We start from the raw sequence: 55,204 nt of genomic DNA on the forward strand, positions 1-55,204 counted from the left end.
TCCGAGCTCGCCATCGACCGCACCCTTAACGCCGCCGCCGGCGGCCAAGGCGCACGCGCCATCGCCGAGTTCTCGCGTGCCGTGGCCGCTGGCGAAAGCCCGCAAATGGTCATCGGCGCGCTGCAGCGGCACCTGCAGCGGCTGCACCGCATCCGCACCGATCTCGATGCCGGCGCTTCGTTCGAGGATATCATCCGCCAACAACGTCCGCCCGTTCATTTCAAGCAGAAGGACGCCATCGCGCTGCAGTGCCGGTTGTGGACGTCGCCGCGCCTTGCCCAGGCGCTAGCGCGTGCCGCCGAGGCGGCCAAGGCCGCACGCCTGACCCCCGCCCTGGAGGAGGCGATAACCGAGGAGCTCTTGATGGCGCTGGCACGGGCGGCGCGCCCCGCCCCCGCCCGAGGCGTCAGTTAGCCGCGCGGGCGGCCGGTTCTTGGGCATCTCAGTCTTGGCCGACTTGTCCGTCGCGGCGTGGTGCCTATAGTGCGCCAATCCTGACATTGGGGGGTTCATGCAAGAGACGCGCTACGACGTTGTCGGCATCGGCAATGCCATCGTCGACATCATCGGACGCTGTGACGACGGATTTCTGTCGAAGCACGACCTCGCCAAGGGCTTCATGCGCCTGATAGATGCGCAGGAGGCGGACAGGCTTTACGGACTGATGGGGCCGTCCATCGAGCGCTCGGGCGGCTCCGCCGCCAATACCGTCGCCGGCTTGGCTTCGTTCGGCGGCCGCGGCGCTTTCATCGGGCGCGTTGCCGACGATCAGTTCGGCAAGGTGTTCTGGCACGATATTCGCGCGGCCGGCGTCGCATACGACACCAACCCGGCGACCAGCGGCCTGCCGACCGCCGTCTGCCTCATCCTCGTGACCCCTGACGGCGAGCGCACGATGAACACCTTCCTCGGCGCCAGCACCGAGCTTGGCGTCCGCGAGGTCGACGCGGCGATGATCGCTGCCTCCAAGGTCACGTATCTCGAGGGCTACCTGTTCGACAAACCGGAGGCCAAGGAGGCGTTCTACGCCGCCGCCGGCATCGCCGCCAAAGCCGGGCGCAAGACCGCACTTTCGTTGTCGGACGCGTTCTGTGTCGACCGCCATCGGGCCGATTTCCGCAACCTGGTCAAGAACGGCACCGACATCCTGTTCGCCAACGAGAAAGAGATCACCGCGCTCTACGAGGTGAACAGCTTCGAAGAGGCCGTTGCAGCGGTGCGTGGCGAATGCGAGATCGCAGTACTCACGCGCTCGGAGGCCGGGTCGCTCATCGTCACCGCCAGAGAGACGGTGCAGGTGCGCCCGGTTCGGGTCGACGAGGTTGTCGATGCTACCGGCGCCGGCGATCTCTACGCGTCGGGCTTCCTCTACGGGTACACCCGCAACCTGAAGCCCGCCGACTGCGGGCGGCTCGGCAGCCTCGCCGCCGCCGAGGTGATCAGCCACATTGGTGCACGACCCGAGCAGCCGCTCTCAGCGATCGCCAGACAGGAAGGCCTCATCACACGCTGACGCTCCTCGCACGGATATTCGTCAGCCTGCGGTGCGCGATACAATTTGCGGATGCATTTGCGCCACAATAACCGCCGATTGCACAAACTAGTTGCTACAAGACATTTATTCTCCCTGGCAACGCCCTGACGTACAAACATAATCCACATAGCGATTCGAGCCGATTTAGAAGTCGACGAATTGAATGGTCATGGGGACCGATTGCATGCCGACCATGCACGCGCGTTACGGGCGTCCGAAGGGTAGCGGCCTCGACGACAGCCAACAGCTCAAGAGCCTCGCGGCGCTTCTCGCCGCCAACCCTACGCTCAAGCCGACCACCGCCATCCGCTCGCTTGGCGTCGAGGACCCCTCCGCCATTCGCCGCCTGCGCGACAAGTTCCGCATGGATCAGGCGCGCTTGATGGCCGATGCCCGCCACAGCTTCCGCAGCAACGGCCACGCCCTCGCACGTCACAGCCCGGCGCAGCCGAACTCGCGGCGGCAGCTCGCCAGCCTGCGCACCCATATCCCGGCAGCACCGATTGCTGTGCCGGAAGAGACTATCGCCGCCGACGCCGCCCACGCGTTGCCGCAGCCGCCGCTGCTCGCAATCTGGTGTGACCTTGGGCTTTGGGCGACGACGAAGGCGATAGAACAGCAGACAGTGCTGGCCCGGCACTGGCTGCAATTACCGGCGATCGAAATCGCCATGCGAGGTCAACTCGCCGTCGGCGCTTTCGTCGTCGCGGCCATGACGCCGCGAAAACCGCTGAAGCCGCGCCTCCACTGAGCGGCACTCCCTGCACTTACGACCAGAGCTAGAGCGCGTCACTTGACGGGCCGCCTCCCCAGGCGGTCCTTTTTTTATCTCTGCTAGAGCTTGCGCAGCGCCACCGACTCGACGTGGTGGTCGGCCTCCTTGCGCAGGATGAGACTTGCCCTCTGACGCGTCGGCAGGATGTTTTCCTCGAGGTTCTTCAGGTTGATTGAGCGCCAGATCTCGGTCGCACGCACCCGTGCGGCCTCCGGCGACAGGCTGGCGTACTGGTGGAAGTAGGCGGCCGGGTCGCGGAACGCGGTTGTGCGCAGGCGCATGAAGCGGGTCACGTACCATTCCTCGATCACCCCCGGATCAGCGTCGAGATAGATCGAGAAATCGAAGAAGTCCGACACGAACGGGATGGCTTCTCCGCCGCGTGGCATGCGCGCCGGCTGCAGCACGTTGAGGCCTTCGACGATGAGGATGTCGGGGCTTTCGATGACGACCTTCTGATCGGGGAGGATGTCATAGTGGAAGTGCGAATAGATGGGCGCCTCGACGCGCTTCACCCCCGACTTCACGCTGGCGAGGAAGTTCAGCAGGCGCGCCGTATCGAAGCTCTCGGGAAACCCCTTGCGATCCATGATTTGCCGGCGCTCCAGCTCGGCATTGGGCAACAGGAAGCCGTCGGTGGTGATTTGATCGACGCGCGGGTGGTCCGGCCAGCGCGCCAACAGCGCCTTGAGAACGCGCGCGGTGGTGCTCTTGCCGACCGCCACCGAGCCGCCGACACCGATGATGAAGGGCACCTTGCCGTCGGTGCGGCTAAGAAACTTCGACGACACCGAATGCAGCTGCTGCGACGCCGCCACGTAGAGATTCAACAGGCGCGACATGGGCAGGTAGATCTGCTCCACCTCGTCGACCGACAGCTCCTCGATGAGGCCGGAGAGCTGCTCAAGCTCGCTCTCCTTGAGGGTCATCGGCGTATCGAGGCGCAGTCGCGCCCACTCGTCGCGTTGGAATACGCGATAGGGCGAGAACTGCAGGTTCGCGGGATAGGACATCGCGGTCATCGCCGAGCGCCCAAATTATTCTAATTATATCAGCGCTGGCCGCGCTCAGCCTTCTCTTTCAGGCCGGACGTACCCTGGCGCTTGTCGAGCACGGCCAGCACGTCGGCGATGGAAACGCCGCGGCTCTCCAGAAGCACCAGCAAATGATAGAGGAGATCCGCGGCTTCTGCCTTTAGCTGTTCGTCGCTCTCGCCCGTGCCGGCAATGACCGTTTCGATCGCCTCTTCGCCGAGCTTCTTGGCACAGCGCGCGGGGCCGGCATCGAGTAGCTGGCGCGTATACGAGCTGTCCGGCGCCGCCGCACGGCGGGCGCTGATGGTTGCCGCAAGTTGCAGCAGCACGTTGTCGCTCATGTGGGGCTCATGGGGGCGATCCTCAACGGACGCAAGGGGTTATCGCGTCCGGCAGATGCAGCAAGGCGCCCTTGGCGTCAAGTCGCGGGACCCCGATCAGCTGCCGCCCAGCCGCTGGCGGATGTAGTCCAGCTGGTCGAAGTTGCCGAACTTGATGATCAGATTGCCGCTCTCGCCGGAGCCGCGCTTGATCTCGACCTTGAGCCCGAGGACGTTGGAGAGGTCCTTCTCGAAGGCCTTGGTGTCGGGGTCCTTCTCGCGCGCGGTGCGCGGCGTGAAGGTGCTAGAAGCCGCCTCGCCGCTCTGCACCAGCGCCTCGACCTCGCGCACGTTGAGGCTCTCATTGAGGATGCGCTGCGCGAGGTTCTCGGCGTCGTCGCGGCCGATGAGGGCGCGGGCGTGACCCGCCGTCAGGCGCCCGTCTTGCACCATGGTCTGCACACCGTCAGGCAGCTTCAGGAGGCGCAACGTGTTGGCGACGTGGCTGCGCGACTTGCCGATGATCTCCGACAGCTGCTCCTGGCTGTAGTCGAAGCGCTCGATCAGCTCGCGATAGCCGGTCGCCTCCTCGATGGCGTTGAGGTCGGCGCGCTGCACGTTCTCGATAATGGCGAGCTCGAGCACCTCTTTGTCGGTGAGGTCGCGCGCGATCACCGGCATCGTATGCAGACCGGCCTTTTGCGCCGCGCGCCAGCGGCGCTCGCCGGCGACGATCTCATACCCACCCTCGGCAGGGCGCACGATGATCGGCTGCACGAGCCCCTTGGAGCGGATCGATTCGGTGAGCTCGGCTAGTTCCTCGTCGCGGAAGTCCTTGCGCGGGTTGAGCCGGCTCGGACGCACATCCGCCGTCGGCACCATGCGCTGCTGGCCTTCCGGCGGCAGCGGTGCGGCGCCCGGCACCGGCTCTTTCATCAACGCGGCGAGCCCGCGACCTAGACGGCTTGGCAGGGGGGCGTTCATGGGTCCTCGTCGGGAGTTGTTGTCAGGCGGCCTGGTTGCGGCGCTCGCGCTCGATGATCTCGGTGGCGAGCTTGATGTACGCCTGGCTGCCGGCGCAGTCGAAATCGTAGAGCAGGATCGGCTTGCCGTGCGACGGAGCCTCGGCCACACGCGTGTTGCGCGGGATGATGGTCTCGTAGACCTTCGGCCCGAAGAAGGCGCGCACGTTCTCGGCCACCTCCTTCGACAGCGAGGTGCGCGCGTCGTGCATGGTCAGAACGACGCCCTGGATTTCCAGCGCCGGGTTGAGCGTGGCGCGGATCTGGTCGATCGATTCCTTGAGCTGCGAGATGCCTTCCAGGGCGAAGAACTCGCACTGCACCGGCACCAGCACGGCGTTCGCCGCCGACAGCGCGTTGAGCGTCAAAAGGTTGAGTGACGGCGGGCAGTCGATCAGCACGTAGTTGAAGGTCTGGTCGGCCGGGAGCGTGCGCTGCTTCGCGATGAGCGCCGACACCGCGTCGCGCAGGCGATACGGGCGGTTGGCATCGGTCAGCTCGACCTCGATGCCGACGAGGTCGGAGTTGGCCGGCACCACGTAAAGCCCCGGCACGGCCGTCGGCAGCGCGCACTCCATGAGGCCAGCGCCGCTCGTCAGCACATCGAACGAGGTCTTGGGGCGGCTGTCGATGTCGATCCCGAGCCCCGTCGAGGCATTACCCTGCGGGTCGAGGTCGATGACCAGCACGCGCTCGCCGATCGAAGCGAGTGCCGTGCCGAGGTTGATTGCCGTCGTCGTCTTGCCGACGCCGCCCTTTTGATTGGCGATCGCCAGTGTCCGGGCGTCCCCGGCTCTCGTCGCGCTCATCCCGGTTGACCCTCCATTTTTGCCTCTAACGCGCGGATTACGACGATTCGACCACCGGCGTCTGTCAGGCTGGGCCGCAGCGTGCCCTCGAACGCCCACCGCTCCCTGGCCGCGTCGACCTCGCTCTCTGCTTCGCGGCCCTTGAGGAACAGCCCGACCGTGTGGGCGGAGAAGGCCGGGGCCGCCAGCTCGAGGAGACGCGGCAAGGGCGCCAACGCGCGTGCGGTGATCACGTCGACAGGACCAAGCTTAGATTGAGTCGCGATCTTTTCGATTCGCTCGGGGCGGATGTCCACAGGTGCTCCGGTGCGTCTTGCCACCTCGGCGAGGAAGGCAGCCTTGCGCGTGTCGCTCTCGATGAGGGTGACTTTAGCGCCCGCGCGGCCGGCGAGCATAACGGCCAGCACGAGGCCAGGGAATCCGGCGCCGGAGCCGAGGTCGAGCCAGCGCTTGGCGTCCGGCGGAGCCATGGCGAGAAGCTGGGCCGAATCGGCGAAATGCCGCGACCAGACGGCATCGAGGGTGCTCGGCGCGACGAGGTTGATGGTCTTCTGCCACTGGCGCAGCAGCGTCTCGTAAGCCAGAAGTTTATCAATCGTTTCACGTGAAACGTTGAAGGCGCGTGCAAAGTCGTCGGCGTTCCTGATCTCGGCCGTCGCGGCGCGCCCCATCACGCCGACTTCCTGGCTGGAGCCGCCTTGAGCTGGGCGAGCAGCAGCAGCAGCGCCGCCGGCGTCACGCCGTCGATGCGCGCCGCCTGGGCGAGGCTCGCCGGGCGATGCCGGTCGAGCTTTTGGCGCACCTCGGTCGACAGGCCGGGCAGTCCCGCGAAGTCGAAATCGGCCGGGATGTTCAACGCCTCATCCTTGCGCAGGGCGGCGACGTCGAGCTCCTGGCGCTCGACGTAGGAGGCATAGCGGGCGTCGACCGCGACCTGCGTTGCGATGGCCGGCGCGATGGCGCCGATCTGCGGCCAGATGCCGGCCAGGCGCTCGATGTCGACGCCAGGGAGAGCGAGCAGATCAAAGGCCGAGCGCCGCCGACCATCGCGGTTGACATCGAGGCCATGCCGACCCGCCTCGGTCGGGGTCAGGGAAAGCCCCCTCAGCATCGAGCCCGCGTCTTGCAGGGCCGCGGCCTTGGCCTCGTAGGCAACTCGCCTTGCAACGCCAACACAACCGACGTCGGAGCCGAGTGGTGTCAGCCGCTGGTCGGCATTGTCGGCGCGCAGCCGCAGCCGGTACTCGGCGCGCGAGGTGAACATGCGGTAGGGCTCGGAAACGCCGCGGGTGATGAGGTCGTCGATCATCACGCCGAGATAGCCGTCGGCGCGCGAGATGACGAAGTTGGGTGCGCCGCCCCCCGCCAGCAGCGCCGCGTTGATGCCGGCAGCCAAGCCCTGGGCCGCCGCCTCCTCGTACCCCGTCGTGCCGTTGATCTGCCCGGCCAGGAACAACCCCGGCAACCGTTTCACGTGAAGCGCCGGGGAGAGCTCGCGCGGGTCGACGTAGTCGTACTCGATGGCGTAGCCGGGCCGCTTGATGACGGCCCCTTCAAGGCCAGGCATCGTGCGGATGAAGGCCTCTTGCACCTCCGCGGGCAGCGAGGTGGAGATGCCGTTGGGATAGACGGTGTCGTCGTCGAGGCCCTCCGGCTCGAGGAACACCTGGTGCGTCTCGCGGCCGGCAAAGCGCACCACCTTGTCCTCGATCGACGGGCAGTAGCGCGGCCCAGTCGATGAAATCTGGCCGGAATACATGGCCGACCGGCCGAGGTTTGCGCGGATGATGGCGTGTGCCGCCTCGGTGGTGCGGGTGATGGCGCAGCTGACCTGCGGCACCGTTATGCGCTCGGTCACGAAGGAGAACGGCACCGGCGGATCGTCCGCCGCCTGCTGCTCGAGGCTATCCCAATCGATCGACGCCCGGGACAGGCGGGCCGGGGTGCCAGTCTTCAAGCGACCCAGTTGTAGCCCCAAGCCATAGAGCCGCTCTGACAGCTTACGCGCAGGGGCTTCGCCGACGCGGCCGGCGGGAATCTGCTGCTCGCCGAGGTGGATGAGGCCATTGAGGAAGGTGCCGGTGGTCAGCACCACGGCGCCCGCGCCAAGCCTGCGGCCGTCGCCGGTGACGACGCCGCACACGCGGCCATGCTGGACGATCAGGTCCTCGACGCCGCCCTCGACGACCTCGAGGTTGGGCGTGGCGCGGATGGCCGCCTGCATGGCCTGCCGGTACAACTTGCGGTCGGCCTGGGCGCGCGGCCCCTGCACGGCGGGCCCCTTGGAGCGGTTCAGCAGCCGGAACTGTATGCCGGCGGCGTCGGCGACGCGGCCCATCAGGCCGTCGAGGGCGTCGACCTCGCGCACCAGATGGCCCTTGCCGAGGCCGCCGATGGCCGGATTGCAGGACATCTCGCCGACGGTGGCGAAGGTATGGGTCACCAATGCTGTCCTAGCGCCCATGCGCGCGGCTGCGGCCGCGGCCTCGCAGCCGGCGTGGCCGCCGCCCACCACGATCACTTCGAATTTCGCGTCGGACATTGAAATGCAAATCCGGGGTTTCGGTGCGGGAAACTAGCGCCAGAGGGGCCGCAAATCAAAGGCCGTCAGCATGGTTAACAACCCGTTTCACGTGAAACACCGGCGGCTATTTGCCGATGCAGAAACGGCCGAAGATTTCCCCCAGCACGTCCTCGACGTCGACGCGGCCGGTGATGCGCCCCAGCGCGTGGACGGCGATGCGCAGGTCCTCGGCACGCAGCTCCTGCTCGCTGGCCGGCAGGGTGATGAAATCCTGCAATGCACGAAGACAAACTTGCAGCGAGTTGCGCTGCCTTGCATGCGTGATTGCCGGCGCGTGCAGATCGCCGATGCGCTCGCGCGCTAGCCCCGCCACCCGCTGGATGAGCTCGGGTAGCCCCGCACCGGTCTTGGATGAGATGGCGAGCATTCCCGCGGCCGAAGCACCGGGGATATCTATCTTGCTGGCCAGGGTGAGAAAGCACTTGCCTCCGCGGGCCGAAACGTCGGGCGGCGGCGCGACCGGCGGCTCCGAGGCATCGCTGAGCCAAAGGACGAGATCCGCTTCCCGGGCGTGCGCCAGCGTGCGCCGGATGCCTTCCTTCTCGATCGCCCCCAGCGGCTCGCGGATGCCGGCCGTGTCAGAGACGATCACTGGCAGGCCGTCGAGGTCGAGGCGCACCTCGATGACATCGCGCGTCGTGCCGGCCTCCTCCGACACGATGGCGGCTTCGCGCCGCGCGAGCGCGTTCAGGAGGCTCGACTTGCCCGAGTTCGGCGGCCCCGCCAGCACGACGCGGAAGCCCTCGCGCAGGATCTCGCCGCGGTTGCCATCGGCGAGGTGCGCGGCGATCGCAGCGTGCAAGGTCGCGACGATGCCGCGTGCGCGCTCGAAGGCATCCCCCGCAACGTCGCCCTCGTCGCTGAAGTCGATAGCCGCCTCGACTAGGGCGCTCGCTTCGAGCAGGTCGCGGCGCCAGCCCTCGTAGAGATCCGACAGAGCGCCGCGCATCTGCGCCAGGGCCTGGTGCCGCTGCGCCTCCGTCTCCGCATCGATGAGATCGGCGAGGCCTTCGACCTGCGCCAGGTCGAGCTTGCCGTTGTTGAAGGCACGGCGCGCGAACTCGCCCGGCTCGGCCAGACGGCAGCCGGGTTGGCGGCCAAGGGTGGCGAGAACGGCTTTGACGACGGCGGGGCTGCCGTGCAGGTGCAGCTCCACCATGTCCTCGCCGGTCTCGGTGCGCGGGGCGGCGAACCACAGTACGAGGGCCTCGTCGATGATCTCGCTGCTCTGCGGATCGCGGATGCGGCGCAGGGCAGCGATGCGGTTCACTGGCCGCGGCGGCGCTAAGATATCGACGACGGCGCCCGCAGCGGGGCCGCTGACACGCACCACGGCGATGCCCGCCCGCCCGGGGGCGCTCGATAGCGCAAAGATGGTCTGTGCCTCAGCCATGCACCGGACTAGATCGCACCGCCAGTTTTCGCAATCATCACCGTTCCTTCACTGTCATCCTCGGCTTTATGCCGAGGACCCACGGCCTAACCAACCCCGACGGCAGAAGGAGAAATCGCTTCCTTGCTTCAAGCCGGTGACGTCGGAGCCTGTGGATCCTTGGGTCCTCGGGACAAGCCCGAGGATGACACCTGGGAGCCCCGCTGGCGGTTACGGCGTTAAGGGCCCATGTTAGCCGCGGGCCGCAACATCCGGCCCCCACCAGCCAAGGGATCGTCATGAGCCAGAACCGCCTCGGCCAGGAGACGAGCCCCTATCTCCTGCAGCACGCACACAACCCGGTCCACTGGTGGGCATGGGGACCGGAAGCCCTGGCCGAGGCCAAGCGCTCCGGCAAGCCGATACTCCTATCGGTGGGCTATGCCGCCTGCCACTGGTGCCATGTCATGGCGCACGAGAGCTTCGAGGACGAGGCGACGGCGGCGGTGATGAACGACCTCTACGTGAACATAAAGGTCGATCGCGAGGAGCGGCCCGACATCGACGCCATCTACATGGGCGCGCTGCATGCTCTCGGCGAGCAGGGCGGCTGGCCACTGACCATGTTCCTCGACAGCGAGGCACGCCCGGTGTGGGGCGGCACGTACTTCCCCAAGCAGCATCGCTTCGGCCGGCCGGCGTTCGTCGATGTCCTCAAGCGCGTCGCGGCGGTGTTCCGCGAGGAGCCGAAGAAGGTAGCGGAGAATGCGCGCGCGCTGACCGCGGCCGTGGAGCGACCGCACGAGCCTGCGCGCGGCCCGGTGATCGATGATCGCCTGCTCAAGGACCTGACGACGCGCATGGTGCCGGCCATCGATCCGGTGCATGGCGGTTTGCAGGGCGCGCCAAAGTTTCCGCAGTGGAGCTTCTTGTGGCTCCTGTGGCGCGGCGGCATCCGCTACGACCACGCGCCGGCGCGCGCCGCCGTCGCCCTGACCCTCGATAACATCTGCCAGGGCGGCATCTACGATCACGTCGGCGGCGGCTTTGCGCGCTACTCGGTCGATGAGCGCTGGCTCGTCCCGCACTTCGAGAAGATGCTCTACGACAACGCGCTGCTCATCGAGTTGATGACCGAGGTCTACCGGGAGACGGGCTCGGAGCTTTACAGGGTGCGCGTCGCCGAGACGGTGGAATGGCTGGAGCGCGAGATGATCGCCGCGGGCGGCGGCTTTGCTGCCTCGCTCGATGCCGACTCGGAAGGTGAAGAAGGCAAGTTCTACCTGTGGACGCTCGAGGACGTGCTGCGCGTGCTCGGCGAGGACGACGGCCGCTTCTTCGCGCACCTCTACGACGTCACCACCGAAGGCAACTGGGAAGGCCACAACATCCTCAACCGGCTCGGCAGTCTGCAGCCGCGATCGGCCGATGATGAGGCCCGGCTGAAGGCGCTGCGCGCCAAACTGCTCGCCGAGCGTGACAAGCGCGTGCGCCCCGGCTGGGACGACAAGGTGCTGGCCGATTGGAACGGGCTGATGATCGCGGCCTTAGCGCGTGCCTCGGTCGTCTTCGAGCGACCCGCGTGGCTCGAGGTCGCCAAGCGCGCCTTCGATTTCGTCGCCAGGCACATGAGCGAAGGTGGCCGGCTCAAGCATGCGTACCGTGACGGGAAGGCGAAGGCGCCGGCGACGGCGTCCGACTACGCCAACATGATCTGGGCGGCGCTGCGCCTTTCCGAGGCGACCAACGAGCAGCGCTATTTCGAGCAGGCGGTGGCGTGGGTCGAGGTCCTCGACAAGCATTACTGGGTCGAGGGCAGTGGCGGATATGCAACCTCGGCCGACGATACACGCGACGTCATCGCACGCCTGAGGCCCGGCAGCGACGACGCGACACCCAACACCAACGCGATCATGCTCGCCAATCTCGTCGCACTCGGCACGTTGAGTGGCGATTTGCGCTACATGGACCGTTCCGCGGCCCTACTCGCCGCCTTCGCGGGTGATGTAGGGCGTAACATTGTCGCACACACTGGGCTCTTGGCGAGTACATTCGACTTGCTCGCTCCGCAGCAAGTCGTCGTTGCCGGCCAGCATCTCGACGGCGGAGGTGCGCTGATGAAGGTCATCAGAAGTATTTCTTTGCCTGGCGTGCTGCAGTACGCTTTGAACGACACCGCGAATGGTGCCACGTTACCGGGCCTTCGCGATAAAAACGCTGTTAACCAACGTGCGACAGCTTACGTGTGCATCGGACCACAGTGCTCGCCTTCCCTGACCGAGCCATCCGAGCTCGCTAGGACGCTGAAAGAACAACGCAGTTTGTAAACAAGCTCAATACGCGTGAGGTGCCATTCTCGAACCGGTTTCGCTCAAGCGCGTTGTCGGCGACGACGCCGACCGCCAAGTGGAGCTGTTCGCGAATGTATGAGTTGCCCCCCGCTGCCGTGACGCCTCGATTCGGAGATCATTGATGCCAGCACTACGCGCGATCGTGCGGTACGGCTACGCACCTTTCATGATGTTCGGCCTGACCGCCGCCGCGTACTTGATAGTCACGGAGCTGGTCGTCGCGCACGACAATCCGTGGGCATACTTGTGGCTCGCACCGCTGCTCGCGCTCGCCTATGCGACCGCCTTCGGCGCCGAGAAGATCGCGCCGTTCTTCGAGGATTGGAACGATCACAACGCGCACGGCGACATGCAGGCGACGACGCTGCACATCCTCGTCTACGAGTACCAGTCGATCGTCGGCGTGGTGCTGATCCCGGTGATCTGCTGGCTGTTCCCGTTCCAGGGCTTGTGGCCGACGCAGTGGCCGATGTGGGCGCAGCTGCTGATGGCGTTCGTCATCTCCGACTTCATGTTCATGGTCATGCACTACATCAGCCACCGCTATCCGCCGCTGTGGCGGCTGCACGCGGTGCATCACGGCGTGGGGCGCCTCTACGGCATGAACGGCGTGCTGCGCCATCCGCTGCACCAGGTCATCGACATGATCGTCGCCAATGCGCCGCTGGTCATCATCGGCATGCCGGTGCCGGTGGCGGTGATGCTCGGGTTCCTCATCTCGATCACGCTCATCGTGCAGCACTCGAACGTCGACGCGCGCCTCGGACCGCTACAGAAGCACCTGTCGATCGGGCGCATCCATCATCTGCACCACGTCAATTGGGGCACCGAGGGCGACTGCAATTTCGGCCTCCTGCTCACGATCTGGGACCGCATCCTCGGCACCTTCCACGAGAAGCCGCCGCGCCCCATCGCCGCCGGCGACCTCGGCGTCGACGAGGTGCCGAACTTCCCCAAGGGCTACATCGAGCAGTTCCTGTTCCCGCTCTACTACAAGCCAGGCGCGGGCGAGCCGGAGCGCTACAAGAAGCCGGCCGAGCCGGCGCCGATGACGGCGGCGCAGGAGGCGCGCCGCATCGTCGACGCCGCGGAGTAGGTCCCTCGCATTCTCCGCCGTCTAACCTCTCCCGGAGGGAGAGGTCGAAATGCGCAGCATTGAGCGACGGGTGAGGGCCTACAAGCTATCGAACTCGTGCCCAACAAAAAGGGCCGCTCGTCGAGCGGCCCTTTCGCGTTTCGGTGATGGCTCGGCGCGTCAGGTGTTCATCGAGTTGAAGAACTCGCCGTTGGTCTTGGTCGAGCGCAGCTTGTCGATGAGGAACTCGATGCCGTCCATGGTACCCATCGGGTTCAAGATGCGGCGCAGCACGTAGACCTTCTTGAGCTGGTCCTTGGGCACCAGGAGGTCCTCCTTGCGGGTGCCCGAGCGGGCAACGTCGATGGCCGGGAACACGCGCTTGTCGGAGACCTTGCGGTCGAGGATAATTTCCGAGTTACCGGTGCCCTTGAACTCTTCGAAGATCACCTCGTCCATGCGCGAGCCGGTGTCGATCAGCGCCGTGGCGATGATGGTCAGCGAGCCGCCTTCCTCGATGTTGCGCGCGGCGCCGAAGAAGCGCTTCGGGCGCTGCAGCGCGTTGGAATCGACGCCGCCGGTCAAGACCTTGCCGGAGGACGGCACCACCGTGTTGTAGGCGCGGCCGAGACGGGTGATGGAGTCGAGCAGGATGACCACGTCGCGCTTGTGCTCGACAAGGCGCTTGGCCTTCTCGATCACCATCTCCGACACCTGCACGTGGCGCGATGGGGGCTCGTCGAACGTCGAGGAGATGACTTCGCCCTTCACCGAGCGCTGCATGTCGGTGACCTCCTCCGGGCGCTCGTCGATGAGCAACACGATCAGGTAGCACTCGGGGTGGTTGGCGGTGATGGAGTGGGCGATGTTCTGCAGCAGCACCGTCTTGCCGGTCCGCGGCGGGGCGACAATGAGAGCGCGCTGGCCCTTGCCGAGCGGCGACACGATGTCGATGACGCGCGGGGAGAGATCCTTGATGGTCGGATCCTCGGTCTCGAGCTTCAGCCACTTCGTGGGGTAGAGGGGCGTCAGGTTGTCGAAGTGGATCTTGTGCTTCGTCGCGTCGGGGTCTTCGAAGTTGATCTTATTGACCTTCAGCAGCGCGAAGTAGCGCTCGCCTTCTTTCGGCGAGCGAATCTGGCCCTCGACCGTGTCGCCGGAGCGCAGGGCAAAGCGGCGGATCTGCGAGGGCGAGACATAGATGTCGTCGGGGCCGGGCAGGTAGTTGGCATCGGGCGAGCGCAGGAAGCCGAAGCCGTCCTGCAGCACCTCGACGACGCCGGTGCCGGTAATTTCGATTTCTTTGGCGGCGAGCTGCTTCAGCGTCGCGAACATCAGCTCCTGTTTGCGCATGGTGCTGGCATTCTCGACGCCGTTCTCCTCCGCAAAGCTCAAAAGCTCCGTCGGAGACTTGAGCTTCAGGTCTTCGAGCTTCATTTCCATAGATAACGCTCCGGGGGGCCACGGCGGTTGAGGCGGGAAGGCGATGCCGGGCCGGAAGGTGGGGGATTTCGTAGATCGTGGCCAACGCCACGGGCGGTCGGCCCTGCCCTTTGCGATAGGGCATTGGCGACCAACTCATGGGCCTGAGCGGCCCCCGAGTCGATGCGGAATTCAACTCACGTATAGCAGATGGAAAAGCAAGAGAAAAGCGGGCGCGACAAGATTTTGCTCAGAACGGCTTGAGCACAACGAGAAGAACGATTCCGACCAGCAGCACGGTGGGGACCTCGTTCCACATCCGCCAAGCGCGCTGGCTCGTCGTGTTGGCATCGGCGGCAAACTTACGCACCGCAGCCGAGAAGAACCCGTGCACCCCCGACAGGGCGATCACGAGAGCGAGCTTGGCGTGGAACCACCCCGCCGTGAAGAACCCGCCCTGCCACGCCAGCCAAAGTCCGAGCACCCAGGTCAGCACCATCGCCGGGTTGATGATGACGGTCAGCAGCCGCCGCTCCATGACCTTGAAGGTCTCCGACTGAGCCGAGCCGGGCGGCGCGTCACAGTGGTAGATGAATAGCCGCGGCAGGTAGAGCATGCCCGCCATCCAAGCGATGAGGGCGATGATGTGCGCCGCCTTCACCCACAAATACGCGCCCTCGCCGAACAGAGCCGAGGCCGCCATAAGCATCGCGACCATCACCGCAAGTGCAATAGCCGCCCGTATCGCTGGCGCGCCTGCGCCGTGGGACAGATCCGTCATGGCTCAAGCACCGGTGGTCGTCGAGCGGACGAGCTCGACCAGGCGGGCGACGTGCTCAGGCGGGGTGTGGGGGACGATGCCGTGGCCGAGGTTGAAGATGAACGGCGCGCCTCGCATCGCCGCGAGGGTCCCACGCACGCGGGCATCGAGCTGGGGGCCGCCAGCGGCGAGCAGCAGCGGATCGAGGTTGCCCTGCACGGCAACACCGGTCTGATCGGCCAGCGCCCGCATCTGCCGCAATGGCGTCGCCGTATCGCATCCCAGCCCCTCGACCTCCGTTGCCCTGACGTAGCTTTCGGCATTGGCGCCCGCCCCGCGCGGAAAGCCAATGATCGGCGTCTGCGGGTGGCGACGCTGCAGCTCTGCGACGATTCTACGGGTCGGCGCCACCACCCAATTGGCGAATTCCCCGTCGGGAAGATTGCCGGCCCAACTGTCGAAGATCTGCAGCGCGTCGGCGCCGGCGCGCACCTGGCCGTCGAGGTAGTCGATCGAGGCTGCGGTGACGATGTCGATGAGGCGGGCAAACGTCTGCGGGTCCCGGTAAGCGAGAGAACGCGCCGCCGCCTGGTCCGACGAGCCCTCGCCGCCGACCATGTAGGTGGCGACCGTCCACGGTGCGCCGCAGAAGCCGATGAGCGCGGTCTCGCGCGGCAGGTCCTGGCGCAGGCGCTGAACCGTCTCGTAGACGCGGGAAAACTTCTCGTCGGTGGCGGCGAGATCGAGGCGGGCGAGTTCGCTCTCCGAGCCAATCGGATCGAGGCGCGGGCCCTCGCCCTCGAGGAAGCGCACCCGTTGGCCGAGCGCGTCAGGGATGACGAGGATGTCGGAGAACAGGATCGCTGCGTCGAAGCCGTAGCGGCGGATGGGCTGCAGCGTGACCTCGGCGGCAAGCGCCGGCGTGTAGCACAGCTCGAGGAAGCCGCTCACCGAGGCGCGCACCTCGCGGTATTCGGGCAGATAGCGGCCAGCCTGCCGCATCAGCCACACTGGCGGTGGCCACAGCGCCTCGCCTTGCAGCACGCTGATGAGCCTCTGCTTGGTGCCGGCCAGGGGGGAGGGCTGTGTGGGGGAACGCATCTGCACTTAAACCAATCTAGAATCTTAGACTCTTGTTTTTTCTTTTCTTACCCACGGGGGTTCTGAGGATTAGCGCGTTGTCCTAGCCTAATCCTTAGGGCACGCACAGGGGCAGCGGCGCAGCGTCCTATCTGGTGTTGGAGGCGGGCCAGGGACCACTAGCGGCGGCGAAGCCGTAGACGATCAAGGTTCTAGCGGCAGGTGTGCGGCTGCAACCTGAAGGCTTCGGCTGTTGAGAGGCGCTGGACTAGCGTCCGAGAAAGTACCAATCCTCAAGGAGAGGCGGTTACAGGAGAGGGCGATGCCAGAGGCGCCCGCTGTGGGCAGCTTCGTGGACGAGGTGACGGGGCGCGCGCAATGGCGCGCCATGTTGCATCGGCCTTCTGGATAACCGGGCGCGTTTTCAACAAGCCATACCGCTGGATCAGCTAGGGTCATGTCGACCGGCCTGCCGAGTTTCTTCCACCTGCATCTCGTGTCGGACTCGACCGGCGAGACGCTGACGACGATCGCCAAGGCGGCCTCGGTTCAGTACGCGCTGGTGCGCCCGATAGAGCACGTGCATCCCCTGGTGCGCACCCCGCGGCAGTTGAAGCGTGTGCTGCAGGAGATCGAGCAGACGCCGGGCATCGTGCTGTACACGATCACCAACCGCGAGCTTTCCGAGGAGCTCGAGCGCCGCTGTGCCGAGCTGAAGATTCCCTGCCTTGCAGTGCTGCAGCCGATCATGCAGGTGCTGGAAGGCTATCTGGGCGCGCCGCGCACTCCGACCGTGGCCGGCCAGCACGTGCTCGACGCCGACTACTTCCGCCGCATCGACGCCTTGAACTTCACCATGGCGCACGACGACGGTCACCTGCCAGAGGACCTCAACGACGCCGACATCATCGTGCTCGGTATCTCGCGTACCTCGAAGACGCCGACCAGCATTTATCTCGCGCAGCGCGGGTACAAGACTGCCAACGTGCCGCTAGTGCCGTCGATCCCGCTGCCCGAGAAACTGACCCAGCCGCACAAGGCGTTCGTCGTTTGCCTCATCGCCAGCCCGGATCGGATCGCCGAGGTGCGTCGCCACCGGGCGATGATGCTCGCCGACCGCAACCTCGGCGATTACGTCGACCGCGACCGCATCGCCGCCGAGATCGCCTACTCGCGCAAGATCTGCGCCCAGAACCGCTGGCCGGTGATCGACGTGACGCGGCGCTCGGTGGAGGAATCGGCAGCGCAGATATTGAAGCTGCTGCACGACCGCGAGGTGGGGATGGAAGAGGTACAGGATGCCAACGACGGCTAGCGCGCAGCAGATCGTGCTGGCCTCGGGCAGCCGCGCACGGCGCGAGATGCTCGCTGCTGCCGGCGTGCACTTCACGGTACAGGCGGCGGACGTCGACGAGCTGGCGATCCGCGCGCGCCTGATGAAGGACGACGCGAGCATCGCGCCGAAGCGCATCGCCGAAGTGCTGGCGGCGGCCAAGGCCGAGGACGTGAGCGCCAAGCGGCGCGAGCCTTTGGTCATGGGCGCCGACCAGGTGCTGGCGCTGGGTGATGAGCTTCTCAGCAAGGCACCGAGCGTCGAGGCCGCACGCGCGACGCTGCGCCGCCTGCGCGGGCTCACGCACGAGCTGCATTCGGCCGTTGCTTTCGCCGAAAATGGCAGCGTCACGTGGGTGCACGTCGCCACCGCACGGCTGACGATGCGGGATTTCTCAGATGCATTCCTCGACGATTACCTGACGCGCGCCGGCGATCGCGTCGGCCAGTCGGTCGGCGCCTACGAGCTGGAAGGGCTCGGCGTGCAGCTGTTCGAGCGCATTGAGGGCGATTATTTCACCATTCTGGGTTTGCCGCTGCTTGCCGTGCTCGGCGAGCTGCGCACACGGGGGATCATCGCGACATGAAGCGCGCCTGCGTCATCGGCTGGCCGATCGAGCACTCGCGCTCGCCGATCATCCACGGCTATTGGCTGCGCGAGTACGGCATCGACGGAACCTATACCAAGGAGGCGGTGCGGCCCGAGGAGGTCGCAGCCTTTCTGCGCTCGCTTTCCTCGCGGGGCTTTGTTGGCTGCAACGTGACGGTGCCGCACAAGGAGATGGCGTACGCGATTGCCGAGGAAGCGGAGGAATCCGCGCGCGTCGTGCAAGCGGCCAATACCCTGTGGCTGGAAGGCGACCGGCTGTATGCCGCCAATACCGATACCTACGGGTTCATGACCAATCTCAGCCACACGGTGCCCGATTGGCGGGCTCACGATGGCCCCGCGTGCGTACTCGGTGCCGGTGGCGCGGCGCGTGCTATCGTGTACGGATTTCTCGACGCCGGCATCGACGAAGTTCGCCTTTTCAATCGTACCCGCGCGCGCGCGGCGGCAATTGCCGAGCAGTTCGGCCCGCGCGTGAAGGTGTTCGACTGGACGAACCGCAGCGAGGGCGCGCGGGAAGCCTGCGTGCTGGTCAACACCACGGCGGCGGGGCTCAAGGGCGCCGGCACGCTCTGCATGGATTTCACGGGGTTCAATCAAGACTGCGTCGTCTGCGACATCGTCTATGTGCCTCTGGAGACGGAGCTGCTGGCGCAGGCACGGGCGCATGGGCTGCGCACTGTGGATGGGTTGGGGATGCTGCTCTATCAAGCGGTGCCCGGTTTCGAGAAGTGGTTCGGCGTGCGTCCACAGGTGACCGACAAGTTGCGCGCAACTCTGGTCGCCGACATAGAGGAGCGCTCATGCTGATCGTTGGGCTGACGGGCTCGATCGGAATGGGCAAGTCCACAGCCGCGGCGCACTTGCGTGCGCGCGGCCTGCCGGTGTTCGACGCCGACGCCGAGGTGCATCGCCTTTATGCCGGTGGAAAGGCGGTGGAGCGGATCGAGCGCGCCTTTCCGGGAACGACGACGAGTGAAGGCGTCGACCGCGCCAAGTTGAGCGCAGCGCTGGTCGCTTATCCGCAGCGGCTGCGCGAGCTTGAGGGAATAGTGCATCCCATGGTGCGCGAGGCCGAGCGGTCGTTCCTGCGCGCCGAGGCCAAGCGCGGCACGCCCGTCGCCGTGCTGGAGATTCCGCTGCTTTTCGAGGCGGGCGCCGACAAGCTCGTGGACGCCATCATTGTCCTCACGGCACCGCCCGAGGTTCAACGTGAGCGGCTGTTGAAGCGACCAGCGCTGTCGGAACAGAAACTCTCCCAGCTGTTGGGCCGGCAGATGCCCGACGTGGAGAAGTGCGAGCGCGCCGACTTCGTTGTGGATACGAGCGGCCCTGTCGAGGCGACCCGAGCCCAACTCGACAAGATAATCGCCGATCTGTGCAGCTGGTCCGGGCAGGCCTACGCGCATCACTGGGCTTGACCACAATTGACGAATCGCGGCGTGCAACGGCAATGCGCGAGATCATTCTCGATACCGAGACGACCGGGCTCAACCCGCAAGGCGGCGATCGGCTGATCGAGATCGGCTGTATCGAGCTCGTCAACCGCATTCCATCCGGGCGCGAGTTCCACTGCTTCATCAACCCCGAGCGCGACGTGCCGGCCGAGGCCGTGGCTGTGCACGGGCTGTCGAGCGACTTCCTCAAGGACAAACCGGTGTTCTCGGAGGTGGCGCCGGAATTCCTCGCGTTCATCGCCGAGGACGCTCTGGTCATCCACAACGCGGCGTTCGACATCGGCTTCCTGAATTTCGAGCTGGGAAGGCTGTCGCTCGGATCCATCACCATGGACCGCGTAACGTGCACGCTGCAGCTGGCCCGGCGCCGGCACCCGGCGGGCCCCAACAGTCTCGACGCGCTGTGCAAGCGCTATGGCATCGACAATACCAAGCGCACCAAGCACGGCGCGCTGGTGGATTCGCTGCTGCTCGCCGAGGTCTACATCGAGCTTCTCGGCGCCCGTCAGGCGGCTTTCGTCGAGCTCGCCATGGACGGAGCGGGCCCGCTCGGCGCCGAGCTGGCGCCGCTCAATAGGGGCAACGCCGCGCAGCGCCCCGCGCCGCTGCCGCCCCGGCTGTCGGCAGAAATGGAAGCCGCGCACGCCGCGTTCATCGACAGCCTGGGCGACAAGGCGATCTGGCGCCGCTTCCTCGCCCCCGCCTCCGAGGCGTGAGCGCCTCTGCTCAATCGCAAAGACTGGTCGCACACGGGCCGCTCAAGTGTCATCCTCGGGTTTATGCCGAGGACCCAATGCTCCGCTTGCCCCGACCCTGGTCGGAGAGCGAACACATCGACACCTGAAATTGCTGTGGGCTGGGTCCTCGGGGTCATGCTGAAAGCATGACTCCGGCATGGCCCGAGGATGACAAGCTAGAGGGTATCGCTTGAAAATTGCTTTGGTCCGAGCGCGGCAGCACAGCTCAATTCTTCGGGGTGGCCTCGGCCTTGGCGCGCATCTCTTGCTGGCGGCGCAGGTAGAGCGAGGCAAAATCGAACGGATCGAGCAGCAGCGGCGGGAAGCCGCCTTCGCGCGTCAGGTCGGCGGCGATGCGGCGCACAAACGGGAAAAGGATCGATGGGCAATTGACGAGGAGGAACGGCTCGAGCGCCTTGTCGGGTATGTTCTCGATCTTGAACAGTCCGGCATAAACCAGCTCGAGCTGGTAGATCTCGCCGTGCTTGTTGGTCGCCTGCGCGTTGAAGTCGATCGAGCTCTCGTACAGCGACGGGCCGATGGACTTGGCCCCGACATTGATCGATAGCTGCAGGTTGGGCTGGTCGCCCGGCTCCTTGATGAGCTTCTCGATGTTCGGATTCTCGAACGACAGATCCTTGATGTACTGCGCGACGACCTTCACCTGTACGGGTGGCAGCGAGGTCTGCGCCGTCTCGTCGGGCTTGCCGTTGCCGTTGCCGTGGGTGGTGCCTGCCATTGAAAGTCGTCCATTTCGGAGGTTGTGCGCTCGTGGCGGCTAGCTAACACGCGGCCCGCGCTGGGACAACGTCGCTTATCTCCGTCCCCTCACCGGCTGGTCCTTCGCGCGCTGCGAATATTGCTGTCATCCCGGAAGCCGAGGCGAAGCGGAGGCTATCCGGGACCCAGCATTGAGAGTGTCGGAGACACCGCAAACTTCCAAGGAGCTGCGCGCGTTCTTTCGCTGGATCCCGGGTCTCCGCTCGGCTCGCGCCTCGCGGCTGCCCGGGATGACAGGTGGGGCCCTAGCGCTTCGTATCGTCGTCGAGGCGCTGGTAGGTACCCTCGATGACGATCGGCTGCTTGCGCGGGCGCGCCGGCTGCTCTGGCCTCGCGCGATCAGGGCGAGGCGCGGCAAGGCCTGGGAGCACGGCACCGACGAGCCAGCGGCGCAGCGGCGGTACGAGCAGGGCAAGTCCCAGCGCATCGGTGAGGAAGCCTGGCACGATGAGCAGGCAGCCGGCTACAATCACGGCATAGCTGTCGACCATCGCCGTGATCGCCAGTCCGCCGCGGCTCATGGTGTCGAACATGTGCCGGAGCATGGAAAGTCCCTGCTGGCGAATGACCAGCATTCCGACTGCGGCGGCCAACACGAGCAGCCCCAGCGTCGGCCAGAAGCCGATCCATTGCCCCACCTCGATCAGCACCGCGATCTCGAGCAGCGGGAAGGCGAGGAAGAGGAGCAGCGGGACGAGATGCAGGGGCGACATCATTGGCGACTATTCATCTCGCGCTAGCAGGTTGTTGAGCATGCCCGCACCATCCTGGGCGCAAAACGGGCGCTTGCGCGCAATCGGGTTGGCATCGCCGCTTTTGTGCCTTACCTTGCAGGGAGCGACCATCTTAACCCCTTGATGGCGGATCGGATCAGAGGCCCTTTGCTCTCCCTGGACTTGGGCCCGGCTCAAGACGCGATCATATATATTGCTGTCGTATCCAGTCACGCTGTTGATTGCCAGGAAGGCAGCCGTCCATGGAGAAGATTGATCTCTTCACCCTCATCTCGCTCATTGTCGCGGTCATCGTGGTCTTGAAGCTGAGAAGCGTTCTCGGACGCCGCACGGGTGACGAGGAAGCGCGCGTCGAGCGCTACCGGGCCGAGCGGGCTGCCCGGCAAGGCGGCGCACCGGCCTCGGCGAGCGACAATGTCGTCGCCATGCCGCGGCGCGAGCGCGACGCGGTCGCCGCTACCCCGGCTGCCGAAGTGACGCAGGCAGACGCCGAGGAGCGCATCAAGACCTACCCGAGCGTCGAGGCGGCGGCGCGCACCGGCCTTATCGACATCGCCCGGCTCGATCCGGCGTTCGATCCCGACGTGTTCATCCGCGGCGCCAAGCAGGCCTATGAGATGATTGTCACGGCCTTCGCCGAGGGCAACCGCAAGCTGTTGAAGGATCTCTTGAGCCGCGACGTCTACGACGGCTTCACGCGCGCCATTTCCGATCGTGAGAGCCGCGGCGAGCAGGTCGACCAGAGCTTCGTCGGTATCGACAAGGCCGACATCATGGAGTCGGAGGTGAAGAGCGGCATCGCCTCGATCACCGTCCGCTTCGTCAGCCAGCTCATCTCGGCGACGCGCGACAAGGCGGGCGCCATCATCGGCGGCGATCCGCAGCGCATCAAGGAAGTCACCGACATCTGGACGTTCAGCCGCGACGTCTCGACGGCGAAGGCGCGCGCCAATCCGAACTGGCGCCTCATCGCCACGCAGTCGCCGGCCTGAGTTGCAGCGCGCGCGGAGGCGCGTACCGGGAGACGCATTGGCCGCGCGCACGGCGGCGCTGGGATCAAGGGGGAAGTCGCACGCGACCATGGCAGATGCACGCGCCTTGGCTGCTGTGAGATGGAGGGCGACGGCGTCGGCCGTGGCCGTCTTCGTTGTCGCCGGAGGAAGCTACGCCGAGCCCGCCAGCAAGCTACCCCCGCAGTCCACCATACCTCAGCCAGCGATGAGCAAAGACGCAACGCCGCAGACCCCGGGGACGAAACTGGCGCCCGCCAAGCCGCCCGAGGCCAAGCTGGAGCGCGTGACGTTCGGCGATCTGCCAAGCTGGGAGGCGGACGAGCACCTGGCAGCCTTCAAGACGTTCCTCAAGTCGTGCGAAGCGACCATCAAGGCGGCCGCCAAGCCCGCGAGCGGCGCCCCCGCGCAGTGCAAGGTGCCGAGCGGGGAGCTGGCCGCCGCCTGCCGCGCCGCGCAAAACCTGAAGGCACCGACCAAGGCGTCGGCCAAAGCCTTCTTTGAAAATCAGTTCGTGCCGCATCGGATTGCGCATGCGAAAGGTCAGGGACTGCTGACCGGTTACTACGAGCCGGTGCTCGAAGGCTCGCGCACGGCGCAGGGCAAGTTCCAGACGCCGGTCTACCGGCGCCCGCCCGACCTCGTGAACGTCGTCGCCGAGGCGGACCGCGCCTCGATGCCCACCGGCCTCACCCACGTGCGCCAGACGGCCGCCGGCGTCGCGCCGTTCCCGACGCGGGCGGAGATCGAGCAAGGCGCGCTCACCGGTCAGAGCCTGGAGCTATTGTACCTCGAGGATCCGGTCGAGGTGTTTTTCATGCACATTCAGGGGTCGGGGCGCATCCACCTCACCGACGGGACGACGGTGCGCATCAACTACGATGGCAAGAACGGTCATCCCTATTCCTCGATCGGCCGCTACCTGATCGATCAGGGCTTGGTGGATGCGGGCAAGATGTCGATGCAGGCTCTGGGCAAGTGGCTGCGCGCCGACAAGGAGCGCGGCCAGAAGGTGATGTGGCAGAACCAATCGTTCATCTTCTTTCGCGAGCTCGACGACAGCGATGGCCCGATGGGCGCCATGCAGGTGGCGCTGACGCCGGGGCGCAGCCTCGCCGTCGATACCGGCTATCACACGCTGGGCACGCCGATTTATCTGAGCGTGCCGGAGCTTGCACATGCCGCAAAGCGTGGCGGTTTTAATCGTTTGATGGTGGCGCAGGACGTAGGCTCGGCGATCAAGGGACCGGAGCGCGGCGACATCTACTTCGGCTCGGGCGTCAAAGCCGGTAAGCTGGCGGGCACGACCAGGCACGCGGGCAATTTCTACGTGCTGCTACCCGCCGTCACGCAGACCGCCGGGCAGGGAATTAGGTTCGGCGAGCGCCTGCCATGGGAAACGATCGTGAAGGCCGCTCCCTGAAGCACCCGCCGGGCAAGCGGGGTGCGCGGCTGTCGCCGGAGGAGCGCGAGCTGTGGGAGCACACGGCGCGCAGCATCGAACCGATCAAGGGCAAGAAGCAGCGCGTGCACACGGCGCTCGAGGACGGCGAGCCTGCACCCAGACACGCCAAGCACGAAGCGGCCAAGGCGGTCGCGCTAAAGAAGCCCACGGGCGCGGCCCCGACGCCGCCGGCTAAGGCCCAGCCCGCGCCACCGGCGCCATCGCCCATCGCGCTGGCGCGGCGCAAGGCGCGCAAGCTCAGTTCCGGGCGCATCGACATCGAAGCACGCATTGATCTGCACGGCATGCGCCAGAGCGAGGCGCACGCCGCGCTACGCCGGTTCCTGCAGCGCGCCTATGCCGACGGCAGGCGTTGGGTGCTGGTGATCACCGGCAAGGGCGCGCCGGCTCGCTCAGCATACGACGAGAAGCTGGAGCATGAAGGGTCGGAGCGCGGCATCCTGCGGCGCAACGTGCCGCGCTGGCTCGCCGAGCCCGGCCTCGCGCCCATCGTCATCGGCTTCACCACCGCCGCCATCCGCCACGGCGGGGAGGGCGCTCTCTATGTGCACCTGCGCAAGCGCGGCTCTCCAGAGCGCAGTTGACGCCGGGCGCCTCGGTAACCTCTCCCCATGGGAGAGGTCGTTGACATCCCGCGCAGCTACGGGCAGGCGGCGGCGAGCTTGTCGAGGGCGGCGCTGAGGCCCGAGAGCGAGTAGGTGTCGGTCGTCGCCGTGCCTCGCGCCGAGGTGGCTTTGACGAAGGCGTTCGACCCCTTCTTCATGGCCTCGACGAGCTTCAGCTCCTCTTGCGGATCAGAGACGAATCCGCGCTCGCCTTTGACGAACAGCTTGAAGGTGTCGGTGCCGACGGTGACCGACATGTCGGCATCCGCCTTGATCGGATAGCCGACCTTGACGCTCGGCTCCGTCTTCACGCCATCCTTAGGCCAGGCCGAGATGTAGAAGAAGATCGGCCCACGGTTGGCTCCTAGCGGCTCCACCGCCTGTGGCTGCGCGGCGATGAAGCAGACCGCCTTCGGCGTTGCCGTGTCCGCGTAGAGGCTCCAGGCGCCTTGCTTCTCGACGAGGTCGACGGTTTGAGCCGCGGCCCCGCCAGCGAGTGCGAGGGCCACGGTGGCTGACGCCAAGGTTGTGCGCATGAGGGTCCCCTCCCCAGGATCGAAGCGCGATTTTAGGTCAGCATATGCACCCTTGCGGGCCCCTGTCACCCTTCCCGGCCGGTCTTACCCCCGGTTCTCGGCTGCTGCCGGACGCGGCTTTGGCCGGAAGCTTCCGGGCCGCCTTCGCGCATCGGGCGGTCGGCGAAGCGGGCCAGCGACCGCGTGCGGTCGTACATGACGATGGCGCCGGCCATGGCGACGTTGACACAAAAGCTGGTCGGGATGCGCACCACATAATCACAGCGGGCGAGCAGCCTTTCCGACAGCGAGCCCTGCTCCGGGCCGAGCACGTAGGCGGCCCGCAATGGATGCCGGAAGCTCGGCAGATCGATAGCGTTGTCAAGGAGTTCGATGCCGACGAGCTTGCAGCCGTGGGGCAGCGCCATGTCCTCGATGGTGGCCCAGTTGTAGTGCGGCACGTGGAGCTGGCTCTTAGAGGTGTCGGCGAAGGCCTCGAGCGCCCGGTAGGTGGCGCCGACGGTGAAGGTGAAGCTCGCCCCGAAGCCGTGCGCCGAGCGCATCAGGTTGCCGAGGTTCAAGGATTTCGACATGCGCTCGGCGCCGATGGCGAAATAGCCACGGGGCGTGGGGGGCCAGTTGGCGGCGGGTCGGTCGGTCATGCTTGAGCACTCGAGCGCAGCGGCTTGCGGTGCGCGGCAGGGCGTGGTGGAAGGGCAGCAAATTACTCTGCCGGCGGGAGGTTTTACATGAAAGCGGCGCTTTGCAAGAGCCTCGACGGGCCGGCAGGGCTTATCGTCGAGGACATTGCCGAGCCGCACCCCGGCCCGGGCGAGGTGCTGATCGCCGTGAAGGCGGCGGCGCTCAACTTCTTCGACACGCTGATCACGCGTGGCAAGTATCAGGCGAGACCGGAGCTGCCGTTCTCGCCTGCGGCCGAGGTGGCAGGCGTCGTCGCGGCGCTGGGGCCCGACGTCACCGGCGTCAAGGTGGGTGATCGCGTCGCCGCCTACGTGGGCTGGGGCGGGGCGCGCGAAAAGGTCGTCGCCAAGGCCGACGCGGTGGTGGCGATCCCTGACAGCGTCAGCGATGCTGTCGCCGCCGGTATTTCCGTGACCTACGGCACAGCCATCCACGGGCTCAAGGACCGTGCGCGGCTGAAAGCCGGCGAAACCGTAGCAGTGCTCGGCGCCGCGGGAGGGGCGGGCCTCGCCGCGGTGGAGATCGCCAAGCTGATGGGCGCGCGTGTCATCGCCGTCGCTTCGTCCGCGGATAAGCTTGCTGTCACCCGCGCACATGGTGCGGACGAGGCCGTCAACTACGCCAGCGCCGACTTGAAGGATGGCCTGCGGGCGCTAACCGGGGGACGCGGCGTCGACGTCGTCTACGACTGCGTCGGCGGCGATTCCTCGGAAGCCGCGCTGCGTGCCATGGCCTGGCAGGGGCGCTTCCTGGTCGTCGGCTTTGCTTCCGGCGACATCCCAAAGATTCCGCTGAACCTCTTGCTCTTGAAGGGCTGCGACGCCGTCGGTGTGTTCTGGGACGAGGCGGTGAAGCGCGATCCGGGCGCCAATCGCGCCAACATGCGCCAGGTGCTCGACTGGGTGGCGCAGGGGCGGCTCGCCCCGCGCATCCACGGCACCTATCCTCTGGAGAAGATCCGCGACGCGCTGGCCGTGATCGATAGGCGCGAGGCGGTCGGCAAGGTCGTGCTGACGCTGTAATTCGCGAAATCGGACTGTCGTTCAGAGAAAATTTGCCATGTTGGCGCGATGCTGCGCTCCGGTCCTGTTGCGGAGCGTCCGTGTGGCGATGCGTGCTTCCCGCTTTGCCTTGCTTCTGCTCGGCGCCGTCGCGGCGCTGATGGCGGTCTATCAGCCGGCTGTCGCCGAAGGGTTCTTCTCGCGGCTGTTGGGCTGGGGCAGGTCACAACCCGTAGAGCGGCGCATGGAGCCGCCGACATTTCACTTCGGCTATGGCGGCCAGCGCTTCGAGTACGGGCGCGGCTTTTCCGACTACGGCTGGCCGCAGGACTATGCGCGCTACCGGACGCTGTGCGTGCGCACCTGCGATGGGTTCTATTTCCCCATCAGCGACAACGTCGGGCGCGAGCGCCTCTACCAGGATGCGCGCACGTGCACGGCGCGCTGCGACGGCGAGGCGCAGCTCTACTACTACCCGCTAAACGGTGGTGGCGTGGAGACTATGGTCGATATGGGCGGGCGCCCGTACGCGCAGATGCCGAACGCGTTCCTCTACCGCAAGACGCTGGTTGCGGGCTGCACCTGTAAGCCGGCGCCGTGGTCGGCGGAGGCGGCGGCACGGCATCAGGGCTACAAGGACGAGGCGCGCGCGCTCGCCGAGATGGGCAGTGATCGCGATCAGCGCTACGCCGGGCCGCGGGGCGATGGCGGCGAGATCGAGGCCTACCTGATGCGCGAGGGCGGCGCCCCGCAGCAGACGCCGTGGGACGGCGGCGTGCGGCGATACTAACAGCACCGATCTGCCATCCCGGGCGAAGCGAGCATCATGGCGAAGCCATGCTTCGCAGGGACGCGAGCGAGACCGGGGACCCAGCGCCAAAAGCGTCGAAGACGCCATAGTTACGGAGCCTTCGGCAAATCTCTCCTGGGTCCCGGCTCTGCGGTCGCTTCGCTTCGTTGGTCGGGATGACAGAGCGCGAGGCTACCAGCCGTAGTCGAGGTCGAGGTCGCCCGCGTATTCGCCGCCGCGCAGGTTGAACGCTTCCTCGATGACGTACGGCCCGCCGCCGCTCTTCGGCTTGGACGAGAACAGCACGAAGCGCGACACGATGAACGGCTTGGAGCGAAAGGCGCCGATGCGCTGCAGCACGCGCGCTACCTCGTCGGCGCTCGCGTACTTGAGGCGGGCGAGCGTGACGTGCGGCTTGAACTGCCGACCCTCGGGCGGCAGGCCGGCGGCACGCGCGGCGCGGTCGTTGGCGCGCGCCAACGCTTCGAGCGGCGCGGAAGCTTCGGTGCCGGCCCAGATCGAGCGCGGCTCGTTGCCGCCGAAGACGCCGAGGCCCGCGAGGCGCAATTCGAAAGCGTCGACGTCGATCGTCTCCAGCCGGTCGGCGAATTCGGTCGCCTGCGCGTTGTCGACGTCGCCGACGAAGCGCAGCGTCAGGTGCAGGTCGTCCGGCTCCAGCCAGCGGCCGCCCCCGGGCAGCGGCACCTTCAGCCGCGCGATCTCCTCGCGCTGCTCAGCAGGAATTTCGATGCCCGTGAACAGGCGCGGCATGGCTAGTGTCCCGCTTCCGAAGCTCGCCTGAGCTCGTCGCTGGGTTGGGGGGCGAGCTTCGGAAGCAAGAGGGACACTAGAACCATAGGTTTCCTAGTGTGATGATCGAGAAATTCGCTCGATATCTTGCCACTGATGACGGCGAATTTCTCGATCATCACACTAGTGCCTTTCAGCTCTTTCCGGCGGCGCGCCGCGCCGTGGCCCTGGCGATCAGCTCCTCGACGGAGGGGATGATCTGGCGCACGATCTCGGCGACGCCCTTGGAGTTCGGGTGCATGCCGTCGTTCTGATTGAGCTTGGCGTTGAGAACGACGCCTTCGAGAAAGAAGGGATAGAACACCAGCTCATGCTCCTTGGCGAGAGCCGGGAAGATGGAGTCGAAATCCTCCGCGTAGGTATCGCCCCAGTTGGCCGGCGAGCGCATGCCGGCGAGCAGCACGGGAATGCGCCGCTGGCGCAACTTGAGTACGATCTTCTGCAGGTTTTCGCGCGTCACTTCCGGGCTTATGCCGCGCAGCGCGTCATTGGCGCCGAATTCGAGGATGACGGCATCGACGTCGCCGTCGATCGACCAATCGAGGCGCGCAAGGCCGGCGGCCGTCGTGTCGCCGGCGACGCCGGCGTTGCTGACGACGACATTGTGGCCGCGCTCTTTCAGCGCTTTCTGCAGCTGCGCGGGGAACGCCTGGCTCTGGCGCAGGCCGTAGCCGGACGCAAGGCTGTCGCCGAAAGCGACGATGCGAATCGGTTTGCCCGTCTCGCCGCTCGAAAATGTGGCAGAGGCGAAAAGCAGAATGCCCGCCAGCATGTTGACGAGCACCGTTGTGGACACCACCTGTCCCAGGGCCAATACGTTGCGTCTTATCGGCATCGGCTTCATGTTTCACTCGCCAGAGTAGCAACGGCCCTTATGACGTAAAGGCGCCGTCAAGTTGAGACAAGTGTCCTTCGCCAACAGCCACGAGCAGATGAGATCGTGAAGAAGCCGATTGTCGTTTTGAAGGACGTGCGCCTTACGCTGACCAGCCGCGCGGGGCCTGTGAGCATCCTGCGCGACGTCGACCTCGACGCGCGCGAGGGCCAATCGCTGGCGGTGGTGGGACCGTCCGGCTCTGGCAAGACGTCGCTGCTGATGGTGACGGCGGGGCTCGAGCGGGCGACGAGCGGCAAGGTGCAGGTCGCCGGTCACGACCTTGCGGGGATGAGCGAGGACGAGCTGGCGCTGATGCGCGGCGCCGAGATCGGCATCGTGTTCCAGTCGTTCCATCTCGTGCCGACCATGACGGCGCTGGAGAACGTGGCGCTGCCCTTGGAGTTCGGCGGGGTTCCCGATGCGCAGGCGACGGCGCGCGAATTGCTGCAGGAGGTCGGCCTCGGCCATCGCACGGATCATTTTCCGGCGCAGCTTTCCGGCGGCGAGCAGCAGCGCGTCGCCATCGCGCGGGCGCTGAGCCGGCGGCCGAAGCTCATTCTCGCCGATGAGCCGACGGGAAATCTCGATCGCAAGACCGGCGGGCACGTGATCGATCTGTTGTTCGGCCTGCAGCGGCGGCGCGAGGCGACGCTGATCCTCGTCACGCACGACGAGCGCTTGGCGGCAGCGTGCGACCGCACCATCCGCATGGCCGACGGGCGCATCGAAAGCGAAACGGAGGCCCTCGTCTCGTGACCGCGACGGACGCGCTCAACCCGGCACCGCGCATCGGCGAACGGCGGCGACTGCCCCTCCTCATCGGTATCGCCGCGCGCGAGTTGCGCTCCGGCCTCGCAGGCTTTCGCATCTTCATCGCCTGCGTGGCGCTGGGCGTGATGGTGATCACCGGTGTCGGTGCCGTGTCGGATGCGCTGCGCGCCGGCTTCGAGCGCCAGGGCGAGGAGATTCTCGGCGGCGACGCGACGCTGGCGCGCACGCACGTACGCGCCGAGGGCGAAGAGCGCGCCACGATCGACGCATTCGGGCGGGTGAGCGAGAGCGCGACCATGCGCACCATGGCGCGGCGCCCCGACGGCGCCGACCAGGCGTTAGCCGAATTGAAGGCAGTGGACGCCGCCTATCCTCTGGTCGGCAAGGTGGAGGTGGAAGGCGGCAAGCCGCTGCAGGAGTCGCTCCGCGCCGGCGCCGTCGTCGATCCGGCGCTGCTCGAGCGATTGAAGCTGAAAATCGGCGACGACATCGGGCTCGGCGCGGCGCAGGTGAAGGTCGCCGGCGCGTTGAAGTCGGAGCCCGACGGCATCACCGACCGCCTGACCTACGGCCCGCGCGTGCTTATTTCGCAAGCGACGCTCGACAGATCGGAGCTGATCAAGCCTGGCACGCTGGTGCGCTGGCGCTACGCGGTGAAGACGGGCGAGGCGCCGGCGCGAGAGGACGAGCTCATGTCGCTGCGGCAGAGGATCGAGGCGGAGCTGCCCGAGGCCGGCTTCACCATCGCCGACCGGCGCGATCCCTCGCCGCAGGTGAGCCGCTCGCTGGAACGGCTGCGCCAGTTCTTGACCCTTATCGGCTTGACGGCGCTGCTCGTCGGCGGCGTCGGCATCGCCAACGCTGTGGCGACGTTCATCGACAAGCGGCGCAAGGTCATCGCCACCATGAAGAGCATCGGCGGCACGAGCCGCATGGTGCTCGGCATTTTCCTCGCCGAGGTGCTGGCGGTGGCGGCCATGGGTGTCGTCATTGGCCTCATCCTCGGCACGCTGGCGCCGTTCGTGCTCGATGCGTTGTTCGGCGACATGCTGCCGATCGCGGCCGAGATGACGGTAACGCCGCTGAGCATCGTAACGGCGCTCGTCTACGGCTTCGGCGTGGCGCTGCTGTTCACGCTGTGGCCGCTGGGGCGGGTCGAGCGCGTCAGCGCCTCGATGCTGTTTCGCGACGAGGTGGCACACGAGCGCGCGCTGCCGCGCGCATGGGTGATTCTGACGACGGTCGGCATCGCCGCGGCGCTCATCGCCTTTGCCATGCTGACGTCGGATTCAAGAAGCATCGCCATCTACTTCTCGGCCGGGCTCATCGTCGTCTTCGCGGTGTTCTACGCGCTCGGCTGGGCAGTGACGTGGATGGCGCGACGCACGCCGCGGCCGCGTCTGCCGGAGCTGTCGCTGGCGCTCGGCAACCTCGGTGCGCCCGGCGGCCTGACGCGCTCGGTGGTGCTGTCGCTTGGGGCAGGGCTTTCGCTGCTCGTCGCCGTGGCGCTGGCGGATGCCTCGCTGGTGCGCGAGCTGCAAGAGCGCCTGCCGACGAGCTCGCCCGACTATTTCGTGCTCGACGTGCCGAAGGAGGAATACGCGGCGATGCGCGAGATGATCGCAGTCCGTGTGCCCGGCAGCGTGCTGGACGCCGCACCCATGCTGCGCGGACGGCTAGTGCGCCTCAACGACGTGCCGGTGGAGGAGGTCAAGGCGCCGCCCGAAGCGCAGTGGGTGCTGAGCGGCGACCGCGGCCTGTCGTATTCCGACGAGGTGCCGCGCGGCTCGCGCGTCGTCGCCGGCGCGTGGTGGCCGAAGGAGTACGACGGCGAGCCGCTCGTGTCGTTCGAAGCCGATCTCGCCGGCAAACTGGGTCTGAAACTCGGCGACAAGGTCACCGTCAACGTGCTGGGGCGCAACGTGACGGCAACCATCGCCAACCTGCGCGAGGTGAAGTGGGAGAGCCTCGCCATCAACTTCGTGATGTTGTTCTCGCCCAACACGCTGGCCGGGGCACCCCATAACCTGCTGGTTACGATCTCGCTGCCGCACACCACGCCGCTCGCAGCCGAAGGGGACGCGATGCGCGAGCTGAGCAAAGCGTACCCCTCGATCACCGCCATCCGCGTCAAGGACGTGCTGGCGATGTTCAACTCGGTATTCGCTAAGGTGATGACGGCGGTGCGCGCCGCCGGCAGCGTGACCCTTCTCGCCGGCGCGCTGGTGCTGGCCGGCGCGCTGGCCACGGCGCAGCGGCGGCGCATCCTCGAGGCGGTAATCCTCAAGACACTGGGAGCGACGCGCCGGCGGATCCTCGCCTCCCACTTCCTCGAATACCTGCTGCTGTCGGCGGTGACGGCGCTGTTCGCCGTGGCGCTGGGCACGCTCGCGGCGTCGATAGTCGTCACCCAGCTCATGCACATCGCCTTCGCCTTCTCTGCGGCCGCGGTGGCGCTTGCCCTCGCCTTGTCGATGGGACTGGTGTTCCTGTTCGGCAGCGCCGGCACCTGGGCGGTATTGCGGGCGCCGGCCGTGCCTTACCTGCGCTCCGAGTAAGCCATTGATTAATTGGTAGCCTTTCAGGCGGGATAAATTCTTCGTCAGGACGGCGACTGCCCGCGGGTGCGCCTTGAAAGCGACCCGTGGGCAGAGCATATTCCAAGCGTGATTTGGCGCCTATCGCCGAAACAAAGGGATCTTAGGGAAAAACAATGGCTCAGCTCGACCCCAGGTACGCACAGTCCGGTTACCCGGCCCGCACGACGGCCGCGGTAGACGAGGGCCTGCGCTCCTACATGCTCGGCGTCTACAACTACATGGCCGCCGGCGTGGCCCTGACGGGCATCGCGGCCTATCTGACCTGGTCGTTCGCCGTTGCCGACGGCCAGCTCACGCCGTTCGGCCAGATGCTGTACAATTCGCCGCTGAAGTGGGTCGTCATGCTCGCCCCGCTCGGCTTCGTGCTCTACATGTCCTTCAGCGCCGAGCGGATGAGCGTCGGCGCCGCGCAGCTAGCGTTCTGGCTGTTTGCAGCCGTGATGGGCGTGTCGCTGTCGTCGATCTTCCTCGTCTTCACCGGCCAGTCGATCACGCAGATCTTCTTCATCACCGCGGCGACGTTCGGTGCCCTCAGCCTATGGGGCTACACGACCAAGCGTGACATCTCCGGCTGGGGCTCGTTCCTGTTCATGGGCCTCATCGGCATCATCCTGGCTTCGCTCGTCAACCTGTTCCTGCAGTCGAGCGGCCTGCAGTTCGCCGTGTCGGTAATCGGCGTGCTGGTGTTCGCCGGCCTCACCGCCTACGACACGCAACGCATCAAGGACGGCTACCTGATGGTGGCCGGCAATGCCGAGCTGGCGGCCAAGAGCGCCATCATGGGCGCCCTGAGCCTCTATCTCGACTTCATCAACATGTTCATGATGCTGCTCAACTTGTTCGGCAACCGCGAGTAAGCCGAACCGGCACTGCCAAGGCGAGGGCCCCGGTTTTCCGGGGCCCTTTGCTTTTTGGGCGCACCGAACTGTCATCCCGGCCAAGCGAGCGGATGCGAGCGCCGAGCCGGGACCCAGCATGAAAGCCGCCGAAGGCGACGATGATTTTGCGTCTTCGACGCGCTTGACGCTGGGTCCCGGATAGCCTCCGCGTCCATGCGGACGCTCGGCTTCCGGGATGACAATCACAGCTAGCTACGCGGTGACGAGGCGCGGGCGGCCTTCAAGCACGGTCAGAACGCGCATCAGATCGTGGCCGCGCTTCAAGACGAGCCCGGCCGGCGCCACGACGCTGTAGGCGCCCTGCTTGCGCGCCAGCTTCGGCGCCTTCTCGATGCGGAACAGCGGGATCTCGCTGGAGCGGCGAAAGATCGAGAACACGGCGCGATCGCGCTCGATGTCGATGGCGTAGTCGCGCCATTCACCGGCAGCGACCTTGCGGCCATAGACGGCGAGAATGGCGGTCAGCTCCTGGCGGGTGAAGGTGATGCAGCGCAGAGCGTCTGAGGCCTGGCTCGAGGCGGCGTGAGGACCGCGAAAGCCGCCCGCTCGGGGCGGGCTGAAAATTATCGGTTCGGATTCGCTCAACGGCGCCTCCCTGTCGCGATATCGTCATGATCGCGCCGCTCGCAGCCGATTTCAAGCCTCACGCGTCGAGCACTCATCACGGGCATATGCATCAGGTGTGCGCAATCGGCGCAGGGGAGCACGGAAATTCCCCGACATCGTCAAATTCGCGGCCAGCCCTCGACAATCATCCGCCCCAAACGACTGCGAGAGTGACCACCGTTGCCTCTAGACCCGGTCCGGCGAAGCAGCTCGGACTCTCAGCCCCCCAGCCCCCCGGGCAGCTTCGAGGACCGGGTTTTAAGGCACACTTCCCGTAGTACTTTCTCCCCCCAAGTTGAGACGGGCCGGTCCCCACCGGCCCAATTTTTTTTGCCATGTCGCATTGGACGCAAGCGCGCCGATGTCTACCTTGCAGACCGCACCGACGACGGGCGGCAGGGAGCGAGCGACGTGACGAGGATAGCCGACAAAGCAAAGGCAAAGACTGCGGCGGGCAAGAGGGCTTCAGCCCGGATCGCCAAGGCACGCTCGCAAGCGCCGGCGCGCAAAAAGCCCGCCAACCCGCTGCTGGCGCGCTGGAGCGCTCCCTTTGGCCTGCCGCCGTTCAAGAGGATCGAGCCCAGGCACTTCAAGTCGGCGTTTGCCGTCGCGCTGAAGGAGCACAAGGCGGAGATCGCGCGCATCGCCGGCGAGAAGGCGAGGCCGACGTTCGCCAACACCATCGGCGCGCTGGAGAAGAGCGGCCGGCTGCTCGAAAAGGTTGCTTCCGTCTTCTACAACCTCTCCGGCGCGCACACTAACGAGGCGCTGCAGGCCATCGAGCGCGACATGGCGCCGAAGATGGCCGCGCACGAGACGGCGATCATGCTCAACGGCAAGATCTTCAAGCGCGTCGAGGATCTCTATGCGCGCCGCGATGCGCTCGACTTGACCAACGAGCAGCGGCGCGTGCTGGAGCTGCGCTACAAATGGCTCATTCGCGCCGGCGCCAAGCTCAATGCCAAAGAGAAGGCGCGCGTCGCCGAGATCAACCAGCGGCTGGCGAGCCTCGCCACGCAGTTCTCGCAGAACGTGCTGAAGGACGAGCAGTCCTGGCGCATGGTGCTGGAGGAAAGCGATCTCGACGGCCTGCCGGACGCGCTGCGCGAATCGGCGGCGCGTGCCGCTGCCGACATGGGCCTTGCCGGCAAGTATGTGATCACGCTGTCGCGCTCCTCGATAGAGCCGTTCCTGCAGTTCTCGGCGCGCCGCGATCTGCGCGAAGAGGCGTTCAACGCCTGGATCAAACGCGGCGAGATGGGCGAGGAAACGGACAACCGCGCCATCAGCGCCGAGATCATCGCCCTGCGCGCCGAGTTCGCCGCTCTGCTCGGCTTCAAGAGCTACGCCGCCTACAGTCTCGAAGAGACCATGGCCAAGACGCCGGGAAGCGTGCGCGATCTGCTCTCGGCCGTGTGGGAGCCGGCGGTGAAGCGCGCCGCGGACGAGCGCGAGGCGCTGCAGGCCCGCGCGCGTGCCGAGGGTGGCAACTTCGCCATCGCCCCGTGGGACTGGCGCTACTATGCGGAAAAGGAGCGCAAGGCGCTCTATGATGTCGACGAGGCCTCGACGCGCCCGTACTTGACGCTCGACAACGTCATCGCCGCCGCATTCGAGACGGCGAGCCGGCTGTTCGGGCTCAAGTTCAAGGAGCTCCCCGACGCGCCGCGCTATCACGAGGACGTCCGCGTGTGGAAGGTGACCGACAAGCGCGGCAAGCACGTCGGCCTGTTCCTCGGCGATTACTTCGCGCGTCCCTCGAAGCGCTCGGGCGCGTGGATGTCGGCGTACCGCTCGCAGTCGAAGGTGGCGGGCGAGATTTCCCCGATCATCGTCAACGTGATGAACTTTTCGAAGGGCGAGGAGGGCGCCCCGAGCCTGCTATCGCTCGATGACGCGCGCACACTCTTCCACGAATTCGGGCACGGCCTGCACGGGCTCTTATCGGACGTGACCTATCCGTCGATCTCGGGCACGTCGGTGACGCGCGACTTCGTCGAGCTGCCCTCGCAGCTCTACGAGCACTGGCTGATGGTGCCGGAGACGCTGGAGCGGTTCGCCGTGCATCACGAGACGGGCAAGCCGATGCCGGCCAAGCTCGTCTCCCGCATCAAGAAGGCGCGCAACTTCAACCAGGGCTTTGCGACCATCGAGTACCTGGCGTCTGCGTTCGTCGACATGGAGCTGCACGCGCGCGAGGAGGAAGGCGCCATCGACGTCGGCGCCTTCGAGCGCGACACGCTTTCGCGTCTCGGCATGCCGAGCGAGATCGTCATGCGCCACCGCATCCCGCACTTCCTGCACATCATGGGCGGCTACGCGGCCGGCTACTATAGCTACCTGTGGTCGGAGGTGATGGATGCCGACGCGTTCGCTGCCTTCGAGGAGGCGGGCGATGCGTTCCATGCGGCGACGGCGAAGAAGCTGCACAAGCACATCTACTCGGTCGGCAACGCGCGCGATCCCTTGGAGGCCTACGTCGCCTTCCGCGGCCGCCCGCCGGAGATCAAAGGCCTCCTGAAGAAGCGCGGACTTGCAGGTTGACACTGAACAAGCCGTGAGTTCAGAGGCTACCACAGCCCGGTCCAGGCGGCGCCGATGATGGGGCCGGCCTTGCCCTCCTGCAAAAGGATGATGGCGGCCTCGGTCTCGGGGCGCATGACGGCGGTGCGGGTGAGCTGCAGGCTCAGCGCCTTGCCGTTCCAGGAGCCGACGGGCAGCATCTCGCGTACGATGTTGGTGTAGGCGAGCGTTCTGCCCTTGTTGTCGCCGCGCTCGATGGGCACCTCGGTGCGCTTCTGCACCACTGCGAACCAGATCGTGGCCTCTTTATACGTACGCCCCGGAGGCGCATCGCCGGCTTCGATCTTGATCGAGTTGCGCTCGTGCCAGAAGCGGATCGGCACGCGCGCCCCGGCGAGGGCGATGTTGCTGACCTTGATCGCCTCCTCGATGGCGGCGGGGTCGGAGCCGTTGACACCGATCATGCCGTTGACGACCACCTGCGGCGTGTAGATGGCGCCATCGCCGCGCGCCTTGGCGTAGGCTCGCTGGCGCTCCGAGTTCTTGTCCGAGGCGAGGGTGTCCTTCCAGCCGAGATAGTCCCAGATATCGACGGGGAGGGTGATGGCGATAATGTTCGGCCGGTCGGCGAACTTAGCGAGCACCTGGTCGGCCGGCGGGCAGGTGTCGCAGCCCTGGCTGGTAAACAGCTCGAGCACGTCCTTGGGCGGCCCGAACGACGGGTTGATGCCCGGGGCGTCCTGCGTCAGCGCGCCGGAGGCCGGGAGGAAAAGAGCCAGGGTGAGGGCAACGAAGGGGGCCAGCCGCATGCGCGCAAAATACACCGAAAGAAGCCGCTCCATAAGACTAGGGAGGGGGGTGTAACGCTACAACAGAACTCACGAAAGAGTGTTTTCGCGGGTAGCCCGGGGAAGGCCGACCGCATGCCTCAAGCGGCGGCGAGGTTGCGCAGGACGTAGTGCAGAATGCCGCCGTTCTTGAAGTACTCGAGCTCATCGAGGGTATCGATGCGGCAGAGGATGGGCACCTTCTTCACGGAGCCGTCGGCGGCGGCGATCTCGGCCGTCATCTTCTGGCGCGGCTGGATGGAGGTCAGACCCGGGATGTTAACGATCTCGTCGCCCTTCAAGGCCAGCGACTGCCAGCTCGTGCCCTCCTCGAACACGAACGGCACGATGCCCATGCCGACGAGGTTGGAGCGGTGGATGCGCTCGAACGACTGGGCGATGACGGCACGCACGCCCAAGAGGTTGGTGCCCTTCGCCGCCCAGTCGCGCGAGGAGCCGTTGCCGTACTCGACGCCGGCGAAGACGACGAGCGGGGTGCCTTCGGCCTTGTAGCGCATGGCGGCGTCGTAGATCGGCATCTGCTCGCCGGATGGATAGTGCACGGTCCATCCGCCTTCCTTCACATTGCCGGCGGCGTCGCGCACCATGTGGTTCTTGATGCGGATGTTGGCGAAGGTGCCGCGCATCATCACCTCGTGGTTGCCGCGCCGCGTGCCGTACTGGTTGAAGTCGGCGACGGCCACGTTGTGCTCCAACAGGTATTCTCCGGCAGGCGAGGACGGCTTGATCGAGCCGGCAGGCGAGATGTGGTCGGTGGTGATCTTGTCGCCGAACAGTCCGAGGATGCGCGCGCCCTTGATGTCGGTGATCTTGCTCGGGTGCTTGTCGATGCCCTCGAAGTAGGGGGGATTGCGCACGTACGTCGATTGATCGTCCCAGGTGTACGTCTCACCACCCGCCGTATCGATGGCGCGCCAGCTGGCATCGCCGTTGAACACGTCGGCGTAGCGGTCGAGGAACAGTTCGCGCGTGATGTTCTCTACGATGAACCGGTGAATCTCGTGCGAGGACGGCCAGATGTCCTTGAGGTAGACGGGCTGTCCGTCGCTGTCCGTGCCGAGCGGCTCCTTGGAAAGGTCCTTCTGCACCGTGCCGGCGAGCGCGTAGGCGACGACGAGGGGCGGCGAGGCGAGATAGTTCGCCTGCACATCGGGACTGACGCGGCCCTCGAAGTTGCGGTTGCCGGAAAGGACGGCGGCGGCGACGATGCCGTTCTCGTTGATGGCGGCTGAGATCTCCGGTGCCAATGGCCCCGAGTTTCCGATGCACGTGGTGCAGCCGAAGCCGACCAGGTTGAAGCCGAGCTGGTCGAGGTAGGGCTGCAGGCCGGCCTTGTCGAGATAAGCGGAGACGACCTGCGAGCCGGGTGCCAACGAGGTCTTCACCCACGGCTTCGATTTGAGGCCCTTTTCGACCGCCTTCTTGGCGAGCAGCCCGGCGGCGATGAGCACGCTCGGGTTCGACGTGTTGGTGCAGCTGGTGATAGCGGCGATGACGACGTCGCCGTGCCCGATATCGAAGTCGCGGCCTTTGACGGGGGCCCGCTCGCGGAGCTCACCCGGCTTCTTGTATTCGCTCTCCAGCGCCTTGGCGAAACCCGCCGCGACGTCGGTGAGGGCGATGCGTCCCTCAGGGCGTTTGGGACCGGCCATCGACGGCACGACGGAGCTAAGATCGAGCTCGAGCGTGTCGGTGAACACGGGATCGGGCGAGCCGGAAAGGCGGAACATGCCCTGCGCCTTGGCGTACTCCTCGACGAGCGCGATGCGCGCGGCCTCGCGCCCCGACATGCTGAGGTAATTGAGCGTCTCGGCGTCGATGGGGAAGAAGCCGCAGGTGGCGCCATACTCGGGCGCCATGTTGGCGATGGTGGCACGGTCGGCGAGCGGCATCGAATCGAGGCCGGGACCGTAAAACTCGACGAACTTGCCGACGACGCCCTTCTTGCGCAGCATTTGCGTGACGGTGAGCACGAGGTCGGTCGCTGTGACGCCCTCGGTCAGCTTCCCGGTCAGCTTGAAGCCGATCACCTCGGGCAAGAGCATCGACTGCGCCTGGCCGAGCATGGCAGCCTCCGCCTCGATGCCGCCGACGCCCCAGCCGAGCACGGCGAGGCCGTTGACCATGGTGGTGTGGCTATCGGTGCCGACGAGCGTGTCGGGATAGGCGAGGGCGGTGCCGTCGGGATAGGTGCGCGTCCATACCGTCTGGGCCAGGAACTCGAGATTGACCTGATGGCAGATGCCGGTGCCGGGCGGCACGACGCGGAAATTGTCGAAGGCGCCCTGCCCCCATTTGAGGAAGTTGTAGCGCTCCAAGTTGCGCTGGTACTCGTATTCGACATTGTGTGCGAAGGCCTGCGGCGAGCCGAACTCGTCGACGATCACCGAGTGGTCGATGACGAGATCGACGGGAACCAGCGGGTTGATCTTCTGCGGATCACCGCCGAGGCTCTTCATGCCATCGCGCATGGCGGCGAGGTCGACGACGGCGGGCACGCCGGTGAAATCCTGCATCAACACGCGCGCCGGGCGAAAGCCGATCTCCTTGCCGGCCTTGCCCCGGTCGGTCAGCCAATTGGCCACGGCCTCGATGTCGGTCTTGGTGACGGTGCGGCCGTCTTCGTGGCGCAAAAGGTTCTCCAGCAGGACCTTCATGGAGAAGGGTAGCTTGGAGATGCCGGCAAGGCCTTTCGTCTCGGCCTCGGGAAGGGAGTAGTAGGTATAGGTCTTGCCGCCGGCGGAGAGCGTTCTGCGGCACTTGAAGCTGTCCAGCGACACCGGCTGCGCGTCCTTCAAAATCCTTCTCCTTCGTTTCGCAATCGACGGCCGGCGACGGCCGCTTCTCCCCAGTCGTCAACCCTGCCGCAGCTGCGGACGGGGACGGCGCTCATTTAAGCTGGTAAACTGGCCATCTCGGAAGCATTGCCCTATACGCAGGTGCGTCTGGCCCGCCAGCCTAGTGTGATGATCGAGAAATTCGCCAATCATGAACGGCGAGGTGCCGAGCGAATTTCTCGATCTGAATCACACTAGCAACTCCGTAGTTCTAGTGTCCCTTATGATTCCGAAGTTCGCTCCCAGCCCAGCAGCGAAGTCTGGCGAACTTCGGAATCGGGACACTAGCGCGCTTCCGCCACCCATCTTGCGGGATTTTCCAACCGTTTCGCTAGCGCATTCTGCCACACGGATGATGAAGAGCCGTGCAGCTCGTTGCTGAAAATCTCACCTTGGAGCGCGGCGGTCGCCCCGTGGTCTCCAGGCTTTCCTTTCGCCTCGGGGCTGGCGCAGCGCTCATTCTCACGGGTCCAAATGGTTCTGGCAAATCGACGCTATTGCGCGCCCTCGCCGGGTATCTGCGCCCCGCCGCCGGCAGCGTTCGCGTGACCGGCTTGGGGGAAGACCGGGAGATAAGCGAACTCTGCCACTTTGTCGGGCACCTCGATGGGATCAAGACACATCTAACGGCGGCCGAGAACCTGGCCTTTTGGGCAACGTATCTCGCTTCTGCCGCCGATACGGTGCGCGACGTCGGCGCCCGAGTCGAGACGGCGCTGCAGCGCTTCGCCCTCGACGCCCTGGCCGACATCCCCGCCGGCTACCTGTCGGCGGGTCAGAAGCGGCGGCTGGCGCTGGGAAGGCTGGCGGTCGCCGCGCGTCCCCTGTGGCTGCTCGATGAGCCGACCGTGTCGCTCGATGCGGCGTCGGGCGAGGTACTCATCGGCGCCATAAATGCGCATCTGCAGAGCGGCGGCATGGCCGTGATCGCAACGCACGTGCCGCTGGCGCTGGAGCCGGCGGAGACGATCCGCCTCGGGCGCATAGAGGTGTCAACGTGAGCGCCTTCCTTGCCGTCTTAAAGCGCGATCTCATCCTCAGCGTGCGCCAGGGCGGCGCGCTCGGCACGGCGCTCGGCTTCTATATGCTGGTCGTGACGCTGCTGCCTTTGGGCCTCGGCGCCGACCTCAACCTGTTGTCACGCATCGCGCCCGGCGTGCTGTGGATCGCGCTATTGCTGGCGGCATTGCTGTCGCTGGGGCGCGTGTTCTCCTCCGACTACGAGGACGGCTCGCTCGACGTGCTGGCAACCGGGTCGCTACCGATGGAACTCATCGTCACCGCCAAGGCCTTGGCGCACTGGATTTCGACCGGCATCCCCTTGGCGCTGATGGCGCCGGTGCTGGGGCTATTGCTCAATCTGGAGATCGGTGCCTATCCGCTTCTCGTCGCCACCATGCTGGCGGGAACGCCGGCGGTCAGCTTCATCGGCGCGGTGGGCGCCGCCCTGACACTGCGTGCCTATCGCGGCGGCCTCTTGATCGCGTTGCTGGTCCTGCCGCTCTACGTCCCCACGCTGATTTTCGGCATGGCGGCAATCAACGGTCTGCTCGGGGTAGCCGGGACGGGAAGCGCTTTCCTTATCCTTACCGCGCTTTCCCTTGCCTCGATCGTTCTTGGCCCATTAGCTGCCGCGGCGGCATTGCGCGTGCAAATGCAGTAGGAAAAGGCAGCGGGCAATGGGCAGTAGGCGGTGTTCACATAGCTCTTCCCGGGCTGCCCACTGCCCATGTCTATGCCCCATTGATCGGGCTCAATTGCACGCGGGGCTCGCCTAGCTTAGATCATTTCCAATGCAGACCCTGACCCAGCGCCTCGCCAACCCGACCCGCTTCATGGAGCTTTCGGCTCAGCTGTTGCCGTGGATCGCCGGTGCGGCCGGCCTCGTCATCGCCTTTGGCCTGTACCTGAGCTTTTTCGTCGCCCCGCCCGACTACCTGCAGGGCGAGACAGCGCGCATCATGTTCATCCACGTTCCATGCGCCTGGCTGTCGATGGCGGTCTACGGGCTGGTTGCCATCTCGGCATTCGGGCTCCTCGTGTTCCGCCATCCCCTGGCCGACGTCTCCGCCAAGGCGGCGGTCCCGCTTGGCGCCGCCTTCACGTTCCTCGCCCTGGTGACCGGGTCGCTGTGGGGACGCCCGACCTGGGGCACCTACTGGGTGTGGGACGCGCGGCTCACCTCGGTGCTGATCCTGTTCTTCCTCTATCTCGGCCTGATGGCGCTGCGTTCCTCGATCGAGGAAGAATCGCTGGCAGCCAAGCTGACGGCGATTCTCGCCCTGGTCGGCATCGTCATGCTGCCGATCATCAAGTTCTCGGTGGAGTTCGGCAATACGCTGCACCAGCCGGCGAGCGTCATCAGAGCCGGTGGCCCGACGATCGATCCGGCATTGCTGAGCCCGCTCCTGGTCATGGCGGTCGGCTTCACGCTGATGTTCGTCGCCATGCACTTGAAGGCGATGCGCAACGAGATCCTGCGCCGACGCGTGAAAGCGATGCAGCTCGCCGAGGTGGAGCGGGCGCAGGCGGCGCAACTGGCGGCAGCGGAGTAGGCGCATGGATCTCGGACCACACGCGAGCTTCATCTGGTCGGCCTACGCCATCGTCGTGCTGGTCATCGGCGCGCTCATCGCCTGGCTCGTCGTCGACGGCCGCGAGCAGGAGCGGCGCCTCGTCGATCTCGCCGCCCGCGGCGTCAAGCGGCGCTCTGCGCCCCGCAGCTAAGCTCGAGGGCGACATCGCAATGCAGCCGGCCACCGACGCGCGCCCCCCGCCTGCAGCCAAGCGCAACTTGAGCTGGGTGATCGCGCCGCTCGTCATATTCGGCGCGCTGGTCGCCGTGTTCGCCTTCGCCTTGCAGACCGGCGATCCCTCGAAGCTGCCGTCGGCACTCATCGGCAAGCCTGCGCCGGCAACGCAGTTCGCGGCGCTCGAGGGTCTTCTCGAGGCTGGCAGGCCGGTGCCCGGCTTCTCCAGCACCGAGCTCGCAACCGGCGCGCCGAGCGTCGTCAACTTCTGGGCCTCGTGGTGCGTGCCGTGCGCCGAGGAGCAGCCGCTGCTGGTGGAGCTGCAGAAGCGGACCGGCGTGGCGCTCTACGGCGTCAACTATAAGGACGACCCCGTCGCCGCGCGCCGCTTCCTCGGCCGCTACGGCAATCCGTTCACCGCCGTCGGCACCGATAGCGCAGGGCGCGGCGCCATCGAGTGGGGCGTTTACGGCATGCCCGAGACGTTCGTGTTGAACGGGAAGGGCGAGATCGTGTTCAAGCACGTCGGCCCGATCTCGGCCGATAGCATGCAGTCAAAGCTCATCCCCGCCATCGACCGCGCCAAGTCGCCGGCCACTTCCCAGTCTGCTGCGCCCTAATCTCGCCATGGCCGCGCAGGCGGTGATGACGTGACGGGGGAGCGCGCGACTCTAGAGCGGGAAGAACTCGCCGCGCGAGTGGTTGAGCACCGACAGCGTGCCGGTGGCGATGTCGAAATAGGCCCCGTGCAACCCCAGCCGGCCCTTGATCTCCGCGTCGGCGACAAAGGGGAAGGTGCGCAGGTTGCGGATCGCCGTCTTGATGCCCTCCTTCTCCAGGGCCGCCTGCTTCTCCTGCTGTGGACTGGTCTGGTGCGAGGCCAGCACCAGCAGGCGCGCGTCGTCCAGCATCGACATCCAGCGCGAGATGAACTGCGCCTCGGTCTGAACGGCGGCGCTCTGGTCGAGCGCCGCTTTGACGCCGCCGCAGCCGGAGTGGCCCATGACGATCAGGTGCTTGATGCGCAGGTTCAAGACCGCGAACTCGATGGCCGAGCTGACGCCATGGAATTTGCCCCCTGTCTCGTAGGGCGGCACCAGGTTGGCGACGTTGCGCACCACGAACAATTCGCCCGGCATGGCGCTGAAGATCGTCTCCGGGTCGACACGGCTGTCCGAGCAGGAGATGACCATTGCCTCGGGGTTCTGCCCGTAGGTGGCGAGCTCCTCGTACTCCTCCGCTTTGGGCAGGAAGTGGCGGTGATGGAAGCGGCGGTATCGATCGGCGAGTTTTTCGGGGAAACTGCTCATGCCGTGCTCCATGCCCGAGTGTGCGGACGGGGCAGAGGTGTCAAATCGTCCGAGCCGCGCGCGCCGTCAAGGCCCGCTCTTAACCGTCGGCCGCTGTAGGAAAGCGGCGCGGCTTGCTCGCCTGCAACGCACGGTCTATCGTCCGGGCCTGCTGGGGGATACCTCAAATCGGTTTGCAGTCAACGGCCACCGTCCATCCGCCGGCGAGGTGGAACAGCGAGTGGGCGAGAACCTTATGCGCGCGTCTGATTCTTCGGCAACCTTTGGTCGCGACTTCCTGGCGTCGATCGTCGTCTTCCTCGTTGCGCTGCCGCTGTGCATGGGCGTCGCGCTCGCCTCCGGCCTGCCGCCGACGGCGGGCATCATCACCGGCATCATCGGCGGCCTCGTTGTCGGCTTCCTCGCCGGCTCGCCGTTGCAGGTCAGCGGCCCGGCCGCCGGCCTTACCGTGCTCGTCTGGCAGCTCGTGCAGCAGTTCGGCATCGAGATGCTGGGCGTCATCGTGCTGTTCGCCGGACTCATTCAGCTCGCTGCCGGGCTGCTCAAGCTTGGGCAATGGTTCCGCGCCGTATCGCCGGCCGTTATTCACGGCATGCTGGCCGGCATCGGCGTGTTGATCCTCGCCTCGCAGTTCCACGTCATGCTCGACGCCAAGCCGCTCGGCAGCGGCATCGAAAACCTGCTCGGCATTCCGCGTGCGCTGTTCGACGCCATACAGGCGCGCGACGCGCATTTCAACGCCTTCGCCGTCGGCGCGCTGACCATCGCCACCATTTTCGCCTGGGGCTCGCTGACCCCGAAGAGCTGGCGCATGATGCCGGCGCCGCTGGTCGGCGTGCTGGTGGCCATCTCCGCGGCGCTGCTGTTTGGGCTGCAGGTCGATTACGTCAACGTGCCCGACAACATCTGGTCGGTGACTGTCTTCCCCACCTGGGAACGCCTCACCCGCATCATCGAGTGGCCGATGCTGGTCGGCGCCGTCTCCATCGCCTTCATTGCCAGCGCCGAGACGCTGCTGTGTGCCACCGCCGTCGATCAGATGCACCGCGGGCCACGCACGAAATATGATCGCGAGCTGGCAGCGCAGGGCGTCGGCAATGCCATCTGCGGCGCGCTGGGCGTGCTGCCGATGACCGGCGTCATCGTGCGCTCGAGTGCCAACGTCGAGGCCGGCGCCGAGACGCGCGCCTCGGCCATCATGCACGGCGTGTGGCTGCTGCTGTTCGTCAGCCTGCTGCCGTTCACGCTGGCTTATATTCCCGTGTCGGCACTGGCGGCGATCCTGGTGTTCACCGGCTACAAGCTCGCCTATCCGAAAATCGTGCCGACGCTGCTGCAGTACGGCCGCGGCGAGGTGCTGATCTATCTCGTCACCATCGTCATGATCGTCGCCACCAACCTGCTCGAGGGCGTGCTCATCGGCCTCGGGCTGTCGCTGATCAAGCTGCTCTACGCCTTCTCGCACCTCGACGTGCGCAAGGAGGGGAACGGGTCGGAGAACCGCGTCGACCTCTACCTCAAGGGGTCGGCGACGCTCATCCGCCTACCGAAGTTGGCAGCGGAGCTGGAGGCGCTAAAGCCGGGCGCGCAAGTGCACGTGCACATCAACGAGCTCGACTACATCGACCACGCCTGTCTCGATCTGTTGAGCAACTGGGATCGCCAGCACGTGGCCACCGGCGGCTCGCTGACCATCGAGTGGGACGAGCTGTCGAAGAAGTATCACCAGCGGCGCGTCTCGAGCATCAAAGCGGCGCGCCAGGCGCAGGCCGCCGCCGCCAAGGCGTAAGTCCCCAAGACAGACCCTCGACTTATCCCTCTGGGTGAGGTTGGCCTAGCGCGCGGTTTGCGGTGACGGCGCGCAGGAAGAGGTAGCCGGCCAGCGCGGAGGCGATCGACCCCATGAGCACGCCGATGCGGATTTCGGCGGCGCGCGTCGCGTCGACGAATGCCAGCATGCCGATGAACAAGCTCATGGTGAAGCCGATGCCGCCGAGGATGGCGACGCCGAGCAGCTGCGCCCAGGTCGCACCCTCCGGCTTGCCGGCGAGGCGCAGCCCGATGGCGCCCAGCGAGAAGCCGAAGATGCCGATCGGTTTGCCGATGAGCAGGCCGAGCGCGATGCCCATGGGGATGGCGCTGGTCACATGCGCCAGCGTCATGCCGGTCAGCGACACGCCGGCGTTGGCGAAAGCAAACAGCGGCAGCACGCCGAACTTTACCCATGGGCCGAGCGCCTCCTCGACGCGCTCCAGCGTGCCGTGCTGCTCGCCGGGGGCGCGCGTCACCGGCACGGCAAGCGCGGTGATGACGCCGGCCAGCGTGGCATGCACGCCCGACTTCAGCACGCAAACCCAAATGAACAGACCGACCAATACGTAGGGGGCGATGCGTGTGACGTCTTTGGCGTTGAGAAGAGCGAGGGCGGCGATGCCGAGGCCGGCGAGGGCGAGCGCCTCCAGCGACAGGTGTGCCGTGTAGAAGAAGGCGATGATGATGATGGCGCCGAGGTCGTCGATGATGGCCAGCGCCAGGAGGAACACCTTCAGCGATACGGGAACGCGCGGCCCCAGCAGCGCCAGCACGCCGATGGCAAAGGCGATATCGGTGGCGGCGGGAATAGCCCAGCCATGCAGCGCGATGTCGTCGGTCCAGTTGATGGCGGAATAGATCAGCGCCGGCACCAGCATGCCGCCGAGCGCGGCGATCGCCGGCAGCGCGGCTTTCTTGGTACTCGACAGTTCACCGATGACGAGCTCGCGTTTGATCTCGAGGCCGACGAGGAAGAAGAAGACGGCCATCATGCCGTCGTTGATCCACAGCAGCAGCGGCTTGTCGAGGTTGAGGGCGCCGACGCGCACCGTGACGGGGGTTTCCAGCAGCCCATCGTACAGCCAGCTCAACGGCGAGTTCTGCAGCACCAGCCCGAATAGCGCGGCGGCGAGCAGGACGATGCCTCCGGATGCCTCGTGCTGGAAGAAGGCCTTGGCGCCGTCGACGCGCTGTACGATCGTCCTTCTCTTCCGGGTCTTCGCCACCATTCCTCGGGTGCCCTCGCTTGCGTTCACACGGATGTCGTCGGTAGTGCCGGCGTATTGGCCCATAAAACGCCTGCCGCGGCGAGGGGCAATTCATCGCGTCCGCCGCTGGCGGCGACGCTCGCCTCCACTCCGGCGGCGGCGAGGGCGAGCGCGGTCGGCGGCGCTTCGCCATTGAGGACGTGACCCAGGTAGAGAGCGGAAAGCAGATCGCCGGTCCCGTGCGGTGCCCGGTCGCGACGGTGCACCAAGCAGGCTGTCGCCTCGGGGCCCGACACGAGCACGTTGGCGAGCTGCGCTTCGCCGGCCGGAATCGAGGTGGCGAGAACCGTCGGAACGCCGAGTGACGCGGCGGCCCGGCGCGCCTCGCGCGGGTTGCCCACGGGGAGACCGGCGAGCCAGGACAATTCGAAGCGGTTGGGCGTGGCGATGGTGGCGAGCGGCCAGAGCTCGTCGCGGATGGCGGCGGCCGTCGATTCGGAGAGGTAGAAGCCTTCCGACTCGTCGCCGAACACCGGGTCGCACAGGTAGATGGCGCGTGCGTTGGCGCGGCGTACGCGCTCCACGGTCGATTGCGCCTCTCGAACGTGGGCGGGCGTCGGCAGGTAGCCGGTGATGATGGCGGCGGTATCGGTGAGCCAGCCATTGGCTTCGAGCGCATCGAGCATGGTGGCCATCTGCCCCGGCAGCACAGCATCGCCGGCAAAGCGCGCATAGCCGGGATGGTTCGACAGCACCACGGTCGGCACCGCCATCGCCTCGTGGCCAAGACAGTGCAGCGCCGGGACGATGATCGCCAGACCTACGGAGCCGAAGGCGACGTGCGAGGAGAGAGCGAGGACGCGGGCCATGCGCGACTGTGCCGGACGCGCCGGCGCCCGCCAAGCCACGGGTCACCGAGAAGTTGTGCGCGGCGCCCTTGGTGTTCGTGGCGACGCGCGCTATTGTGCGCCGCACAAGAGGGAGCCGAGGATGACCGTTCGTCCGCGACGCAGTGTGCTCTATATGCCTGGTGCCAATGAGCGGGCGCTGGAAAAAGCCAAGAAACTTCCCGCCGATGCGCTGATTCTCGACCTCGAAGATTCGGTGGCGCCGGAAGGCAAGGTGGCGGCGCGCGAAAATGTTTGCGCGGTGGTGAAGGACGGCGGCTACGGTCGGCGCGAGCTCATCATCCGCGTCAACGCCATCGAGACCGCCTGGGGCATGGACGATTTGCGGGCGGCGGTGGGCGTGGCGCCCGACGCCATCCTGGTGCCCAAGGTCTCCTCGCCGGGTGACATCGTTACCGTCGCCAAGGTGCTGGGGGCCATCAACGCGCCGCCCAAGGTGCGTCTGTGGGCGATGATGGAGACGCCGAGCTCGGTGCTCAACGCGCGCGAGATCGCGGCACTCGGCGCCGATCCGGAGAACCGGCTCGCCTGCCTCGTCATGGGCACCAACGACCTGTTGAAGGAATCGCGCGCCCGTGCGTTGCACAACCGCATCGCCGTGGTGCCGTGGCTGGCCATGACCATCGTGGCGGCGCGCGCCTACGGCCTCGACGTCCTCGACGGTGTCTACAACGACTACCGTGACGACGTGGGCTTTCGCGACGAATGCGAGCACGGGCGCACGCTGGGGATGGACGGCAAGACGCTGATCCACCCCTCGCAGGTGGCCCCCTGCAACGAGGTCTTCTCGCCCACCGAGGAGGAGGTTTCCTGGGCGCGCAAGATCATCGCCGCCTTCGAGGAGCCGGCGAACGTGCACAAGGGGGTCATCACGCTGGAGGGGCGCATGGTGGAGCGGCTGCACCTCGTCATGGCGCGGCGCACGGTGGCCATCGCCGACGCCATCGAGGCGATGCGCAAGACCGAGGAGGCGTGGTTCTGACCGTTCTGACGGCCCCGATCCTTTCCGAGCGGCGAAAAGTCAGTCGACAGAGCCAGCCTTTTCTGACTAATCGGCACGCGCGGCCGTGATGAGGACCTGACCACGACATGACTTCGACCAAGACCAACCCCGGCAATTACTTCGAGGATTTCAAGTTCGGGCAGGTGATCGTCCACCCGACCCCACGCACGGTCACGGTGGGCGACGTGGCGCTCTATACGAGCCTTTACGGCACGCGCTTTGCGGTCCAGTCGTCGGATGCCTTCGCCAAGGCGATCGGCTATCCGGCCTCGCCGCTCGATGATCTCCTCACCTTCCACGTGGTGTTCGGTAAGACGACGCCGGAGATCTCGCTCAACGCCATCGCCAACCTCGGCTACGCCAGCTGCCGCTTCTTGAAGCCGGTCTATCCCGGCGACACTCTGGCCTCGACCTCGGAGGTCATCGGCCTCAAGGAGAACTCCAACCGCGAGACGGGCACCGTCTACGTGCGCTCCACGGGGCGCAACCAGAACGGCGAGGTTGTGCTCGACTACGTGCGCTGGGTGATGGTGAGGAAGCGCGACAAGGATGCGCCCACGCCCGAAGCGATCGTCCCCAACCTGGCGCAGCGCGTCGACCCTGCCGAGATCGGCGCTGCGGTGCCGGCCCTCAATATGGACAAGTACGACTTCGCACTTGCCGGCTCGCCCTACCGCTGGGGCGACTACGAGGTGGGCGAGAAGATCGACCACGTCGACGGCATGACGCTAGAGGAGGCCGAGCACCAGATCGCCACGCGGCTTTATCAGAACACGGCCAAGGTGCACTTCAACCAGCACACCGAATCGAAGGGCCGCTTCGGCAAGCGCATCGTCTACGGCGGCGTCGTCATCTCGCTCGTCCGTGCGCTGTCGTTCAACGGGCTCAACAACGCCTTCCACCTCGCCGCCATCAACGGCGGCCGGCACGTGTCGCCCTGCTTTGCCGGCGACACGGTCTATGCCTGGTCGGAGGTGCTGGAGAAGGCGGAGCTGCCCGGCCGCAAGGACGTCGGCGCGCTGCGCATCCGCCTCGTGGCGGTGAAGAACCAGGACTGCGCGGCGTTCCCGCTCAAGAAGGAGGACGGCCAGTACGCCGACGGCGTGCTGCTCGACCTCGATGCCTGGGTGCTGCTGCCGCGCTGATTGACCCCTACGGGATACCCGTATACGCTTAGGACCCATGAAGTTCGAGTGGGACCCCGCCAAACCGCGACCAATGTCGTTCGGCACGGCGTTACCTTCGAACAGGCTAAAGACGTCTTCGACGATCAAAAGGCAATCGAGGCGCTTGATGAGCCATCGAGCGATGAAGAGCGTTGCCGGCTTCTCGGCCGCAGCGGCGTGGGAATCCTGATGGTGATCTACACCGAACGAAAAGGCCGAATTCGCATTATCTCGGCGCGTTTGGCCGATAGGCGGGAACGGAAGTCTTACCTTGAGCAAGAGTAAATCGATCAAGCGAGTCGTCGCGCAGCGCGCTGCTCGCTCTTCCGAGCGTGAAGATCGCGAAAATCCTCCGCTGAGCGCAGCCGTGCTCAGCTCGATGAAGCGAGTGGCGCCGATCAAGCGTATTCGCTGGCAATTGGGATTGTCGCAGGAGGAGTTCGCCTACCGATTCGAAATCCCGATTGGCACGCTCAGGGATTGGGAGCAGGGGCGCAGCCAGCCAGATCGGCCGGCGCAGGCGTACCTCAAGGTCATCCAGAGCCAGCCGTCGGCGGTCGGAAGGGCGTTGCGACCCAGTCACAAGACCTCAGCATCAATCTCCACCCTTGCCTCCAAGGCATTGCGCGATCCTCGCAGTTTGACGCGAGAAGACATCAAGAACCTAGCGGCATCTGTCCTCACTTCTATTGGCGAGCCCGTGGAGAGGAAGCGCAAGACCAGATAGGCCCATTGCTGTCCGCGCGAATGGCGACTTCTGTACCCGTGTGCTGTGGCGATTGGCGAATTGCCGCCTGCGGATCGACGCGCTAAAACGCCAGCAGATCGAACAACGAGGATCGCATGGCCGGGGTGACACCTGAGCGGGCGCGCCAGCGGCCGCTTTCTCCGCATCTGCAAATCTACCGACCGCAGATCAACATGGTGATGTCGATCCTGCATCGCATCACCGGCGCGGCGCTCTACGTCGGCTCGCTGCTCATCGCCTGGTGGCTCATCGCGGCGGCGACGAGCCCTGAGTACTTCGCCTTCGTCAACGGCCTGTTTGCCACTTGGCCGGGCATGGTGGTGATCGTCGGCTACTCTTGGGCGCTGATCCATCACCTGCTCGGCGGGCTGCGCCACTTCGTCTGGGACACGGGCGCTGGCCTCGACATCGGCAGCGTCGATCTATTGTCGTGGAGCACGATCGTGCTGTCGGTGCTGCTCACCGGCGCGCTGTGGCTCTACATCGCCAGCGAACGCGGATGGGTGCAGGCATGGCAATGACAACCCCGCTCAAGCGCGCGCGCGGGCTCGGCTCAGCCCATGAGGGCCCGGGCCACTTCCTCATGCAGCGCATCACCGCCGCTGCCAACGCGATCCTCATGGCGTTTGCCGTCGGGCTGATCGGCGCGTTGGCCGGGGCCGACCTTGCGACCGTCAAGGCGACGCTCGCCCACCCGGTCGTCGCCATACTTCTCATCGCACTGATCGTGTCGGGTACCGTGCACATGCGCATCGGCATGCAGGTGATCGTCGAGGACTACGTGCACGGCGAAGGCGCCAAGATGCTTCTATTGCTGGCGAACACGTTCTTTGCGGCGGCGGTCGCCGCGGTGTCGATCTTCGCCGTGTTGAAACTGAGCTTCGGGGGTTAGGCTCGATGGCCGAGAAGAAGAACGGCGCGGCGAAAGCCAACGGCTCGAAGAAGCCCGGTGCAGCTCCAAGCGTCAAGGGGCACGCATATCCGATCCACGACCACACCTACGATGTCGTCGTCGTCGGCGCCGGCGGCGCGGGCTTGCGCGCCACGCTCGGCTGCGCCGAGGCGGGTCTCAAGACGGCGTGCGTGACGAAGGTGTTTCCTACCCGCTCGCACACTGTCGCCGCGCAGGGCGGCGTCGCCGCCGCGCTCGGCAACATGGGCCCCGACGACTGGCGCTGGCACATGTACGACACGGTGAAGGGTGCCGACTGGCTCGGCGATCAGGATGCCATCGAGTATCTGTGCCGTCATGCGCCCGCCGCGGTCTACGAGCTCGAGCATTACGGCGTTCCCTTCAGCCGCACCGAGGACGGCAAGATCTACCAGCGCCCGTTCGGTGGCATGACGACGGAATTCGGCGAAGGCCCGCCGGCGCAGCGCACGTGCGCCGCCGCCGACCGCACCGGCCACGCCATGCTGCACACCCTCTACGGTCAGTCGCTTCGCTACTCGGCCGAGTTCTTCATCGAGTACTTCGCGCTCGATCTCTTGATGGATCAGGACGGGGCTTGCCGCGGCATCCTCGCGCTGTGTCTCGACGACGGCTCCATTCACCGCTTCCGTGCCAAGAAGACCATCCTGGCAACGGGCGGCTACGGGCGCGCGTATTTCTCCTGTACCTCGGCGCACACCTGCACCGGCGACGGCAACGCCATGGTGCTGCGCGCCGGCCTGCCGCTGCAGGACATGGAGTTCGTACAGTTCCACCCGACCGGCATCTACGGCGCCGGTGTGCTGATCACCGAGGGCGCGCGCGGCGAGGGCGGCTATCTCACCAACGCGCAGGGCGAGCGCTTCATGGAGCGCTACGCGCCGCACGCCAAAGACCTCGCCTCGCGCGACGTCGTCTCGCGCTCCATGACCATCGAGATCCGCGAAGGCCGCGGGCATGGGCCCGAGGGCGACCATATCCACCTGCACCTCGACCACCTCGATCCGAAGATCCTGGCCGAGCGCCTGCCGGGCATCACCGAAAGCGCCAAGGTGTTCGCCGGCGTCGATCTGCGCCGCGAGCCAATCCCGGTGCTGCCGACAGTGCACTACAACATGGGTGGCATCCCCACGAACTTCCACGGCGAGGTGCTCACCCAGAAGGACGGCAACCCGGACACGGTCGTGCCGGGGCTAATGGCCATCGGCGAGGCGGCGTGCGTGTCTGTGCACGGCGCCAACCGTCTCGGCTCGAACTCGCTCATCGATCTCGTGGTGTTCGGCCGCGCCGCCGGGCTGCGCTGCGCCGAGACGATCGAGCGCGGCGCTTCCCATCCCGATCTGCCGGCGGATGTCACCGAGCGCGCCTTGGCGCGGCTCGACCGTTTCCGCTACGCCTCGGGCGCCACGCCCACTGCCGACCTGCGCCTCAAGATGCAGAAATCCATGCAGGCGCACTGCGCGGTATTCCGCGACGGCCCGGTGATGGCCGAGGGCATGAAGCAGATTGGCGAGATCTGGAAGGCCTCCGACGACATCCGCGTCACCGACCGCTCGCTGATCTGGAACTCCGACCTCGTCGAGACATTGGAGTACGACAACCTCATCGCCCAAGCGGCGGTGACGGTGACCGGCGCGCACAATCGCCAGGAGAGCCGCGGCGCGCACGCGCGCGAAGACTTCCCCAAGCGCGACGACGTCAACTGGATGAAGCACACGCTCGCCTGGGCCGACTACGGCTCCAAGACGGTGCGCCTCGATTATCGCCCGGTGCACACGCACACGATGACCAACGAGGTCAAATACATCGAGCCGAAGGCGCGCGTGTACTGAGCCGACCTTGTGCGCAAAAGCAGACAATTGCATAGGGCCGCTGCTTACAGCGGCCCTTTTTTGTGACGCGCGGGGTTCGCCATCGCCGGAGCAGCATATATACAGTCGCCTATATCGGAGGAGACAGCGGCCCGCCGGGGTGCCGGCTAAATGCGGGGCGGCTCTGAGTGGGGTGTCTATGCGAACGGTTCTGATTACGGGAACGTCGGCCGGTTTCGGCCTTGTGGCCGCCGTCGAGTTGGCCAAGCGCGGCTGGCGCGTCATTGCCACCATGCGCAACCTGGAACGCAAGGGCGCGCTCGAGGCGGCCCTCGCACAGGCGGGCGCCGCACATAGCGTCGATGTCATCCAGCTCGACGTTACCGATGCCGCTTCGATCACGAGGGGCGTCGCCGATACGCTCGCTATCACCGGCGGCTTTCTCGACGCAGTCGTGCACAACGCCGGCGTGGCTGCCGGTGGCGCCTTCGAGGACATTCCCGATGCCGAGCTACGGCGGGTCATGGAGACCAACTTCTTCGGGGTGATGGCGCTGACGCGCGCGCTACTGCCGACGTTCCGCAAGCAGCGCTCGGGGCGCATCGTCATCATATCGAGCGAGTCGGCCTTCAATGGTCAGCCGGGAAACTCGATCTACGTCGCCTCGAAGTGGGCCGTGGAAGGCTGGGCCGAGTCGCTCGCCTACGATGTCGACCAGTTCGGCATCGGCGTGGTGTTGATCGAGCCGGGCCCATACATCACCGACATCTGGCAGGCCTCGCCGCGCATCGCGCCGTCGGGCAGCGTCTACCGGCGCTGGAGCGAGAACGTGTTTCGCGCTGGCGACGCGCACGTCGCTGCCAAGGGCCGCGATCCGCAGGAGGTGGCGGTCAAGATCGCCAACGTGCTG

General features: G+C 66.1%; 55 protein-coding genes (2 of these 55 running past the window's edge). 33 read left to right on the forward strand and 22 right to left on the reverse strand.

Annotated elements, in window-relative coordinates; translation table 11 throughout:
• The 3 genes from holA to F9K20_RS01460 form a co-directional block, all read left to right on the forward strand.
• A protein-coding gene (gene holA, locus F9K20_RS01450) for a DNA polymerase III subunit delta (RefSeq protein ID WP_290997040.1) crosses the window boundary here: on the forward strand, positions 1–414 show its final stretch. Its footprint begins 624 nt before the window's first position; the window shows 414 of its 1,038 coding nt (coding positions 625–1,038); its start codon lies off the left edge, out of view; its stop codon occupies positions 412–414.
• 97 nt (positions 415–511) lie between these two features.
• Positions 512–1,513, forward strand: coding sequence for an adenosine kinase (locus tag F9K20_RS01455; protein WP_290997041.1), 1,002 nt, complete (start codon positions 512–514; stop codon positions 1,511–1,513).
• A 205-nt stretch (positions 1,514–1,718) separates the two neighbouring features.
• Positions 1,719–2,285, forward strand: coding sequence for a hypothetical protein (locus F9K20_RS01460; protein WP_290997042.1), 567 nt, complete (start codon positions 1,719–1,721; stop codon positions 2,283–2,285).
• An 83-nt stretch (positions 2,286–2,368) separates the two neighbouring features.
• On the opposite strand, the gene coaA is transcribed toward F9K20_RS01460, so the two are convergent.
• From coaA to mnmE, 7 genes are all read right to left on the reverse strand, one after another.
• Entirely contained in the window at positions 2,369–3,331 is a 963-nt protein-coding gene (coaA, locus tag F9K20_RS01465) for a type I pantothenate kinase (RefSeq protein WP_290997043.1), read from the reverse strand.
• A 29-nt stretch (positions 3,332–3,360) separates the two neighbouring features.
• The gene (locus F9K20_RS01470; protein ID WP_290997044.1) at positions 3,361–3,684 is read right to left on the reverse strand and encodes a phosphoribosyl-ATP diphosphatase; all 324 of its coding nucleotides are present in this window, start codon (positions 3,682–3,684) and stop codon (positions 3,361–3,363) included.
• A gap of 96 nt (positions 3,685–3,780) precedes the next feature.
• On the reverse strand, positions 3,781–4,647 hold the full coding sequence (locus tag F9K20_RS01475; RefSeq protein WP_290997045.1) for a ParB/RepB/Spo0J family partition protein: 867 nt from the start codon (positions 4,645–4,647) through the stop codon (positions 3,781–3,783).
• Positions 4,648–4,669: 22 nt separating this feature from the next.
• Positions 4,670–5,494: a ParA family protein gene (locus tag F9K20_RS01480; protein ID WP_290997046.1), complete on the reverse strand. Its 825-nt coding sequence runs from the start codon at positions 5,492–5,494 to the stop codon at positions 4,670–4,672.
• Positions 5,491–6,165: a 16S rRNA (guanine(527)-N(7))-methyltransferase RsmG gene (rsmG, locus tag F9K20_RS01485; protein ID WP_290997124.1), complete on the reverse strand. Its 675-nt coding sequence runs from the start codon at positions 6,163–6,165 to the stop codon at positions 5,491–5,493. Before rsmG ends, F9K20_RS01480 begins: the two co-directional genes overlap by 4 nt.
• A complete protein-coding gene (mnmG, locus tag F9K20_RS01490; RefSeq protein ID WP_290997047.1) occupies positions 6,165–8,036 on the reverse strand; it encodes a tRNA uridine-5-carboxymethylaminomethyl(34) synthesis enzyme MnmG in 1,872 nt (623 codons plus the stop codon). The genes rsmG and mnmG overlap by 1 nt, the downstream gene beginning before the upstream one ends.
• Positions 8,037–8,142: 106 nt before the next feature.
• Positions 8,143–9,471, reverse strand: coding sequence for a tRNA uridine-5-carboxymethylaminomethyl(34) synthesis GTPase MnmE (gene mnmE / locus F9K20_RS01495; RefSeq protein WP_290997048.1), 1,329 nt, complete (start codon positions 9,469–9,471; stop codon positions 8,143–8,145).
• A 278-nt stretch (positions 9,472–9,749) separates the two neighbouring features.
• On the opposite strand from mnmE, the gene F9K20_RS01500 reads away from it, so the two are divergent.
• Together F9K20_RS01500 and F9K20_RS01505 are read left to right on the forward strand one after the other, a co-directional pair.
• Positions 9,750–11,777: a thioredoxin domain-containing protein gene (locus F9K20_RS01500; RefSeq protein ID WP_290997049.1), complete on the forward strand. Its 2,028-nt coding sequence runs from the start codon at positions 9,750–9,752 to the stop codon at positions 11,775–11,777.
• A 145-nt stretch (positions 11,778–11,922) separates the two neighbouring features.
• A complete protein-coding gene (locus F9K20_RS01505) occupies positions 11,923–12,897 on the forward strand; it encodes a sterol desaturase family protein (protein ID WP_290997050.1) in 975 nt (324 codons plus the stop codon).
• Between the two features lie 159 nt (positions 12,898–13,056).
• On the opposite strand, the gene rho is transcribed toward F9K20_RS01505, so the two are convergent.
• The 3 genes from rho to hemE form a co-directional block, all read right to left on the reverse strand.
• Positions 13,057–14,319, reverse strand: coding sequence for a transcription termination factor Rho (gene rho / locus F9K20_RS01510; RefSeq protein WP_290997051.1), 1,263 nt, complete (start codon positions 14,317–14,319; stop codon positions 13,057–13,059).
• Positions 14,320–14,548: 229 nt separating this feature from the next.
• Entirely contained in the window at positions 14,549–15,079 is a 531-nt protein-coding gene (hemJ, locus tag F9K20_RS01515; RefSeq protein WP_290997052.1) for a protoporphyrinogen oxidase HemJ, read from the reverse strand.
• Between the two features lie 3 nt (positions 15,080–15,082).
• The gene (gene hemE / locus F9K20_RS01520; protein ID WP_290997053.1) at positions 15,083–16,159 is read right to left on the reverse strand and encodes a uroporphyrinogen decarboxylase; all 1,077 of its coding nucleotides are present in this window, start codon (positions 16,157–16,159) and stop codon (positions 15,083–15,085) included.
• Positions 16,160–16,595: 436 nt separating this feature from the next.
• Between hemE and F9K20_RS01525 the strand changes: the two genes are divergently transcribed.
• The 5 genes from F9K20_RS01525 to dnaQ are packed head-to-tail and all read left to right on the forward strand — an operon-like array spanning position 16,596 to position 20,253.
• Positions 16,596–17,453 (forward strand): pyruvate, water dikinase regulatory protein, encoded by an 858-nt coding sequence (locus F9K20_RS01525; protein WP_290997054.1) that lies wholly within the window; start codon positions 16,596–16,598, stop codon positions 17,451–17,453.
• Entirely contained in the window at positions 17,437–18,057 is a 621-nt protein-coding gene (locus tag F9K20_RS01530; RefSeq protein ID WP_290997055.1) for a Maf family protein, read from the forward strand. The genes F9K20_RS01525 and F9K20_RS01530 overlap by 17 nt, the downstream gene beginning before the upstream one ends.
• Positions 18,054–18,890 carry a shikimate dehydrogenase gene (locus F9K20_RS01535; RefSeq protein WP_290997056.1) on the forward strand — a complete coding sequence of 279 codons (837 nt, stop codon included), beginning with the start codon at positions 18,054–18,056 and terminating at the stop codon, positions 18,888–18,890. The genes F9K20_RS01530 and F9K20_RS01535 overlap by 4 nt, the downstream gene beginning before the upstream one ends.
• Positions 18,884–19,501 carry a dephospho-CoA kinase gene (gene coaE, locus F9K20_RS01540; protein ID WP_290997057.1) on the forward strand — a complete coding sequence of 206 codons (618 nt, stop codon included), beginning with the start codon at positions 18,884–18,886 and terminating at the stop codon, positions 19,499–19,501. The genes F9K20_RS01535 and coaE overlap by 7 nt, the downstream gene beginning before the upstream one ends.
• A gap of 32 nt (positions 19,502–19,533) precedes the next feature.
• On the forward strand, positions 19,534–20,253 hold the full coding sequence (dnaQ, locus tag F9K20_RS01545; protein ID WP_290997058.1) for a DNA polymerase III subunit epsilon: 720 nt from the start codon (positions 19,534–19,536) through the stop codon (positions 20,251–20,253).
• Positions 20,254–20,500: 247 nt separating this feature from the next.
• Here dnaQ and secB read toward each other — a convergent pair whose 3' ends face one another.
• Positions 20,501–21,013: a protein-export chaperone SecB gene (gene secB / locus F9K20_RS01550; protein WP_290997059.1), complete on the reverse strand. Its 513-nt coding sequence runs from the start codon at positions 21,011–21,013 to the stop codon at positions 20,501–20,503.
• Between the two features lie 286 nt (positions 21,014–21,299).
• Positions 21,300–21,770, reverse strand: a complete 471-nt coding sequence (locus F9K20_RS01555) for an FxsA family protein (protein ID WP_290997060.1) — start codon at positions 21,768–21,770, stop codon at positions 21,300–21,302.
• A gap of 260 nt (positions 21,771–22,030) precedes the next feature.
• Between F9K20_RS01555 and F9K20_RS01560 the strand changes: the two genes are divergently transcribed.
• The 3 genes from F9K20_RS01560 (at position 22,031) to F9K20_RS01570 (ending at position 24,847) form a co-directional block, all read left to right on the forward strand.
• On the forward strand, positions 22,031–22,780 hold the full coding sequence (locus F9K20_RS01560) for a Tim44/TimA family putative adaptor protein (protein WP_290997061.1): 750 nt from the start codon (positions 22,031–22,033) through the stop codon (positions 22,778–22,780).
• A 142-nt stretch (positions 22,781–22,922) separates the two neighbouring features.
• Positions 22,923–24,221: an MltA domain-containing protein gene (locus F9K20_RS01565; RefSeq protein WP_290997062.1), complete on the forward strand. Its 1,299-nt coding sequence runs from the start codon at positions 22,923–22,925 to the stop codon at positions 24,219–24,221.
• Positions 24,191–24,847 carry a Smr/MutS family protein gene (locus F9K20_RS01570; protein ID WP_290997063.1) on the forward strand — a complete coding sequence of 219 codons (657 nt, stop codon included), beginning with the start codon at positions 24,191–24,193 and terminating at the stop codon, positions 24,845–24,847. The genes F9K20_RS01565 and F9K20_RS01570 overlap by 31 nt, the downstream gene beginning before the upstream one ends.
• A gap of 56 nt (positions 24,848–24,903) precedes the next feature.
• On the opposite strand, the gene F9K20_RS01575 is transcribed toward F9K20_RS01570, so the two are convergent.
• Positions 24,904–25,404, reverse strand: coding sequence for an invasion associated locus B family protein (locus F9K20_RS01575; protein WP_290997064.1), 501 nt, complete (start codon positions 25,402–25,404; stop codon positions 24,904–24,906).
• A gap of 65 nt (positions 25,405–25,469) precedes the next feature.
• Complete coding sequence (locus tag F9K20_RS01580; RefSeq protein WP_290997065.1) at positions 25,470–26,045, reverse strand: RNA methyltransferase; 576 nt, start codon at positions 26,043–26,045, stop codon at positions 25,470–25,472.
• Between the two features lie 87 nt (positions 26,046–26,132).
• Here F9K20_RS01580 and F9K20_RS01585 point away from each other — a divergent pair, with 87 nt between their 5' ends.
• Both F9K20_RS01585 and F9K20_RS01590 read left to right on the forward strand, forming a co-directional pair.
• Positions 26,133–27,107 (forward strand): NADPH:quinone oxidoreductase family protein, encoded by a 975-nt coding sequence (locus F9K20_RS01585; protein ID WP_290997066.1) that lies wholly within the window; start codon positions 26,133–26,135, stop codon positions 27,105–27,107.
• 88 nt (positions 27,108–27,195) lie between these two features.
• A complete protein-coding gene (locus tag F9K20_RS01590) occupies positions 27,196–27,876 on the forward strand; it encodes a DUF2865 domain-containing protein (protein ID WP_290997125.1) in 681 nt (226 codons plus the stop codon).
• A gap of 192 nt (positions 27,877–28,068) precedes the next feature.
• Here the strand turns inward: F9K20_RS01590 and thpR are convergent, their stop codons facing one another.
• Together thpR and F9K20_RS01600 are read right to left on the reverse strand one after the other, a co-directional pair.
• Positions 28,069–28,647: an RNA 2',3'-cyclic phosphodiesterase gene (thpR, locus tag F9K20_RS01595; protein ID WP_290997067.1), complete on the reverse strand. Its 579-nt coding sequence runs from the start codon at positions 28,645–28,647 to the stop codon at positions 28,069–28,071.
• 172 nt (positions 28,648–28,819) lie between these two features.
• Positions 28,820–29,530, reverse strand: a complete 711-nt coding sequence (locus tag F9K20_RS01600) for an arylesterase (protein WP_290997068.1) — start codon at positions 29,528–29,530, stop codon at positions 28,820–28,822.
• A gap of 96 nt (positions 29,531–29,626) precedes the next feature.
• On the opposite strand from F9K20_RS01600, the gene F9K20_RS01605 reads away from it, so the two are divergent.
• The 3 genes from F9K20_RS01605 (at position 29,627) to F9K20_RS01615 (ending at position 33,791) form a co-directional block, all read left to right on the forward strand.
• Positions 29,627–30,319, forward strand: coding sequence for an ABC transporter ATP-binding protein (locus F9K20_RS01605; protein ID WP_290997069.1), 693 nt, complete (start codon positions 29,627–29,629; stop codon positions 30,317–30,319).
• Entirely contained in the window at positions 30,316–32,892 is a 2,577-nt protein-coding gene (locus F9K20_RS01610; protein ID WP_290997070.1) for an FtsX-like permease family protein, read from the forward strand. Before F9K20_RS01605 ends, F9K20_RS01610 begins: the two co-directional genes overlap by 4 nt.
• A gap of 155 nt (positions 32,893–33,047) precedes the next feature.
• Positions 33,048–33,791, forward strand: a complete 744-nt coding sequence (locus tag F9K20_RS01615; protein ID WP_290997071.1) for a Bax inhibitor-1/YccA family protein — start codon at positions 33,048–33,050, stop codon at positions 33,789–33,791.
• 234 nt (positions 33,792–34,025) lie between these two features.
• Here the strand turns inward: F9K20_RS01615 and F9K20_RS01620 are convergent, their stop codons facing one another.
• Positions 34,026–34,418, reverse strand: a complete 393-nt coding sequence (locus tag F9K20_RS01620) for a DUF2794 domain-containing protein (protein ID WP_290997072.1) — start codon at positions 34,416–34,418, stop codon at positions 34,026–34,028.
• 495 nt (positions 34,419–34,913) lie between these two features.
• On the opposite strand from F9K20_RS01620, the gene F9K20_RS01625 reads away from it, so the two are divergent.
• Positions 34,914–36,983 (forward strand): M3 family metallopeptidase, encoded by a 2,070-nt coding sequence (locus tag F9K20_RS01625; RefSeq protein WP_290997126.1) that lies wholly within the window; start codon positions 34,914–34,916, stop codon positions 36,981–36,983.
• Positions 36,984–37,009: 26 nt separating this feature from the next.
• Here F9K20_RS01625 and F9K20_RS01630 read toward each other — a convergent pair whose 3' ends face one another.
• Together F9K20_RS01630 and acnA are read right to left on the reverse strand one after the other, a co-directional pair.
• A complete protein-coding gene (locus F9K20_RS01630) occupies positions 37,010–37,786 on the reverse strand; it encodes a DUF1223 domain-containing protein (protein ID WP_290997073.1) in 777 nt (258 codons plus the stop codon).
• 104 nt (positions 37,787–37,890) lie between these two features.
• Positions 37,891–40,590 (reverse strand): aconitate hydratase AcnA, encoded by a 2,700-nt coding sequence (acnA, locus tag F9K20_RS01635; protein ID WP_290997127.1) that lies wholly within the window; start codon positions 40,588–40,590, stop codon positions 37,891–37,893.
• Positions 40,591–41,012: 422 nt separating this feature from the next.
• Here acnA and ccmA point away from each other — a divergent pair, with 422 nt between their 5' ends.
• From ccmA to F9K20_RS01660, 5 genes are all read left to right on the forward strand, one after another.
• The gene (ccmA, locus tag F9K20_RS01640) at positions 41,013–41,648 is read left to right on the forward strand and encodes a heme ABC exporter ATP-binding protein CcmA (RefSeq protein ID WP_290997074.1); all 636 of its coding nucleotides are present in this window, start codon (positions 41,013–41,015) and stop codon (positions 41,646–41,648) included.
• Entirely contained in the window at positions 41,645–42,310 is a 666-nt protein-coding gene (gene ccmB, locus F9K20_RS01645) for a heme exporter protein CcmB (RefSeq protein WP_290997075.1), read from the forward strand. Before ccmA ends, ccmB begins: the two co-directional genes overlap by 4 nt.
• Before the next feature lie 130 nt (positions 42,311–42,440).
• Positions 42,441–43,202, forward strand: coding sequence for a heme ABC transporter permease (locus F9K20_RS01650; RefSeq protein ID WP_290997076.1), 762 nt, complete (start codon positions 42,441–42,443; stop codon positions 43,200–43,202).
• 4 nt (positions 43,203–43,206) lie between these two features.
• Positions 43,207–43,374, forward strand: a complete 168-nt coding sequence (gene ccmD, locus F9K20_RS01655; protein ID WP_290997077.1) for a heme exporter protein CcmD — start codon at positions 43,207–43,209, stop codon at positions 43,372–43,374.
• 19 nt (positions 43,375–43,393) lie between these two features.
• Positions 43,394–44,017: a DsbE family thiol:disulfide interchange protein gene (locus F9K20_RS01660; RefSeq protein WP_290997078.1), complete on the forward strand. Its 624-nt coding sequence runs from the start codon at positions 43,394–43,396 to the stop codon at positions 44,015–44,017.
• 51 nt (positions 44,018–44,068) lie between these two features.
• On the opposite strand, the gene F9K20_RS01665 is transcribed toward F9K20_RS01660, so the two are convergent.
• A complete protein-coding gene (locus F9K20_RS01665; RefSeq protein WP_290997079.1) occupies positions 44,069–44,707 on the reverse strand; it encodes a carbonic anhydrase in 639 nt (212 codons plus the stop codon).
• A gap of 235 nt (positions 44,708–44,942) precedes the next feature.
• Here F9K20_RS01665 and F9K20_RS01670 point away from each other — a divergent pair, with 235 nt between their 5' ends.
• Positions 44,943–46,496, forward strand: coding sequence for a SulP family inorganic anion transporter (locus F9K20_RS01670; protein WP_290997080.1), 1,554 nt, complete (start codon positions 44,943–44,945; stop codon positions 46,494–46,496).
• A gap of 22 nt (positions 46,497–46,518) precedes the next feature.
• Here F9K20_RS01670 and nhaA read toward each other — a convergent pair whose 3' ends face one another.
• Both nhaA and F9K20_RS01680 read right to left on the reverse strand, forming a co-directional pair.
• Positions 46,519–47,748 (reverse strand): Na+/H+ antiporter NhaA, encoded by a 1,230-nt coding sequence (gene nhaA / locus F9K20_RS01675; RefSeq protein WP_290997081.1) that lies wholly within the window; start codon positions 47,746–47,748, stop codon positions 46,519–46,521.
• A 23-nt stretch (positions 47,749–47,771) separates the two neighbouring features.
• The gene (locus tag F9K20_RS01680; protein WP_290997082.1) at positions 47,772–48,596 is read right to left on the reverse strand and encodes a bifunctional hydroxymethylpyrimidine kinase/phosphomethylpyrimidine kinase; all 825 of its coding nucleotides are present in this window, start codon (positions 48,594–48,596) and stop codon (positions 47,772–47,774) included.
• A gap of 121 nt (positions 48,597–48,717) precedes the next feature.
• Between F9K20_RS01680 and F9K20_RS01685 the strand changes: the two genes are divergently transcribed.
• The 8 genes from F9K20_RS01685 to F9K20_RS01720 form a co-directional block, all read left to right on the forward strand.
• The gene (locus F9K20_RS01685; RefSeq protein WP_290997083.1) at positions 48,718–49,617 is read left to right on the forward strand and encodes a CoA ester lyase; all 900 of its coding nucleotides are present in this window, start codon (positions 48,718–48,720) and stop codon (positions 49,615–49,617) included.
• A 107-nt stretch (positions 49,618–49,724) separates the two neighbouring features.
• The gene (locus F9K20_RS01690; RefSeq protein WP_290997084.1) at positions 49,725–50,783 is read left to right on the forward strand and encodes a MaoC family dehydratase; all 1,059 of its coding nucleotides are present in this window, start codon (positions 49,725–49,727) and stop codon (positions 50,781–50,783) included.
• A gap of 48 nt (positions 50,784–50,831) precedes the next feature.
• Positions 50,832–51,089: a BrnT family toxin gene (locus F9K20_RS01695; RefSeq protein ID WP_290997085.1), complete on the forward strand. Its 258-nt coding sequence runs from the start codon at positions 50,832–50,834 to the stop codon at positions 51,087–51,089.
• A complete protein-coding gene (locus F9K20_RS21200) occupies positions 51,076–51,531 on the forward strand; it encodes a helix-turn-helix domain-containing protein (RefSeq protein ID WP_367115814.1) in 456 nt (151 codons plus the stop codon). Before F9K20_RS01695 ends, F9K20_RS21200 begins: the two co-directional genes overlap by 14 nt.
• A gap of 116 nt (positions 51,532–51,647) precedes the next feature.
• Positions 51,648–52,073 carry a succinate dehydrogenase, cytochrome b556 subunit gene (sdhC, locus tag F9K20_RS01705; protein ID WP_290997086.1) on the forward strand — a complete coding sequence of 142 codons (426 nt, stop codon included), beginning with the start codon at positions 51,648–51,650 and terminating at the stop codon, positions 52,071–52,073.
• Positions 52,064–52,444, forward strand: coding sequence for a succinate dehydrogenase, hydrophobic membrane anchor protein (sdhD, locus tag F9K20_RS01710; protein WP_290997087.1), 381 nt, complete (start codon positions 52,064–52,066; stop codon positions 52,442–52,444). Before sdhC ends, sdhD begins: the two co-directional genes overlap by 10 nt.
• A 5-nt stretch (positions 52,445–52,449) precedes the next feature.
• On the forward strand, positions 52,450–54,315 hold the full coding sequence (gene sdhA / locus F9K20_RS01715) for a succinate dehydrogenase flavoprotein subunit (protein WP_290997088.1): 1,866 nt from the start codon (positions 52,450–52,452) through the stop codon (positions 54,313–54,315).
• A gap of 178 nt (positions 54,316–54,493) precedes the next feature.
• Positions 54,494–55,204 carry the 5' portion of an SDR family NAD(P)-dependent oxidoreductase gene (locus F9K20_RS01720; protein WP_290997089.1) on the forward strand. 138 nt of this gene lie beyond the right edge of the window, so the window shows 711 of its 849 coding nt (coding positions 1–711); it begins with the start codon at positions 54,494–54,496; the stop codon falls past the right edge of the window.

Origin of the sequence: Hyphomicrobium sp., from assembly GCF_009026145.1 — a bacterium.
Taxonomy (GTDB): Bacteria; Pseudomonadota; Alphaproteobacteria; order Rhizobiales; family Hyphomicrobiaceae; genus Hyphomicrobium_A.

What these genes read in the sequence shown, in the direction of transcription:
- rsmG (WP_290997124.1), bottom strand. Translation starts at nt 6,165, where the DNA reads ATGGGGCGCGCCGCGACGGCCGAGATCAGGAACGCCGACGACTTTGCA.
- F9K20_RS01560 (WP_290997061.1), top strand. Translation starts at nt 22,031, where the DNA reads ATGGAGAAGATTGATCTCTTCACCCTCATCTCGCTCATTGTCGCGGTC.
- sdhC (WP_290997086.1), top strand. Translation starts at nt 51,648, where the DNA reads ATGGCCGGGGTGACACCTGAGCGGGCGCGCCAGCGGCCGCTTTCTCCG.
- F9K20_RS01670 (WP_290997080.1), top strand. Translation starts at nt 44,943, where the DNA reads ATGCGCGCGTCTGATTCTTCGGCAACCTTTGGTCGCGACTTCCTGGCG.
- F9K20_RS01570 (WP_290997063.1), top strand. Translation starts at nt 24,191, where the DNA reads ATGGGAAACGATCGTGAAGGCCGCTCCCTGAAGCACCCGCCGGGCAAG.
- F9K20_RS01690 (WP_290997084.1), top strand. Translation starts at nt 49,725, where the DNA reads ATGACTTCGACCAAGACCAACCCCGGCAATTACTTCGAGGATTTCAAG.
- F9K20_RS01650 (WP_290997076.1), top strand. Translation starts at nt 42,441, where the DNA reads ATGCAGACCCTGACCCAGCGCCTCGCCAACCCGACCCGCTTCATGGAG.
- F9K20_RS01475 (WP_290997045.1), bottom strand. Translation starts at nt 4,647, where the DNA reads ATGAACGCCCCCCTGCCAAGCCGTCTAGGTCGCGGGCTCGCCGCGTTG.
- F9K20_RS01660 (WP_290997078.1), top strand. Translation starts at nt 43,394, where the DNA reads ATGCAGCCGGCCACCGACGCGCGCCCCCCGCCTGCAGCCAAGCGCAAC.
- ccmD (WP_290997077.1), top strand. Translation starts at nt 43,207, where the DNA reads ATGGATCTCGGACCACACGCGAGCTTCATCTGGTCGGCCTACGCCATC.
- thpR (WP_290997067.1), bottom strand. Translation starts at nt 28,647, where the DNA reads ATGCCGCGCCTGTTCACGGGCATCGAAATTCCTGCTGAGCAGCGCGAG.
- coaE (WP_290997057.1), top strand. Translation starts at nt 18,884, where the DNA reads ATGCTGATCGTTGGGCTGACGGGCTCGATCGGAATGGGCAAGTCCACA.
- F9K20_RS01535 (WP_290997056.1), top strand. Translation starts at nt 18,054, where the DNA reads ATGAAGCGCGCCTGCGTCATCGGCTGGCCGATCGAGCACTCGCGCTCG.
- F9K20_RS01555 (WP_290997060.1), bottom strand. Translation starts at nt 21,770, where the DNA reads ATGATGTCGCCCCTGCATCTCGTCCCGCTGCTCCTCTTCCTCGCCTTC.
- F9K20_RS01615 (WP_290997071.1), top strand. Translation starts at nt 33,048, where the DNA reads ATGGCTCAGCTCGACCCCAGGTACGCACAGTCCGGTTACCCGGCCCGC.
- dnaQ (WP_290997058.1), top strand. Translation starts at nt 19,534, where the DNA reads ATGCGCGAGATCATTCTCGATACCGAGACGACCGGGCTCAACCCGCAA.
- F9K20_RS01530 (WP_290997055.1), top strand. Translation starts at nt 17,437, where the DNA reads ATGCCAACGACGGCTAGCGCGCAGCAGATCGTGCTGGCCTCGGGCAGC.
- secB (WP_290997059.1), bottom strand. Translation starts at nt 21,013, where the DNA reads ATGGCAGGCACCACCCACGGCAACGGCAACGGCAAGCCCGACGAGACG.
- F9K20_RS01585 (WP_290997066.1), top strand. Translation starts at nt 26,133, where the DNA reads ATGAAAGCGGCGCTTTGCAAGAGCCTCGACGGGCCGGCAGGGCTTATC.
- nhaA (WP_290997081.1), bottom strand. Translation starts at nt 47,748, where the DNA reads ATGGTGGCGAAGACCCGGAAGAGAAGGACGATCGTACAGCGCGTCGAC.
- F9K20_RS01665 (WP_290997079.1), bottom strand. Translation starts at nt 44,707, where the DNA reads ATGAGCAGTTTCCCCGAAAAACTCGCCGATCGATACCGCCGCTTCCAT.
- mnmE (WP_290997048.1), bottom strand. Translation starts at nt 9,471, where the DNA reads ATGGCTGAGGCACAGACCATCTTTGCGCTATCGAGCGCCCCCGGGCGG.
- F9K20_RS01455 (WP_290997041.1), top strand. Translation starts at nt 512, where the DNA reads ATGCAAGAGACGCGCTACGACGTTGTCGGCATCGGCAATGCCATCGTC.
- sdhD (WP_290997087.1), top strand. Translation starts at nt 52,064, where the DNA reads ATGGCAATGACAACCCCGCTCAAGCGCGCGCGCGGGCTCGGCTCAGCC.
- F9K20_RS01575 (WP_290997064.1), bottom strand. Translation starts at nt 25,404, where the DNA reads ATGCGCACAACCTTGGCGTCAGCCACCGTGGCCCTCGCACTCGCTGGC.
- F9K20_RS01525 (WP_290997054.1), top strand. Translation starts at nt 16,596, where the DNA reads ATGTCGACCGGCCTGCCGAGTTTCTTCCACCTGCATCTCGTGTCGGAC.
- hemJ (WP_290997052.1), bottom strand. Translation starts at nt 15,079, where the DNA reads ATGACGGATCTGTCCCACGGCGCAGGCGCGCCAGCGATACGGGCGGCT.
- F9K20_RS01505 (WP_290997050.1), top strand. Translation starts at nt 11,923, where the DNA reads ATGCCAGCACTACGCGCGATCGTGCGGTACGGCTACGCACCTTTCATG.
- F9K20_RS01480 (WP_290997046.1), bottom strand. Translation starts at nt 5,494, where the DNA reads ATGAGCGCGACGAGAGCCGGGGACGCCCGGACACTGGCGATCGCCAAT.
- sdhA (WP_290997088.1), top strand. Translation starts at nt 52,450, where the DNA reads ATGGCCGAGAAGAAGAACGGCGCGGCGAAAGCCAACGGCTCGAAGAAG.
- hemE (WP_290997053.1), bottom strand. Translation starts at nt 16,159, where the DNA reads ATGCGTTCCCCCACACAGCCCTCCCCCCTGGCCGGCACCAAGCAGAGG.
- F9K20_RS01460 (WP_290997042.1), top strand. Translation starts at nt 1,719, where the DNA reads ATGCCGACCATGCACGCGCGTTACGGGCGTCCGAAGGGTAGCGGCCTC.
- F9K20_RS01580 (WP_290997065.1), bottom strand. Translation starts at nt 26,045, where the DNA reads ATGACCGACCGACCCGCCGCCAACTGGCCCCCCACGCCCCGTGGCTAT.
- coaA (WP_290997043.1), bottom strand. Translation starts at nt 3,331, where the DNA reads ATGACCGCGATGTCCTATCCCGCGAACCTGCAGTTCTCGCCCTATCGC.
- rho (WP_290997051.1), bottom strand. Translation starts at nt 14,319, where the DNA reads ATGGAAATGAAGCTCGAAGACCTGAAGCTCAAGTCTCCGACGGAGCTT.
- F9K20_RS01590 (WP_290997125.1), top strand. Translation starts at nt 27,196, where the DNA reads ATGCGTGCTTCCCGCTTTGCCTTGCTTCTGCTCGGCGCCGTCGCGGCG.
- F9K20_RS01470 (WP_290997044.1), bottom strand. Translation starts at nt 3,684, where the DNA reads ATGAGCGACAACGTGCTGCTGCAACTTGCGGCAACCATCAGCGCCCGC.
- mnmG (WP_290997047.1), bottom strand. Translation starts at nt 8,036, where the DNA reads ATGTCCGACGCGAAATTCGAAGTGATCGTGGTGGGCGGCGGCCACGCC.
- F9K20_RS01680 (WP_290997082.1), bottom strand. Translation starts at nt 48,596, where the DNA reads ATGGCCCGCGTCCTCGCTCTCTCCTCGCACGTCGCCTTCGGCTCCGTA.
- F9K20_RS01600 (WP_290997068.1), bottom strand. Translation starts at nt 29,530, where the DNA reads ATGAAGCCGATGCCGATAAGACGCAACGTATTGGCCCTGGGACAGGTG.
- F9K20_RS01500 (WP_290997049.1), top strand. Translation starts at nt 9,750, where the DNA reads ATGAGCCAGAACCGCCTCGGCCAGGAGACGAGCCCCTATCTCCTGCAG.
- F9K20_RS01685 (WP_290997083.1), top strand. Translation starts at nt 48,718, where the DNA reads ATGACCGTTCGTCCGCGACGCAGTGTGCTCTATATGCCTGGTGCCAAT.